This window comes from Chryseobacterium sp. Tr-659 (assembly GCF_011752975.1).
GTDB lineage: Bacteria > Bacteroidota > Bacteroidia > Flavobacteriales > Weeksellaceae > Chryseobacterium.
The window spans coordinates 173,015-230,685 of record NZ_VWWP01000008.1; the positions used below are offsets into that span (position 1 = coordinate 173,015).

Sequence of the window (57,671 nt, forward strand, 5' to 3'; positions counted from 1 at the left end):
CCTCTGTGGTTATTGCTGCCGATGTTTCAGGATCTATGCAGCAGCCGGTTTCTAAAAAAAGTAAAGTATTACTATATGATATTGGTTTGTTGATGTCTATGATTTTACAGTCAAAATGTAAAAATGTGGTCACAGGTATCTTTGGTGACCGCTGGTTAAGAGTTCCAATGCCGAAAAGCGGTATTTTGAGGAATGTAGATGCATTCTACAAGCGGGAAGGAGAAGCAGGTTATTCTACCAATGGTTACCTGGTGATTGAAGATCTGATCAGAAGAGGAGTGAAAGTGGATAAAATAATGCTGTTTACCGATACTCAGATGTGGAACAGTTCAGGAACCAAAAACTCCTTTGAAGACTCATGGAAGAGATACAAAGCGATGGCTCCTCATGCAAAACTGTATATTTTTGATCTGGCAGGTTACGGCAGACAGCCGCTCGATGTCAAAAAAAATGATGTATACCTTATTGCAGGATGGTCTGATAAAATTTTTGATGTACTGAACGCATTAGAAGACAGAAAGTCCGCAGTTGAAATGATACAAAAAGTAGTGCTGTAAAAGGCACTGCTTTTGAAAATAAAAACGAATAACCATTAATTTTTAGAAGCTTAATCCTGCTTTCCACTATATCTTTTTCGCCTGTCCTTTTTATAAGGCCCATTCAGAAAAAGGATGCCGTTGCAATCAGGGCTAGAAAATAAAAACCATTTATAACTTATGAAACTTATTAATACCATCGAAATAAGCCCGTTACAATACTCCAAAGAAGATTTTGAACTTCCGGAAATTTCAGATTATCCCGATCCTGATGATTGGTTTACTAAATGGGAAGAAGCGGTTTCAAAACTGAATTTCAATTTTACTACCATTGAGAAAGGTTCATGCCTTGTGGATATAGAAACCATTGATGATGATAATCTGCAAATGATTTTAGAAGTGAAGCTGGAGGATATGGATTGGAATGATCCTGAAGTAAGTGATTATGTGCTTGCATTTGACGGAGGAATTGCATTAAAAATAAATGATAAGATTCCTGTACATCCTAATTGTTGTACTGACTTGAGTGATATAGTGAACTGGCGGAATATTTTTACCAATCCATCTTCCAAATGGATGCAAATATGGATTGGACATCCCTGGGTTTATTCTAAAAGAGAAAACGGTAAAGTGAGCTTTTCAGAACATACAGAATCAGAAATTGAAGATTTTGAAAACATAAAGATTATTCTAGAGGTTGATGAAGCAGAACTCAGAACTGAGCTGGAAAAAATGATGGAGCAGCAAATTAATTTTAAAAACAGAATTACAGCAATACTGAAAAAGAAGAAGATTAAAAATGCTGAAGAAATTTCGAGCCTGCTGGCAGGAGTTTCAGGGCTTAGAATTTAAGTTCTTTTGTCTCAAAATAAAATGAATAAAATTGAAAATAAATCAAACTGCGTAAAAAGATTGCGTACATGCAATATAATTTTGCAGTGTTAATAATATCGGTGCCGTTAGAAAGGCATACTTCGATTTCAAACTGACAGAGTCTTTCGACTGATAGCCCGATAGCTATAACCAATGCCGTTAATAAGAGTTTCATCGTCAACTTTCAATTGAATATTATTTACTCTTATCACATATAGCTTGGTTTTTAATAAAAAATAACTGCGTAAAAAGAATGCGTAGTGACCATATAGATTTGCAAAAGAAAACTAATAACTATGAATAACTATAAACCTACCCTGAAAGAAGCTTTGTATTGAGGTTAATACTCAATACTTATGAAAAAAGCTAACAGGTTAAAACAAAAATTCGGATTTAATATCTATGGGTTAATTGATTTTCCGAAGAAAATTTCCGGAGTACAGATTTCCAGGATTGTATATGGAATTGAATCGGGATGTTCACGTTGTTTTCCACACGGTATAGAAGTGGTAAACGGAAAACATACAAAATTTCAAAGAAACTGGAAGAAGTACAGAAAGACCCAATGGAAAAATTAAAATCAGGTGTCGTTTTGGATTCATACTTCGATTTAAGTCTTCAGATGTAGGTTCAATTCCTGCCATTCTTGTTGTAAACAGAATGTAGTTCAAATGGTAGAGCAGAAGGAAAAGAAAAGAATCCGCCATTTTGCCCTGATATAATAAAAGAGTGCCGTAGAAAAGGCTTACTTCGGTTTAATTTGGTTCGACTCCAGAAGGTCGCGAAAGTGATCTTGTACAAGTCTTTTCGAATCTTGCCTCTTTGTATAAAAAAATAAACAAGTGCCGTAGAAACAATGTTACTTCGCTCATCACGACGGGGTCACGGGTTCGAATCCCGTCTCTTCCACAACAAAAAAACACGATTTATATAGGAAGAGTAGCTCAGTTGGTTAGAGCACGACTACATTATTCGTCCGTTGCCTTGTTTTTATAAAGTTAAAAGCTGAACGTGGGAAGCTGGAAGATCTTTGTATCATAATTTTCTATAAAGTCAGATGATTTTCAGACTTTAATCCTTCCTTCTTCCCACCTTCAGTTTTCATACTGAAAATAAAAAATGCCGGTAGATTATTAGCCGGCATCTTTCGTTGTTTCTTCAAGCTCTTCCTCAAACATCACTTTCCATTTTGAAAGCGTAGTTCGGCTTATTTTATATTTTCTGGACATATAACTTGTGGAATGCCCATGCTTCTTCTGATATTTCAGGAGTTTCAGCATGGTTTTCCTATCATAGGTCCTGAGTTTTTGATTTTCCCGGGATGATTTGAATAATTTTTCATTAAGCCTTAGCACATCCTCACTGGTATGAAGTCTTTCAAGAAGTTCCCGGATCTTAGGGTCCTGCAACTTCTCAGGATGTTCCAGCCTCAGCATATCGTGGTATATCTTTTTGTAATTGGGGCGCATCTCTGTCTCTGTTTATCCATTGGGGTTATCTGTCTTCTGAAGCCATCTGTGAAGGGTACTCTTGGGAATAGAATATTCTTTGATAACTTCACTTTGCGTCATTTCACCGGAAAGAATCCTTTTCATAATGAATTCTTTAATTTCCTGAGTGTAAATGTTTTTCCTGAAATATGGTGTTTTCTCAGATTTTTGCTGATTTTTATTGACGGCAGAAGGAGGCGCGTATAAAATTAAATGTGAACTGTAGAGCCTGAAAAAATCATATTCCAGCAATTTGCTCCACCTGAGAAGAATCTCCACGTCGATTGATTTACTGGCATACATCTTTTCAACCGATTTTTCATCGCTGCCCAAAAACTTACATATTCTCTCTATTGTTATTTCGTTTTCATCAACCCTCTCCTTAATAAACTTTCCAATATGGATTTCTTTATATAACATTTTAATGAGTATTGTTCTTTTTATTTAAACTTATGCATCAAAAAACGAAAATAGGTAATGAATATTATGCTGTGAAGAAGAATAATATTCACTTAATATTGAAATTTGTAAAAAATGAAACATAGGAATCATTGTTTTAAAAATACGTTGAGTAGGATCGTGATATTTTTAAAACAATTTATAGCCGGTAGGATATTTTAAAAAAGGATGTATCATTGTTACTTTAATGAACACTTGAATATATTCCTGATTTTCAATGGTTTTTATTCTGCTTCTTCTTTTTCAAACTTCTTTTTTGCCATTTGTGTGTAGATAATAGAACCTATTAAAAGTTTTTTGTTATTCAGCTATAAAAACCTATATCTCTATGATCCGTATGTTTTTATAGATTGAATTTATTGATTAGTACCAAATAATTTCTTATTCGTTTTCAAATTTAAACAAAAATCAGAAGCAATAGCAGTTTGAAATATAAAAAAGACTGTTTATATACTCATTCTAATTAAAATTAATATTTTATTTACACGAATATGTGAATTATTGAAATTGATTGATAGCCTATTAAAAAATGATAAAAAGAAAAATTGTATACCATCACACTAGTATATAACTTTGCAATTCAATGAAAAGTACTATCAACTTATTCGATTTTTCGAAAAAAATTAATTACAAAAATGAACTGTTGGCCGGCTTCACTGTAGCAATGACCATGATTCCCGAATCACTTTCATTTGCTATTCTTGCCGGTTTGTCTCCCCTTACGGGGCTTTATGCTGCGTTTATGATGGGATTGGTAACCGCTGTTTTAGGTGGCCGCCCGGGAATGGTTTCCGGGGGAGCAGGGGCAACCATTGTTGTATTGATTGCCCTGATACAATCTCACGGTGTGGAATATCTTTTTGCAACGGTTGCTTTGGCAGGCATTTTTCAGATGCTGGTAGGGATTTTTAAACTGGGGAAATTTGTAAGACTCATTCCGCAGCCTGTGATGTATGGCTTCCTGAACGGGTTGGCAATCATTATTTTTATGGCACAAATTGAGCAGTTCAAAATTACAGACAATAGCGGAACAATACATTGGCTTCAGGGAATGCCCTTATATATCATGGCTGGGTTAACAGCTCTTACGATAGGCATAGTCTATTTTTTTCCAAAGATCACAAAAGTAATTCCCGCTTCTTTAGTTGCAATTATCATTGTTTTTGCAATAGTACTTGGATTTAATATTCCCACAAAAACCGTTGCAGATATCGCCCATATCAGTGGAAACCTTCCCAATTTTCATATCCCCCGAATTCCTTTTACATTGGAAACATTGCAGGTCATTTTTCCATATGCCTTAATTATGGCCGGAGTAGGTTTGATTGAATCTCTCCTCACACTATCAATGGTGGATGAAATTACCAATACAAAAGGAAATGCCAATAAAGAATCTGTAGCTCAGGGATTAGCGAATATTACCAATGGATTTTTCGGTGGAATGGGTGGCTGTGCTATGGTAGCCCAAACGTTAGTGAATCTCAATGCAGGTTCCAGAGCCAGATTATCGGGAATTATAGCCTCAATAATGATTCTCATGATCATTCTGGTTGGAGCTCCCGTTATAGAAAAGATTCCCATGGCAGCTTTGGTAGGAGTAATGATGATGGTGGCTATCAGTACTTTTCAATGGGTTTCTATAAGGATTGTGAATAAAATGCCTAAATCAGATATTTTTGTAGGAGTAATGGTAGCTCTGATTACTGTGATTTTACATAATCTTGCTTTAGCTGTTCTTGTTGGGGTCATCATTTCGGCGTTGGTTTTTGCATGGGATAATGCCAAAAGGATCCGGGCGAGAAAATATACCGATGAAAACGGAGTGAAACATTATGAAATTTACGGTCCTCTTTTTTTTGGTTCTGTAACGGCTTTTACAGATAAATTTGATCCTGTGAATGATCCGGACCAGGTAGTTATAGATTTTAAAGATAGCAGGATTGTAGATATGAGTGCTATTGATGCGCTGGATAAACTCTCAAAACGATATCAACAAGAAAATAAAACATTGCATTTACGTCATCTCAGTGAAGATTGCAGAAAGATTCTTAAAAATGCAGAAGCGGTGGTAGAGATCAATATTCAGGAAGATCCTACGTACAAAGTAATGCCGGAAAGATAGTTTTTACAGTACAGAAAAATTGACAAGCGCAGCGAATTGACGATTGGCCATTCACAATAAAAACCAAATTCCCATAACCAAACAAGGACTGTAAAAAAATCTACAGTCCCTGCTTATTTAGGTGATTAATGTATTCGCTATGAAATCAGGCACTAAAGCATAGTGTGATAATTTCATGCTGATGGAAGCTCTTCCGCTTGTCAGTGTTCTTAGATCGGAAATATATCCGAATGTAGAAGCTAACGGAATCTCTGCCGTAAAAATCTTCCTTCCCGATTTTTCATCAATGGAAGTGATAATTCCTCTTCTTCGGTTGATGTCTGCAGTGATAGCACCTGTGTGTTCTTCAATGCTTTGGATCTCTACCTGCATAACAGGTTCCAGAAGTCTCGGACTACATTGACGTGCTGCCGATTTGAACCCGTCTCTTGCTGCAATTTCAAAATCCATGGCTGCAGAATCCTGAGCATGGAAAGAACCATCCAGAAGAGTAACTTTCATACTTTCCAGCGGATAGCCTTTCAAAGGTCCGCTTTCCATAGCTGCTCTGAAACCTTTTTCGACAGAAGGGATAAACTCGGTTGGGATAACACCTCCTTTAATCATATTGATAAATTCCAGTCCGTGTTCATTACTATCCCTCGGTCCAATTTCAAAACTGATATCAGCAAACTGACCGCTTCCGCCATTCTGTTTCGAAAGTTTTTCTCTATGGATCCTTGTTTCCGTTAATATTTCACGGTAAGAAACCTTTGGTTTTCCTTGATTGATTTCGATACCATGATTCAGACGGATCTTTTCTAAAGTAACCTCAAGATGTAATTCTCCAAGTCCGCTTAATAAAGTTTCTCCGGTCTGTTGGTCTCTTTCAACCACCAATGAAGGGTCTTCTTCCTGAATTTTAGCCAGAACCAGTCCAAAAGACTTCTCATCACCATTGGTTTTTGGCTCAATCGACACCCTGATAACTGGAGCGGGAATTGTGATTGCTTCCAGTAATATAGGCCTTTCTACAGAAGATAAGGAATCTCCGGTTTTGGCATCCTTTATCCCTGTTAAAGCAACAATATCACCAGCTTTTCCTTCTTCCAGAGACAACGTCTTATCAGACTGCATCTGCAGGATCCTGGAAATCCTGAAGCTTTCACCCGTTCTTACATTCTGAACCGTATCACCGGATTTTATCTTTCCGGAATAAATACGAAGCATGGCGAGTCTTCCCATATGCTTATCAATGACCACCTTGAAAACAATACCCGAAAAAGGCTTTCCTTCATTTCTTTTCCACTCAATAACTTCTTCCGTTTTAGGATCTTTCCCTTGAATATCGGCAAGCTGATCCGGAGCTGGAAGATATGTTACCACAGCATCAAGAAGTGGCTGAATCCCTTTGTTTTTGAAGGCGGAACCACAAAGAACAGGAACTGCAGCCCCTGATCGACAGACTCTTTGCACAGTTTCCATGATCATTTCAATAGTGATCTGATGTTCAGTATTCATGAAAACGTCAAAGAATGTTTCATCATATTCAGCGAGAGTTTCCAGTAATTTCATTCTGTATTCTTCAGCATTAGAAAAATAGTCGTGTGGGATTTCCTTTTCAACAATGGTTTCTCCGTTTTCATCAATCCAGTATAATGCTTTCATTCGTATAAGGTCTATCACCCCCTCGAAACTGTTTTCAGCTCCTATAGGAATTTGAAGAGCCATAGGGACAGCATTCAGCTTCATCTCAATATCTTTCAGAACTGCAAAGAAATCGGCCCCAATCCTGTCCATTTTATTAATGAAACAAATTTTGGATGTCCCGTGTTTTTCAGCCTGGAACCATACGTTTTCAGTCTGTGGCTGAACTCCCGAAGAGGCACAGAACACAGCAACAACGCTGTCCAAAACTCTTAGCGAACGTTCTACTTCTACAGCGAAATCAATGTGTCCGGGAGTATCAATAATGTTGATATTATAGATATTCCCACCCTTTTTCCATTGTGTTGAAACAGCTGCTGATGAAATGGTAATACCACGGTTTCTTTCCTGGATATCTTTATCCATAGTGGTATTTCCATCGTCTACGTTCCCGATTTTATGAATGAGCCCCGTGTAATATAAAAGTCTTTCGGATAAAGTTGTTTTTCCTGCATCTACATGTGCTATGATCCCTATATTTCGTGTGTTATATTTCATTTTGTTTGATTTAAATTGTTGAATTTTAGAGCTGTATATTGAAAGATTTCTGAAAAAAATGAACACAAAAGATACCCCGGATTGAATGAATCCGGAAAACCATTTTTTGTATTGTGCATCAAAGTGAAATTTTCAGAGGCCTTAACAAATAACAGCGGTTTTTTGAATTTTTAAGGTCTGAAATTAGGGCAGCAAAAAAGACCTGTCCGAATAGACAGGTCTTTAATATATTTTTAGTAGTAAAGATCTATGGAACTATTCAGATAAATATTTAGTGCTGCCAAAGAACACAGCTCTGACAGGGTTACTTAAAGTTATAATATGTATCATTTTTGTTGACATTGTTGATTTTTAATCGATTGCGAAATTATAATTTTTTTTTCATTATCCAATAATTTTTGAAAATATTTTTTCAAAATCAACGTAAACAAGCTTTAAACATAACAAATTTGCTTCTCTGGTCCTGGAGATAGTCATAAAAATATCTTAAAACAGAAAGTATAGCAATACATTTATCATAAAAATTTTATCTTTGGGAGGAATAGAAAATTAAACACTTGTTGATGATCAATAAATTTTAAATCTTTTTCAAGAAAGCTAAATAAAAACTTTTAACTTAAGACATATTGAAAACAGATATCGACATTCATAACCACTGTCATTTTTCCTTTGATCTGTGGCTCACCTTACTCAAATCTCATCCTGAATTTAAAACAAAAAGAGTTGAGCTGTTCTCCTCATTTTTTAATGTAGATAAACCTATAAATGAAGTTGCGAAAACCGTAAAATATTATGATGATCTTTGCAATACGATTAATGAAGTAACAGGTGGGAATATAGACACGTTTGAGATCTATCTGATGATTTTGGGAGCATTGAATGTGGATGTAAAGCTTTTAAATAAAGAAAAACTCAATGAGTTTTATGTGAAAAGTGAAGAACTGTTTCTGGAGTACAGACCGGTTGTTATTTTTGAAAATATTCATGATTTTTTTGATGATATCAAAAATCAGGGAAAGACGATCAATATCCTGAGCAATACAGGATTTATCAAAGGGAAAACTATGAGAAAGTTTCTGATTCATGAAAACCTGGATCAATACATCGATTTTCATATTTACTCCGATGAGATCAGTTATTCCAAACCGAACCCGCTTATTTTTCAGGAAGTGAAGAATAATCTCAGAGATCAGGATATGCCTTTACATCAGGTTCTGCATATAGGAGACAATCCTTTGGCAGATTATAAAGGTGCTAAAGATTTCGGTTTCAGTGCACACTTACTTAAACACTAAAAATAAACATGAATAAAAGATACAGCTTACACCACATTCATTCGGCGGATGAGTTTACTTTCTCACCGGCTGAATACAGCTATTTCAAGTATGGCGATAAGTCGTATGCTGAAAAATTTGCAAGAGAATTATTTGACGGATTTATTTCTGAAAATGCAGAACTTTTAAATACAGATAAAGAAATTGTAGTACTCCCAAGCCCTTACATGGCGATCCCTACGGCTTCTAACTTTTTATGTTTTTACTTTAAAAAGCATTTGGATTTCTACTTATTCCAACAAGGAAAAAAATCCAGTATTTTATCTAAAATAAATAGAAACCATACCTATATCACGGATTATGGGAATCTGAATTTTGAAGATCGTAAAAATCTGATTGCCAATGATACTTATTATATCGATAAAGATTTTTTAAGAGGAAAACTTTGTATTTTTATAGACGATATAAAAATTACGGGAAGCCACGAATATACGGTGAACAGAATTCTAGATGAATATAGGGTGGAGGCCGACTTCATGTTCCTCTATTATGCTGAACTGATGAATTTTGATCTTGACCCCAAGATTGAGAACTTTTTTAATTACTATGCAGTGAAAAACGTAAATCATGTTGCAGATGTGATGAATAAAGAAAGTTTTCAGTTCAATACAAGGATTGTGAAATATATTTTAGGGTTGGATTCAAGTAATTTTGATTATCTTACGTCTAAAGTAAAAAGAGAACAGATGGACCTGCTATTGGAACTGGCCATCAGTAATAATTATCATTTAATAAAAGAATACGAAAACAACATCAATACTTTAACACAAACGGAATTATATTATGGCTATTAACTTACAAAAAGGACAAAGAGAAAATATTAACGCACCTAAATTTACGGTAGGTTTAGGATGGGATATCAATAATACTTCTACAGGAACTGGATTCGATCTTGATGCATCTTTATTTTTATTGGGTGACGACAAAAAGTTGGTTTCCGATAATCACTTTATTTTTTATAATAATCTTGAATCACCAGATAAAGCAGTAATACACACAGGAGATAACCTTACAGGAGAAGGTGCGGGAGATGATGAACAAATCAAAATTGACCTTACTAAAATTGATGATGCAGTAAAAGAAATTACTGTAGTAGTAACGATCCACGAAGCAGATTCAAGAAAACAGAACTTTGGACAGGTAAGAAATTCTTTCATCAGAATTTTCAATACAGATACGAATGAAGAAATCTTAAAATATGAATTGGATGAGGATTTTTCAATCGAAACAGCAGTAGAATTCGGAAGAATCTATAACAGAAACGGAGAATGGAAATTTGAGGCTGTAGGTGCAGGACAAAGAGACGGCCTTGAGAAATTTGTATCAATTTATCAGAAGTAATCATGGACAATCAGGATAATCAGTCATTGGATCCGCTAGGATCTATTGAACCTCTTAAAACATTTGAACCTACACCAATGGTTCCACCAACACCCGCTCAGCCAGTTCAAAATGCAGCGCCGGCGGTTCTTGTGGATAGAGAAGGAAATGTAAATCTGACTCAGCTGCAGTCAGAAGAACGTCAGAAATATGAAGTTCTTGCAAACTCTATAGATGAAGCCAATCCGGGATCTATTGTTAATTTTGGAGCAGAACTTCAGAAAACATTAACCAATCAGAGTGACAGCTTCTTAGGAAACGTAAGAAGATCAAACTCAGGTGAAGTGGGCGGATTGATCAATGATCTTTTAGTAGAACTTAATTATGTAGACGTAGATGAGCTTAACGGAAACAAAGTGAAAAGCTTCCTGAGCAAATTGCCATTCATGAAGAAAGTAATGACTCAGGTGGAAAATTTATTTGCGAAATACGATAAGATCATTAATAATATCGAGCAGATTTCTTATAAAGTAAATGCGGGAATCATCACTTCTACAAAAGATAATGCAGTTCTTCAGACTATTTTTGAAAGCAATGTAAACTCCATTAAACAAATTGAAGGTCTTGTTATTGCAGGAAATATCAGAATGGAAAGAGCCGCGGGAGAGCTTGCTTTAATGGAAGCTAATCCTCAAAGCTATCAGGATTATCAAATTGCAGATAAAAGGGATTTCATTGCAAGATTAGACAGAAGAATGGCTGATCTTAAAGTGGTGCGCGTGATCATGATGCAGTCGCTTCCACAGATCAGACTGGTACAGAATAACAACGTTTCTATTGCTGAGAAGGCACAAACGATTCTTACCACTACACTTCCGGTATGGAAAAATCAGCTTTCCCTTGCTGTGGCTATGTACAGACAACAGCAGAATATTGAAATTCAGCAAAAGGTGTCTTCTACTACAGAAGAGATCCTGAGAAAAAATGCTGAACGTCTCGGACAGAATTCTGTGAATGTTGCCAGAGCAAATGAGCAGACCATTGTATCTGTGGAAACATTGAAAGAAACCACTTCAATGCTTATCAATACCTTGAATGAAGTAAAACAAATCCAGAAACAGGGAGCAGATAACAGAAGAAAACTGGATCAGGATCTTCAGACATTGGAACATGAATTAAAAGCAAATGTCAGAGGTTAATTTATAGGAAATCAAGGTGGGTGATGATGCAGCAACCATATTGTCGCAGAGTAAAAGAAGATTAACCAAGCTTAAGCTTCTTGCGAATTTTTTTGAACATATTGACATAATATCAATTTACATCAAAACTGATATTATCCACAATCTGTTCCAGGAAAATACAGCTCTGGACTACAACAAACTGGAGCTTTTCCATCTGCAGTATACCGACAGTCTTATCGAACTTCTGACTAAAATTAAAAGACAGAAAGAAAATGATATGCTGGCTGTTATTAATGAAATTGACATCAACAATAAATATATTTCAGGTTTTGAAGAAAGACAGGTAGACAGTTTTGAAACCGACAGGAAAATGTACAGCGGTGTATTTTCCCAGCACCTGAAAACTTTGTATAAAGACCTTACGGAAGATGCCTTTACTGCCAACTGGGATAATGTATTATACTTTCATAAAAAATATGCCCAGGAATTTTATCGGGCAGAAGCGGATGAAGCTCTGCTGAAATCGGGATCTTTTCCGGCCTATCAGTATAAAGATTATGCCATTGAAAGAAAATTATTAGGAAGACTAAATATACGGGGATTTAAAGTTCGTTTTGTCTGTGGTTACCTTATCGGAACGCACGATTATGAGCTTTTCAAAATCTTTCAGTCTGATGATTATTTTATTTTCAGTGTAGACGAAAAGAAATTGTATCTTTTTGACAAAGAGCTGGATAAGCTGGATATTTCTGAAAATCAGTCTAACCAGCGCTCCATTATCGATCAGCTGAGAAGTAAAAATGAGCAGCTGGAGCATAGTATGAATGAAAGGAAACGTACGTTGCCGGCAGAAGTGGAAGGAGTGTTGAAAGATTACATCAGAAACCTTGAGAATATAGATATTATGAGCAAAATATTTGACTTTGATGAAGAAACGAATATTCTGCGGGCAATGCTTAATTTGAATTTGAATAATAACTAAAACGAAATTTGGTGTAAAGAAAGCCAAGACAGCAAAGAACGATATGCATTTACCATATCAGCTTTCTTAGCATTAGCTTTTTTTGCAAAAAAAAATAAATAACAACTAAACATAAAAAGATGGCTATCAACTTACAAAAAGGTCAGAGAATCAACCTTAAAAAAGAAAACGGAGCTGAACTTTCCCAGGCTTGTGTAGGAATCAACTGGGGAGCAATTGAAAAAAAAGGATTTTTCGGAACTAAAAAAGAAGCAGTAGACTTAGACGGAAGCTGTATTTTATACGATTCAAACAAAAATGTTACGGAAGTAATCTATTTTGGGAATCTTAAATCCAGAAACGGATCTGTAAGACACAGCGGAGATGACCTTACCGGTGATGTAGACGGAGATGACGGATTGGATAATGAAGTAATTACAGTAGACTTCAGCCAGCTGGAACCCAATGTAGAACACGTAGCAATGGTTCTGAACAGTTACAGAGGCCAGGATTTCGGAACAATTCCTTTTGCTTCTATTCGTATTTATGAAGGTAGCCCTACCAACGTGAGAGAGGTTTTTGCAAAGTATGATATTGCGAATGACGCTTCTTTCAGAGGACATGTAGCTATGGTGATGGGTGTTTTCTATAAAAGAAACGGAGAATGGAAATTCAACGCAATCGGTGATCCAACGGCAGACAAAAAACTGGAGCAGACGATCCAGACTGTACAGATGAATTACTTATAATCTATTGTCAATCAGAATATCAATAAAATAGCAATATTTGTACACTGTACATCTATTGCTTTTATCATATAATAACATAACTCAAGTGGAACATCAAAGTATTTTAGATCTGCACCCTGGTTTGGTGTGGGGATTTGCGGTAACAGTGGTTATCATGCTGCTCCTTGACTTAGGAGTATTTAATAAAAAAAGTCACGAAGTATCTTCCAAAGAAGCTACCATCTGGTCTATTGTATGGATCTCGCTGTCTATGGTATTCTCAGGAGTGGTTTATTGGGTTTTTAATACCGATGGGTCGCCTGAAAGCCATGCCTTGGCAGTGGAGAAGTTTACACAGTATCAGGCTGCTTACTGGATTGAAAAGGCGCTCTCTGTGGATAACTTATTTGTGTTTATCCTTGTTTTCGGGTTCTTTAAAGTTCCGAAATACCTTCACCATAAAGTATTGTTCTGGGGGATTATCGGTGCTTTGATCTTCAGGGCAATATTCATCTTTGCAGGAGTAGGATTGATCAATCTGACGTATCTTCCTGAAATGAATATCTTCGGAGAAGCTGTAAAGATCAACGTTGTGATGACCTTATTTGGATTATTCCTTGTGTATGCGGGAATCAAATCATGGGGCGACGGTGACGATGATGATGATGAAGATTATAGCAACACAGCAGGAGCAAAACTAATTAAAAGTTTCTGGAAAGTTTCTGATAACTATGATGGAGATAAATTCTTCACCATTCAGAACGGAATTAAAATGGCAACACCGCTTTTAGTAGTGGTAGGAGTAATTGAGTTTACAGACGTTCTCTTCGCGGTAGATTCCATTCCGGCCATCTTCGCGATCTCAAATGACCCGTTTATTCTTTATACATCGAATATCTTTGCGATTCTGGGATTAAGATCATTATATTTCCTGTTGGCCAATTTTATTCACATGTTCAGCAAACTTCCTTATGGGCTGGCAATTATCCTGTCTTTCATCGGGGTTAAAATGCTTATTGCCCCTTGGATCCATATTCCATCTCCGGTTTCATTAGGAATTGTAGGAGGAGTTTTGGTAATTTCTGTTCTTTTATCCATCATCTTCCCTGAAAAAGAAGATAAGAAGGAAGAACTGGAAGAAAAATAAAAAATAATCAGAATATTATAAGAGCCCCGGAATTGAATTCCGGGGCTTTTTTATGGTCGTTCGAAAGAATGAGAACAATATAATATTACAAATCTAGGTTCCCTTTCCGTGCAGCAGCTTATTTATTTTTCTTCTGGTTTGCACGGAAACCTTATATGCTTCATCACGCAGCTTCTGTATCTTTCCTACAGGCTGAAAAAAGATCTTACTTTCAAAAGGATTGAATGAAAGAAGTTCATTGCTGCAATCACGGGAATCCAACAGAGAATCTTTATTTATTTTGACCTCACCAATCTTGATGAAAGGAGATCTTTTCCACTCTACATTCAATTTGTTGATAGGCTGGTTTTTCAGGTCATAGCACACCTGGATCATAACATCCGCTGTAAAATCATTTGTTTCGAGATAGTTTTTTAAAGAATCTTTGATCTTTTGCCTTCTTCCTGTGCTTTTATCCACAGATTTAGGGCAAAGTTTTATTTTGATGATCTGATCTCCCAGTCGGTAAGCACCTACAGAATAATAATCAAATGAGAGAATAAAATCATTTCTTTTCCCGAGAAGCTTTACCATATTACGAATCATATCGACAGTTAATAAAGAGGGAATCATTTTGAGTAGCTGAAAAAGTATCTGAAAAAAACTGCTCCATTTTTTGATGTAAAACTTATTCACAGCGGTGAATAGTTTTAAAAAAGTAGTCACAGAATTTACCGGAAATAAAGGGAAATTTACCAGAGGGTAATTGGCCAGCAATCCGCCGTTTTCATCCTTAATCTGTACCGCAAACCCATATGCAGGAATATCTTTTTTGGAATTTTTGATTTTCAATTGGGCATTGGAAAAACGTATTGTCAGATCAAATTTTTCTTTATCAAAAAAGGGCTGAAGAGATTCAGGGATATCCGGTTCAACCCAGAAAGTTCCCTTCGCTACTGCATAGGTCTTTGCGTGGGCATTTCTGGTGGCATAATTGACATCGCTGATGGAAGAGGATTGCTCAACAAAATCGGCTATCGTTTTTTTATTGATTTCCAGAAGTTTTTTTTCCTCTTCATTCAGCTCATCAAACTTCTTATTATATTTTATAGGATTTGGCATTTAGTTTTTAAATCCAATTATAACGCCAAGTTTCGGAAATTGTGTTAAGACAGTATTACAATTATTTGAATTTTGAGTAAGCTCAAAGCCGGAAGTTGAAGCATAGAAAGGTTTTCTTATTTAAGTTGTTGATTTTTAATGCTTACATTTTGCTGTGCAATTGATCTTAACCCAAACTTGGTCTCATCAGCCCTTATAATTATTAATGAATTTGCAGAAAATAGAATCTAAATTAAGGTTTCCAAAACGTCCAAACCGTTCCATTATAAACGGCAAGCTGTCTTTTTACGGTATCATAAACAAGCATCCCGGCACTTGGACTGATGATATTCAAATGAGGGCTGGCTACCTTGGGCAAAACCATAGCTCTGTTATCATCGGCAAGAACCAAAATTCCTTGGGTTGTATTAGTACCACCTGCTCCCGTACTGATGGAAATTTTTGCACCCGGCTGTTCTATTCTGTCATTAGCCTGCATATCCAGGTTGGCCGTTCCACTCGTATCCACACTTAAATCAAACCAGGTATTGGTATCTTTTAAATATTTCACTTTATGGTCTGTGGTATCAAAAATCAAGGTTCCGTTTTCTGTTATTCCGCTTTTATCTGAAACATAAGGAAGAATGATCCCCTTATTTTCTGTGTCCCCAAATTCCAGAGAAACAGATCCGTTACTTACATTATCCCGACTTATTCCGATTTGGGCGTGTATGCTTAATGCCGAAAATAATCCCATTACTATCAGTGTGTTTTTCATTTTTTTATTTTTAGTTTAATATGATTAATCCGGGCAGGTTTGGGTACTGATGCAATACCAGCCAAAAGTAACTCCCGAATCTTGTGAAGTGTACATCTTGAGGCATTTATTAGTGAGGTCATATACCAGCATTCCTTCTACGAAGTTGGCTGGAAGAATATTGGTCGGGTTTCCTGAGGAATTGAATTCCATCCGGTTAACAACAAATCCTTTGGTTCTAGCTTCAATAACCAACCAGGCTCCATTTCTGGATGCAGGCCAGTTGTCCTGAATCTGCTGACTGTTGTTTCTTAATAAAGAGCTGACTCCAACTTTACTGATTAACGCCGGATTTCCAACTGTGGCTGGCGTACCCGGTTTATAGCAAGAGCAAAGTGTTACTGTAACTGTTCTCGTTGCAGTTTGAGGGCAGCTTCCGTTATATTTATCATAAGTGTAAGTTATTGTTGTTGTTCCGGCTGAAACTCCGGTCACAACACCTGTTGTACTCACTATTGCTATTGATGTATCGGCTGAACTCCAGGTTCCTTCTGATTGAGTAGATGAAAAAGAAGAATTGCTTCCTGTACAGATATTTTGTGTGCCGGAAAGAGTACCTGCTGTAAAATTAGAACAGCAAATGACCACACCAGAATCAATGGCTGATGAATAAGTATAGCCTGCCGTATTTTTATATTCAGCAGCAAAGGTATCATTATCTTCAACTGAATCAGCAAATCCATTAGTTCCATAAGGTCCGGAAACTACGGATTCAACTACCGTTTTCGTAGATGTAACCGCTCCATTGCTTCCATTTTGTACACTCCCGGACTGCATTGCCGAGGCACCCGCATAATCTACAACACCGGCTTCAACGGCATCAGGACATCCGTCCCCATCACTGTCCAAATCAAAGTTATTAGAGATTCCATCATTATCCTGGTCACATAGTGCTCCAATTCTTCCTATATAAACTTCCGCCTTTTCATCAAGCTCGTAAGAAACCCTAATCGTTTTTACTGTAGCGGAACTGCTTCCAACCAATGCAAATGCACGATCATCATTAGTACCTACTCCTAGCAACGGAACATTATAGCTTATTACACCCGTAGTGGCATTATAGCCTCCATTATTTGTATTGTTAGGATTGGGTAAATCCAAAGTTCCTACTTTATATGCATCCAGATCTTGTGTAGTGGCTGTACCTCCGCTAACAGTAATAGTAATTGTTGGGGCTCTTCCGCTTGTTCTGTAATCTACATCCTGTAATACAATCAAAACCTCGCTTATAGGGATTGGAGTGCTGTAAGTGAACGTCACAGATCCCCGCTGATCATCAATGCCATTAGTATTCATTAGCCAAAAGGACTCTCTGGTAGCTTTTATTCTAAAATTATTGGTATAGACCGAAGGAGCACTCCCGGTTATAATTCGATTAATATTGGTGATGCCCGATTTATTTCCAGGGGTTATATTAGTGGTATTACTTCGGGTTGCAGTAATTGTTGTTGTACCATTCCAGATAGCATTTCCTGTTTCATTATATCTTTTTATTGTAGATGCAGGCTGGCATTCAATATAATCCAATATCCCGTCATTATCATCATCTATATCATCATAATTAGAAATACCATCACCATCAAAATCATCACTGGCTCCATATTGGGCGGAAAGGTCATGGAATAATAAAATCAGTAAAAAGATCAGTATTTTACTACATGGTAAAGCACCATGAAACGAATAATTCTTTTTCATCGATTTGTAAGTTTTGTTGTGTTTTTTTTTATTAATTAATTTTGATCTTACTTATATTAATCAATACCAATTAATATTGAATTTTCATCATTTGCTAATTGTCTGTATTAACCAAAAATGAGATCTTACATTTTGCTTTGGTATTTTTACCAAGCCATTACGTTTAAATAACTCTACATTTTTAGTATCGTGGCAAATTTATATAATGCACAAAAAATATAATCATTTATAATCATTAATTATTATTAATAAAATTTTGAAAATTTCAAAAAAGTATTAATTATTTTAATTTTAATATATTGATTTTCAGTGTTTTGTATTTTAAAGAATATTAAATTGTTAAAAATATATTTTCACTCTGCGCATCGTGTTTTCTCTTGAATGAAATTGATTTATCAGCTGCATTATGAACTGATAAAAGGCGTTAATTTATTGTTTAAATTGTTTTATTGTTATGTTCCGGAGCTTTTTAAAATATAGGACAGGTATTTTGCATTTCAATCTGAACTTAAGTTATTTTTCATGACCCGGCTTTGATCTTCCGACTTTAAAAAAGACTTATCTTTGTAAAAAAATATAATATGGGCGTAGCAGATATGTTATTTAAACGTAAAAAAGAACTGGCAGAAAAGAATCTGAAAGACGGTAAAGAATATATGGAAGAGTATGGTAAAAGAGAAAGTGTAGTGCAGCTGCCAAGTGGTCTGCAGTATGAAATTATCACAGAAGGAGACGGTCCGAAACCAGGTCCGAAATCTACGGTGAAATGCCACTACCATGGAACAACCATTTCCGGTAAAGTTTTCGACAGTTCTGTAAAAAGAGGAACACCTGCATCATTTCCGCTAAACAGAGTTATTGCAGGATGGACAGAAGCACTTCAGCTGATGCCTGTAGGAAGCAAATGGAGATTGATTATTCCTCCGCATTTAGCGTATGGGGATCAGGAGATCAGCAAAGAGATCGGGCCAAACAGTACCCTTGTTTTTGAAGTAGAATTATTGGATATTAAAAAATAGTCCAAACTTAAAAATAGATTAAAAATTTACCTGAACTCAGGTAAATTTTTTTATTTGTACTATATTCGTGTAGATAAATACTGAAATGATGAATGAGGAGTAAAGGATTACCTTTACAATAGATCCGGTACACACAACACAAAATATGACTGAATGAAAAAACTCTTTTACTTTTTCGCTGTTGTTGGCTTACTTGCCTCCTGTGTTTCCAAAAAGAATCAGGCCATTCAACAGAACATACTTACCCTTAAAGACAGCTATTGTAAGGCTCCTTTCCAATATAATTACAATACCAAAATTCCGTCTTACAACTCAGATTCCATTTTAGAAAGAAATAAAGAACTGAAGGGAATCTTTACCGATCAGAGTATTTTGATTTTAAATGCTTTGGGAAATCTGGATGACGTTCATAAAATTATTGAACTTAAAAAAGACTCTTCACTCACTTCACAAGTTAAAATTTTACAGCTTAAAACAAAGATTAACAGCAGAATTACCATTGCTTTAACCGAGCTGGATGCTGTAGCCGCAGAATTCGATTGTGAAGGAGAAAGGGTAGCGCAGATAGGAAATTACGTAGATAACCTAAATTCTTCCAGAAATAATAAACTGATTCTGTATTCAATTATTGCAGGTGCAGCATCCTCTATTGCCGGAGGAATTATAAAAAGCGATGGCTGGGATAACGCGATTGGCATTGGAGGAGGTATTTTAGGAGCAGGTTTCGGATTGGCAACTCTCAACCCGAAAGGAAAAAAGGTTGAGTTTATTCATCAGAGAAATCTTCTGAGAGACATCTGGAAAGAAAAACTAGAATCTCCGAATTTTCCACCTTTCATCTGGTATATGTATACGGAGAAAAAATTTTCCAATAAAGAAGAACGTTCTATTATCGGAAATATGAAAGAACGATGGCTGCATTATCAGTTTGATGATAGTAAAGAAGCAGCGGATAAATCAGTAATTTTCAGTAATGGAGGATATTACAGAGCAGATGATCTGCACAATCGTGCGGCTATGCTGAATCAGATGCAGTCGGCAACAAGAACCATCAATCAGAATATTAATTATTTACTCCTGGATCTGGATAAATTGATTCTTTAGAAAAAATAATTGTAATAATATTTGTTACAATTAAAATTTTGTTTACCTTTGCCATGTAATTACAATGAATAATACAAGATTTGCTACGGCAGTACATATAATGACCTTATTGGCTAAAAGTCCTCAGGAGTGGCTTACTTCTGAATGGATAGCAGGTAGCATCAACGTAAATCCGGTGATCGTCCGAAAAGAGATCAGCGTGTTGAGAGAAGCAGATATGATCATCAGCAGACAAGGGAAAGAAGGAGGAAGCCAGCTAGCCAAAGATGCCGGTAAAATTACGATTTCTGAAATCTATAGAGCTGTAAAAAACACAGATGTATTGGGAAAGAAAAATCAGAATCCTAATCCGGCTTGTAGTGTTGGAAAAGAAATCAATGTTCATTTAAATACATTATTTGAAGAAACAGATCAGTTGGTTATTAAATTTTTAGGAGACAAGTCTTTGCAGGAATTCGCAGATCAATTCGAGTAAAAAATTTTTTTAACCATAAATGTAACAAAAATTATTACAATTTAATTTTAAAATATACCATTATGAAAAAAGTAGCAGTAATTGGTGCAACCGGATTTGTAGGAGCACACGTAGTAACAGAATTAGCAGACAGAGGATATGCGGTAGAAGCTTTAGTGAGAGATGCATCGAAGGTAAAAACACAGGAAAATGTAACTGCAAAAAGTGTTGATGTAAACAATGTAGAAGAGCTTGCAGAAGCATTAAAAGGAAGCGATGCGGTTATCAGTGCATTCAATGCAGGATGGACGAATCCTAATCTTTACAACGATTTCCTGAACGGTTCAGAAAACATTCAAAAAGCAGTAGAACAATCAGGAGTGAAAAGACTGATCGTGGTAGGTGGTGCAGGAAGCCTTTACACACCGGATCATGTACAGATCGTAGATACTCCCGATTTTCCGGATGCTTATAAACCTGGTGCAACAGCAGCAAGAGACTATCTGAACAAAATCAAAGAAAACAAGTCTTTAGATTGGACGTTTTTCAGCCCTGCTGTGGAAATGAACCCAGCCAACGTAGGAGAAAGAACGGGAAAATACAGAACCTCATTGGAAACTCCTGTATTCGACGAAAACGGAAGAAGCCGTCTTTCTGTAGAAGATGTTGCCGTGGTTCTGGTAGACGAACTGGAAAATAATAATCACATCCGTGAACGTTTTACAGCAGCTTACTAATTGAAAAGAGCAACAATGATTAAAAAGAAATTATTATCATTACTTACATTAATGGGGTTTATCAGCATATTCGCCGGAAATCTGAAAGTAAAAGTTTATAATCCGGGAAGTAAAGCAATATTTCCTATTACTTCCACCATCATTTATGGGGATAAAGATGCCATACTTATTGATGCCCAGTTTCAGAAGCAGTATGCAGAGCAGCTGGTTAAAGAAATAAAAGCTACAGGAAAGAATCTGAAAACCGTTTTCATTTCTCACAGTGATCCGGATTTTTATTTCGGACTGGATGTGATCAAGAAAGCTTTCCCTAATGCAAAGATTATTTCAACAGCCCAAACTGCTTACCTGATTTCCGCTTCAAAAGACGATAAGCTCTCAGTATGGAAACCACAGTTAAAAGCAGATGCTCCATCAGAAATAATAGTTCCTGAAGCAGCTGTTTCAATTCCTGATCTTGAAGGAAACAAGATTGAGATCAGGCAAAATATGGAAGATCCGGCACATAGTTTTCTTTGGATTCCTTCCATTAAAACCATAGCTGGTGGTATTTCTGTTTCTGTAGGTTCGCATCTGTGGATGGCAGACACTCAGAATATAAAAGCAATTGATCAGTGGATCGGACAGATTGATGCCATGAAAGCATTAAGCCCGAAGCAGGTAATTCCTTCTCATTTTGGAAAAGAAATGATCTCTCCTCAGTCTCTTGATTTCGTTAAAAACTATCTTGAAAACTATAAAAAAGCAGTAACGGAGAATAAGATACCTTCAGCGGTTGTAGATTTTATGGTTAAAAAATATCCTGATCTTCCTGGAAAAGAAGAGCTGGAAATGGGAGCAAAAGTATTTTTTAAAGAAATGGACTGGGATCTGAAGTCTCCATATCCTGCAATCGGGCATCAAATTGAAGTGGATTTTGGAGCAGTAAAATTCCTCCTGGATTTTAAAGATAATAGAACTATGACATTTACGGGAACGGCCGGAAGCTCAAAAAATAGTACAGATACAGTGGAATATACAGCTGTAGAAGTTGCAAAGAATGTTTTTATGGTCTACTGGCATGAACCTCATCTGGATTTCAATGTAACCCATATTCAGGATTACAATAAAAATATTGTGTATTCAAATATTGCGGGCCCCGACGGTACTTTTACCCATCCGAAAGGAAGTCTTAAGGTTTTAAAATAATACCAAAAAATCAAAAAGTACATGTATAATTCACATGTACTTTTTCTTATATTTTGTTATACATTTGCGGGAATAGACTTTTCTTTAAGAGTATATACTTTGTGAACCTCCGAATTCCCGGATAAAATTTTTAAAATCAATTAATAACCCAATGAAATCAATTCAATTTTTACCTTTTATGCTGTTGCTATTTTTGTTCAGCTGTGGAAAACTGGCAACTACGCCCGAGGACAAGAAATCTGTCGATGAAGTTCAGAAGTTTTATGGCGGCTTTGTCCAAACCATGAAGGGTGTACAAAATCTAAACGGAAAATCCAGTAATTTTTTTGAGGTGGAGATTAAAGATAGTAAACTGATCAATAAGCAACCTCAAAGAGCGGCATCTAACGCTGCCAATATTGCGTTTATGATTTTTCAGAATCAAAAACCGGAAAGCTCCTATGATATCATTAAAACAAAATTACTTTTCCCGGATGGAGCCAGCTTTTCGAAATCTTTTACAAAAGAGGAATTACAGGAAGTGAAAAATATATTTCCTGAAATTGATAAAATTAATTCACATCTGATCAATAAAGATTATGATGGAATTCTTGAAATGTTTGATGACAGGTTCAGACCTGCAGATAAGTCTGTAAAAGAGGGACTTTCCCGGATGGATTCAGAAATGGGAGTTATTAAAAAAATACAGTTTCAAGGATTTGAATTTATTGATGATTCAAATTTAGGCAATACCGTTTTAATCAGAGAAGTAAGTGAAAGAGATCAACTTTTCCCCTTTATCAATGTGGCATTTGACAGGAAGACAAAAAAGGTTCTGAATATTGAATTCCCATAAAATACGAACGATAGAAATGATAAATCTGTTTATACTTTTTTACTAAGCCACAAAAGCATTTTATAAACACTTAAGCTATCTTTCTAAAGTGGCTAACGTGTTTGAAAAATAAAAAACTTTTGTGACTTTGTGGTTAAGCTTAAACAGCTTTGATATAAAAAACAGACGTAAAATTAATACTTTACGTCTGTTTTCTTTTATAATAAATGTATCATGCTTTTAACTTTCTGCTTCTTCCCCAAATAACAAAAGCGGCCAGAATCATTATAAAAATATTAAATCCGATATCTTTACCTTCATTTCTTAGAATATGAAAGGTGATAGCTGCCAGCATCAGAAATATTATTCCAATTGATGTATACAATGTCAGATTAGGTTTTAATTGAAGCAGAGCAGGAAATACAATCCCGATTCCGGCCATCAGATCGATAAACCCTGTAAAAAGAACAAGATTGGGGTTTTCCTTTACCCAGGGAAAAGGCAATTGGTCAGGTGTGAATATTTTCATAAACCCTGTCCAGACAAATAGAACTGCTAACAATCCCTGAGCTGTCCAAAGGAAAATATTAAGCGTTTTTGATTTTTTTTGCATTTCGTTTAATCTTAGAATAATTTTCGTAACAAAATTAATTAGATTTGCTATCGAAAATATATTACTATCCTTTTGGAAAGCACTATCCGATAGGAAAGTAACGTCAAAATATATTAAGATATGATATCAAAAGGCGGCTGTCCTAAGACAATGCTTTCAATAAAGGATGCATTAGAAGCGGTAGAAGGAAGATGGAAACTTCTTATTCTGTTTTCATTATCAGAATGTCCTAAAAGATTTGGAGAAATTTCAAAAAATGTGAATGGAATCACAGATAAAACTTTATCCAAAGAATTAAAGCTTTTAGAATCTAATAAATTGATAAAGAGAGAAGTCTTTGATTCTTTTCCACCAAAAGTTATGTATTCCATCACCGAACACGGAAAATCTCTGGAAAGAGTTCTGGATGAGCTGCATTTTTGGGGGCTGCTCCACCGAAAAGAGGTCCTGTCAGATAACTAATATGCAGATGAACCGTAGAAAATAACATTACCGATTAAGGAAAATTCAATATAACTTGAAGAAATTTCTAATATTTGAAGCAGTATATAGGTAATTGTTTTTTTACAAATATAGAATGAATTTTTACAATCAATGCTCCTGGTTGTTACTATATTTTTGTCAGTATAATTTACAGACAAATAATTAAAAAATATAGTATGAAAAAAATATTTCAATCCTATCATTTAAATGATATCCTCTTAAATAACCGTTTTGTAATGGCTCCTATGACCCGCAGCCGTTCTTCTGAACCAGGTTGTATTCCTAATGATCTGATGGCTGAATATTATGGGCAGCGCGCTTCAGCAGGTCTTATAATTTCTGAAGCTACTCAGATTTCTCTCCAGGGAATGGGATATGCCAGAACCCCTGGGATCTATACTAAAGAACAAATTGAAGGCTGGAAAAAAGTGACTCAGGCCGTACATGAAAAAGGAGGACATATATTTTTGCAGCTCTGGCATGTAGGAAGAGTGTCTTCTTCCTGGGTTAACGGGCTGCAGCCTTTAGCACCTTCGGCACTTAAGGCCACAAATACAAACGTATATCTTTTTGATGGTGCTCCAAATGGTGACGCAGCTTTTATAGAAGTGGAAGAACCGAAAGCAATGACAAAAGATGAAATCCATCAAACCATTCAAGACTTTGCAGAAGGGGCAAAAAATGCTATAGATGCAGGTTTTGACGGTGTGGAAATTCATGGGGCAAACGGCTATCTTATTGACCAGTTTCTGAGAAGCAATTCCAATATCAGAACAGATGAATATGGTGGAAATACAGAAAACAGAATCCGCTTTCTGATAGAAGTAACCGAAGCTGTAATTAATGCTGTAGGAAAAGAAAGAACTGGTGTGAGACTTTCACCGTTCATTAAGTTTAAAGATATGGATGATCCAAAAATTCTGGACACCATTATGCAGGCAGTAGAAAAACTCAATGAACTTGGGATCGCCTATATTCATTTATGTGAAGCTGACTGGGATGATGCTCCCCGGATTCCGTATCTGTTTAGAAAAGAACTTAGATACAAGTTTAGCAATACAATTATTGCCACGGGAAATAAAACCCCGTCTGAAGGAGAAGAACTATTGGAAAAAGATCTGGTAGATATGATCGGGTTCGGAAGAAAATTTCTAACCAATCCCGATTATCCTGAAAGAGTCAGACAAAATGCTGCTTTGAATGAAATCAGTGATCCGCATACCTTATTTGGCGGAGGAGATAGCAGGGGATATACGGATTATCCGTTTTTGACCTGATTATATTTAATTTAAAGTTTTGTAAAGAAATGGCTGCCAATAACTGGCAGCCATTTTTTATAGATTCATAAACAGTTTCGGATTGACCGGAGTATTGTTTTTGTGTACTTCATAATGAAGATGAGGCCCTGTGGAGCGTCCGGAATTTCCGGATTTTGCAATAACCTGGCCTACTTTTACCTTGTCATTTACTTTTGAGACAAGTTGCGATAAATGTCCATACAGAGTAGCCAGCCCATTTCCATGAGAAACGATTACACAGTTTCCATATCCCCCTTTCTGGCCGGAGAAAATAACTGTTCCTGCAGCTGCAGCTCTTACATCAGAACCGAATGCTACTGCAATATCCAACCCTTTATGGAACTGCATCTGATCTGCTTCAGCCGGTGGATTATTCTTTTCAACAGGAGCAGATTTTGCAGCTGTATTGGTGGCTGTTTTTGGGGCTGTCACTGTTGGAGCCGAAGCAACAGGAGCCGCTTTCGGAGTTACCATTACTTTTACTTCTCTTTTATTTCCATAGCTGTCGGTAAGCTCAATGATCTTTTCCACAGGTTCAGCCTTTACTTCAGGCTTGGGAACTGCCGCAGCTACAGATTTTGTTTCCGGGGCAGCACTGGTTTTTACGGAAGCGAAAACGGTTTTAAATGGAATAGGGTTTTTTCTTACACCAAAGTTGGATGAAATATACCCGTCTGTAGGCATTCCCAAAGGAACCTGCATCAGTTTTTTCTGAAGGTCCATCAAATATTGGCTGTATCGGTTAGCTTGTTTGGAAAGATAAATAGAATTTGAGATACTATCCTGGTTGAGCATCATCAGCTTTTCATTGGAAATATCCTTAGATTTAAGGAAAGAATTAAGCTGGGCAACGGTTTGATCTACAAGTGTAAGATCAGTTTTCATTTTTAAATAATCTACACTGTCTTTTTCAGTGTTTATTTTTACAAGGTTCACTTCGTAGGTCTTATCATCTCTTTCGGAAAAGAGCTTAGCAATGAAGACACCCTGTGCAAAAACTACTAGCAAAAGTCCCCCAAGGAGAATATTTACGTTCTTCTTGCTCTTTAGAAATTTTTTCATATTTCTTCTCTTAGAATGTTAAAACGGTTTTGAGGCTGTAAAATTAATTAAAAATAAACATTATGGGTTATTATTAATTAAAATTCAGTTTTTTCTGTATCAAACGCAGAAATAGATATTTAATTGTGTCGGGAACCTGATTTTTTTTAGAAATTGGTTTTTGTTGGGCTTTCAGTGCCCTGTTAAATCTATGTTTAATATATTTGCAGTTCACATTCCAATTATGGCTAAAAAGAAAATTATTACAGAATCTTCGAATCCAAAAAAGAATAAAAAAGATATTTCTGTAGGAGTTGTAGGGAGCGGAAGTTTTGCAACCGCAATCGTAAAAATGCTTGTTGAAAACTGTAAAGTAGTACACTGGTGTGTAAGAAGTGAATTTGTAAAAGGAGCTATTGAGCTTCGTGGGCATAATCCTACCTATCTTACTGCCGCTCATTTTAATCTGAAGAGTCTGAAGCTAACAACAGATATCAATGAGCTGGTGTCTGCTTGTGATGTCGTTGTACTGGCAACACCATCCATTTATTTGTCTGATACGCTGGAAAAAATGACGTGTGATTATTCAGATAAAATATTTATTTCGGCAATTAAAGGAATCATTCCTAAGGTAAATGATGTAGTAGCACACTATCTTCGTGATGAATTTAAGATCGGATTCAGAAATCAGGCTGTTATTGCAGGGCCTTGTCATGCCGAAGAAGTTGCAATGGAAAGACTTTCTTACCTTACTATTGCCACGGTAGAAGATGAAACGGCGCAGAAGCTTGAAGAAATTTTTAGTTCAGATTTTATAAAAGTACATACAAGCAAGGATATTTTAGGTAATGAATACAGTGCTATTCTTAAAAATATTTTTGCAATCGGAGCCGGAATCGCCAGTGGATTAGGATATGGTGATAACTTTACTGCTGTTTTTGTGTCTAATGCGATTCGTGAAATGGAAACTTTCCTCGAAGCCATCTATGAAGCCCCAAGAGACGTGAATGAAAGTGCTTACTTGGGAGACCTTTTGGTAACAGCCTATTCACTTTTTTCAAGGAACAGGAACTTAGGAAATCTTATCGGAAAAGGATATACGGTAAAATCGGCAATCCAATCGATGAACATGGTAGCAGAAGGATATTATGCAGCAGATTCAATTTATAAAACGGCAAAACAAAAAGGCCTTAAATTACCGATTATTGATACAGTATATGCCATTCTTTATGATGGTAAAAATGCAGAAAAGCAGTTTAAAAAATTGACAGCAAAGCTGAATTAATAAACAGGCAGACATGATATAAAAACAAGGCTTATCTATTGGTAAACCTTGTTTTTTTTATGCTGATGTGTTTTTATAGGATTTTACTGGCTCATCTTCGTAATGACAAGCGCCAGTGAGGATCTGATATTGAGGTTGCTGGCCGTAAAACCGTTCCCGGTATCAAATTCAAATTTTTGTTTAATCGTTGTAGGAGAAGTAAGCTTTAAAAAGTAACTTCCCTGGAAGAATGTAAAAGAACTAGATAGCTGGCACATTCTGTTTATTTCCGTAATCGTGGCAGTACTGGCTGCGTTAATCAGGTAAGATTGAGTACATGTGAAATTCTGCGATAAATACTGGGTATTGGCAGTTCCGTTATTATTGTTAGCATTACTGGAATCCACAGAATAACGGAGTATGTAAGTGCCTGCCGGTAATGTAATGGAAGAGGTATCTGATCCCAAAGATGCTCCTGTAATTTTATTCGAAGTTACAGTGAAGTTAGATAATGTATTATTCGTACTTCCGGTAGGAATTAATACTCCTGAGTTGATAATCAGAGACATGATTTGCGGTTCAGATCCGGAAAGAATAGTGCGCTGCCACTGATTTCTCACCCAAATATAATAGCCTTTCGGAAAAGTGGAAGCTCCTCCTTTGTTGTAAATAATAAGCCCGTCTGCCGGATTGGATACCGGTGTTGATGTGCTGTTCAGAACAATAAGGTCGTATTGCGGAAAAAGAGCACCTTTGTTCGAGGAGTTGATATCCAGAACGGTACTTGTATTAGGGGTGTTTGTATTGATACCAACCTGTGCTTTTGCAGAAATGCCGAACAGAAAGATCGAAATACAGACAATATAAATAGATGTTTTCATTGTACAGTTGATTATTGATTAAGTGCTGATCTCTGGATGTCAATTTTAGCATTGGTGATGATGATCTCCCCGTTATTCGGAGCAGTTCCTCCTGCACCCGACTGATAGGTTCCTCCTGCATCATGAGCAATAGCAGGAACTAACAGAATTGGCGTTGTTGATGTGGTCACAAAAGAGAAGCTCATATTCAGAGTATGCGTTTTGTTGGTGGCAATAGACTGGGCATTGATGCTGATTGTTTTACCATATTGGTTTCCACTTACCGGGTCTACGAGTTTTACCAGATATTGATGCAGATGAATGGCTGTTCCGCCAATTCCGGCTGTTGTGCTTTCAAGAGTTGTTCTTATATTCAGGCATACATTTACCAGATAACCACTGTTTCCGGGAAGTGTGATAACTCCTGTTGAATTGTTGTATAAAGCTCCGATATCATTGGAAACAACAGTGAAAGCAGCATCGTTGAAGTTCTTGTAAGTTCCGTTGGCAAAGCCTCCTAATATAGGATAATCGATGGTTCTTTGAAGCATCATATAGCTTACCAGATTATAGGTATCCGCCAGTTGGGTCCATCTGTTGTTTTTCCAGATATAAAGACCCGGACTTATTGTATTCCCTTTATTATATACCACAAGGCCTTCTACAGGATTATTGACGGGTGATGTATTGTTCAGGATATCAATAATATCCACTCTGGGAAGAAGAACTCCTTTGTTGGATGATTCGGAAACTTCCAGTGCAGCTGAGGTGTTCACTGATGTTTTACCAATCGCAACCTGGGCATATAGGGTCTGTACTATAATTAATAATAGCAGAATATAACTTTTTTTCATATGTTGGTTGTTTTTAAAGCTGGGATATTTTTATATAAGATCCGGTAGAGATCACATTAACAAGGTCGTAGAAGGTGCTGTTCTGCATTCTTCCTAATTGCAGTCTTAGCCCTCCAATAATATTGGCGTTCGGATTAGCAGGAACAGAATAGTAATAAGACCAGGTAGCCAAATGGTTCGTTGAAACCTTAGAGACAATCGGAACCTCCTTTCTTGTATTGGCTCCTCCCGTAAATGTATTGGCTGAATTATTATAAGTATCGTTGGTGAAGTCTATAAAATATCCCATCAGATAATATGAGCTTCCTGTAAGTGGAGCTGTTCCCCCTTGTCCTGGCGGATTTTCCTGTGGCGAATTTAAATTTAAATTAACTTCTACCAGATAATTTCCTTGTGGCAAAATAATTGAATAGCCGCCAAATGAAGTATTCTGAACGACCTTAAATCCATTGATATTCGATACCCCTGAAATAGCCGGTGGATTAACCAATAATAAAGTACTGGCTCCGGCAACAGCATTGTCAAGAGCAGATAAGGACCCTGTAAAATCAAGATAAGCAATTTTAGGGGTGTTTTCTGCATCAATAGTACTTTGCCACTGGCTTGATGTGCTGTTGAAAAAATGCAGTGCCTTGTTATTGCTATTGGTTCCACCGTTAAATCCGATAAGGCCGTTGGCAGGAGAAGGAACTGGCGAAGTCGTATTGCTTAAGCTAACAATATTAAGGTTTGGAAACAGCATACCTTTGTTTCCCCCTGATATAGCTACCGTGGGAGCAGTATTGTAACCGCTGCCGCCATTATTAAGGGTAATGCCTGTTATAACGCCGTTGGAAACAGTTGCTGTAGCACGGGCTTTATTTCCTCCGTTGACAACAGAGCCTCCTCCATAAAAATTGACAGTAGGGGCTGTAGTATAGCCGCTTCCTCCGTTAGTGATGGTTATTCCGGTTACTGCACCTCCCGATACGGTAGCGGTGGCAGTGGCTGGAACTCCATTGAAGTTTTCGATGTGCAGAATTGCACTGGGGTCCGGTGTGGACGTGTTAATTCCTACACTTCCGCTTTGGGCTAATGCCACTGTAGCGAAAAATGTACAAGTTAGGGTAACAATTTTCATCTTTTAGTTTGTTTGCGAAATAATTTTAATCAATATTGCTTTAAATATTGTATTAATTTTATTGAAAGGTACGTAAAAAAAACAATCATTCGTTGTGTTTGGTTTAGATTTTTATCTATAAAGTTGCTTATTTGTCAATTGAAGGTGAATTTTTATTAATTATTTTTAATGTTTAATCACTTTATGTTGATAAAATGTTATTACATAAACGATTATGGTTAAAGTATTCCGCATTGTGAACTTAATTGAACTTAAATTTTTAGAGGATATAAAACAATGGAATGAAGGATAATTATTTACTCTATGGTGAATTATAAAATTTGAAATTGTGGTACTTTTTTCAACATTTCATCCAAAAAGAAGAGTTTGATTCATCATCTCAATGAAACTTTATTGATAATTTCCATGGTTTTTTGTTGTTCATTCAGGAAGTCTTTTTTCATCAAAAAATAAGGTGTTAAAATCGTTAAACGCGTTTCTGTTTTTAAAACTTTTCCCGAAATTTGGAGTAAAATTTTAAAATTATGTCACAATCGCTTACAAGCAGAACACCGAAACCTAAATACGACGTTGTACTGATAGGGGGCGGAATCATGAGCGCCACTTTAGCGACGCTGCTTCATGAATTTGATCCAAATCTTGAAATCGCTATCTTCGAAAGACTTGGAAGATTCGCCAAAGAAAGTACAGCAGCCTGGAACAACGCCGGAACAGGGCATTCCGCTTTTTGTGAGCTAAATTATACTCCTGAAAAACCAGACGGCTCCATTGATATTACAAAAGCAGAAAGCATTGCTGAACAGTTTGAAATTTCAAAACAGTTCTGGTCCTACCTGATTACAAAAGGGTACATTAAAGAACCTAAAGAATTTATCAACTCATGTCCTCATATGAGCCTGGTATTCGGAGAAAGAGATGCCGAATATCTTCAAAAGCGTCACGATACAATGGAAGAATCTGTTCTTTTTTCAGGAATGGAGTTTTCTAAAGACCACGAAAAACTGAAAGAATGGATTCCTTTGGTAATGAGTAAAAGAAATAAATCCGAAGTAATGGCAGCCACAAAGATGGATATGGGAACCGATGTGAACTTTGGAACACTGACGAGAAAAATGGGAAGACATCTTCTGGAAGATTCCAATGTTGAGGTTTTCTTATACCATGAAGTGAAAGATGTTTCTCCGCGGGAAAACGGTCAATGGGAAATGAAAGTCAAAGACCGAATCCATAATCACAAACAGGAAGTTGTGGCTGATTTTGTATTTATAGGTGCCGGAGGATATGCCCTTCCATTGCTGGACAGCTCAGATATCAAAGAAAGTGAAGGGTACGGAGGTTTCCCGGTTTCCGGGCAATGGTTGGTAAGCCATAATCAGGAATTGGTAGAAAAACACCATGCAAAAGTGTACACGCAGGCAACAGTAGATGCACCACCAATGTCTGTTCCACACCTGGACCTTAGAATTATTGATGGTAAAAAAGCGCTTCTGTTTGGCCCTTTTGCAGGATTTTCCACAAAATTCCTGAAAGAAGGAAGCTACCTCGATCTTCCTGAAAGTGTGAATACCAAAAATCTGAAATCATTATTCGGTGCGTGGTGGCATAATATTCCTCTTACGAAATATCTTATTCAGCAGGTGGCAATGACCAAATCACAGAGAATGCAGCATTTAAGAGAATTTATCAAAGATGCTAAAGAAGATGACTGGGAATTGAAGGTTGCCGGGCAGAGAGTCCAGATCATAAAGAAAGATGAAAAAGAAGGAGGGAAGCTGGAATTCGGAACCGAAGTGGTGGTGAATAAAAACGGAACGATCGCTTCTTTACTGGGAGCTTCACCAGGTGCTTCAACAGCTGTATATGCAATGCTGAATGTTCTTGAAAAATGTTTTCCGGAAAAACTTCATGGAGAATGGAAAGATAAACTGCTTGAAATGGTGCCTTCTTACGGACAGAAACTGGCAGAAAATCCAGAGCTTACCCATGAAGTAAGAACCTACACAAAAGAAAAATTAGAATTAGAATATTAACATCAGTAATGGGCAGTGAGTTATATCATTATTATACATTGCCCATTATTTATTATGTATAAAAAAGGTGGCAGAAATAGTTGTAAAACCGGTTATCGCAAAAGAAATTCTGGAATCTCTTCAGGCGAAAACAGAAGAAGAGAGGCAGGTTATTGTGCACTGTTGTTTTCCGGCATCTCCGTTTTTAGGAAATCTGATAAGAATCTGGCATTCGACTTATCTTTTTGATAATCAGTCTGAACACAGAAGTAAGTTGATTCATGCTGAAAATATTTCAATTTCCCCTTACTGGACACCAGTCCCTTTTATGAAAGATTTTTGGTTTACCCTGATCTTTTCCGGACTTCCGAAAGACTGTAAAAGTTTCGATTTAAAAGAAGTTATTCCGGAAGAAGGAGGTTTTTTTGTGGAATCTATTAAGAGAAATTCCTCAGACATTTATCGTGTAAAAATATCAGAATCCTATTGATATGAAGACAAGAGAAGAAAAGCTTGAACAAATCATTCAATGGGCTGAAAAGAATCCCGATATCCGTGCTATTCTTCTCACCAGTTCGCTGGTTAACCCCTATGCTCCCGTAGATGATTTCAGTGATCTTGACGTAGAATTGGTGTTTGAAAGCAGAGCAGCTTATGAATCCGATAACAGCTGGATCAGACTTTTTGGAGAACCTATTTCCATGATTGAAGAAGATGATCGTGTTTTTGAAGGAAAACATGCTATGAAAATGGTGCTGTACAAAGACCATGTCAAAGTAGACTTTAAACTGTATCAGACTACTGAATTTATTCAGGAAATTCAGAAGGAAACCCTTCCTGAAGATTGGGATGTAGGATATAAAGTGCTGATCGATAAAGATGATCTGACAAAAGGCCTGAAACCGCCGACTTATCAATCCATTATGATCCATAAACCTTCAGAAGAGAGATTCAGGCAGCTTCTGAATGATTTCTGGTGGGATACAACCTATGTCGCAAAATGTCTTAAAAGAAAAGATATCTTTTATGCGAAATTCATGTCTGAAAATATTCTCCGGACAGATTATCTGGTCCCTTTAATCGAATGGTATATTGCAGACGCTAACAATTGGAACAATATAACCACCAACAAACACGGAAGATTGTTCAGGAAGTATCTGCCGGAAAATCTGTGGAGGAAGTTAGAGGCAACTTTCTCAGGAAACAATATTGAAGAAAACTGGAATGCCTTATTTGCATTTGCTGATGTGGTTCATGAGTTGGGAACTTCTTTAGCTGAAAAACTCAGTTTTACTTATCCGAGTCAACATGAAGAAGATATCCGGAATTATCTTAATGAAGTACGATCAATACCTTATTCTTAAGCAAACTCATTTTGCTTTATAAGATTTTCAATACAATACTCTGCAATAGCCGTAATAGTAACAAAGGGATTTACACCTATAGTTCCGGGAATTAATGATCCATCCAGAACATAAAGGTTTTCATGGTGCTTTAACTTCCCGAATTCATTAGTAGATTCACCCAGAACACAACCTCCGAGTGGATGATAACAGATATCTGCTCCAAAACCGTTATTGAACAGAAAATGACTTCGGGTACCACCATTGGCCTTATTCATTTTTCTGACAAAATATTGGGCATTTTCTTTCATTTTGGCTGTGTGGCTGTTATCCCAGTGTAAGGTTAGTGAGCGGTTGGTCTTATTATAGATCACTTCACCCTTTTTATCCACTCTGTTGATCAGTAAATATAATGCCGTAGCTACATCCATTCCCATAGGCAGCGGTGCAATCTCTGTAAAAAACGTATGCTCTTTATCGTCCCAGTTATCAATTCCGCCCACAGGAATAGTGGATTGCTTAGATCCTGTACCGCCGGAAAAAGGTTTTACCCAGTTTCTTCCGGTCATGAAATTCCCATTGTTTCCCCAGTTTTTTCCTATCTTTTCATGAATGGGAAGGCTGTTTTCAGCATTGGATCGCATCAGAAGCTGCAGTGTTCCCATAGTTCCTGCAGAAAGGATCAGCTTTTTACAATTGAAAATCTTTTCAGCAGTAACATTTCCTGAAGTATCAATCTGATTTGTATTTAATGTATAGGTTGTATCCTTATTAAGTCTGATACTCTGAACATGATGAAGGTCCAGGATTTCAAGATTTCCTGTTTCCAGTGCTTTTTTGAGATAGGTTTTGTCTAAACTGTTTTTTCCATGATTGTTTCCATAAATGACCTCGGTATTGAGGGCAGAACGTGGAACCTCATTTTTGAATTCCTTTTCCATATATTTAAAATCGTAAACATTCGGAACTCTGATGGTTTTAAAACCGGCTTTATGAGCTTCTTCTTCACCTACTCGGGTAAATTGGTAATAAGGACATTCTTTTAAAAAATTTTCATTTATAACATTTACTTTAAGCTCTTCCTGTACCAAAGGAAAATAATATGAATAAAATTTTTCAGCATCAAGCTCAGGAAAGACCTCACTGAAATAGTTTTTTTTAGGAGTTACAGCCATTCCGCCATTTACCAGTGAACCTCCGCCCACACCTCTTCCTACCCAGATCTTGATGTTTTCAAAGTCCAGTCGGTCTAATGTTCCGGTAAAAGGAGTCAGAGAAAAGATATTCATGAAAGGAGCAATACTTTTCTTTTTCAGCCAGGCAGAACTTTTTCCGGGTTTCAGAAGATTGGAATAAGGAATACCTGCTTTCTCCCAGTTTAGCCCCATTTCCAGCATCACTACTTTTTTTCCGGCTTCACAAAGGCGCAGGGCAGATACTGCACCTCCATATCCGCTGCCGATAATTACAATCGGAGCATCAATGGTTTCTTTCTTTATATTCACATTTCTCTCAGCGGCTTTCAATAGATCAGACTGAAGAAAATAAAAACCGGAAATGGCTAATGCACTTGTTGTAATGAAGTCCTTTCTGTTCATGAACTTTGACGGTCAAAAAATATGCTAGATGAACAGAAATTAATAGTATTTAAAACAGATTATACTTTTTTTATCAGAATTTTAACTTTTGTTGCTCTTAAAATTCATAGTTTTACTTATAATTTTAAACGTATGAAAAAATATATATTGTTCTTTCTAATGCTTCCATTGTGGATGTTTTCTCAAAAAAAGATTTCAAAAGAAGAGCTGGAAGTACAGAAATTTCAACAAGAACTCGATGCTGAATATCTTAATCCGAAAGAAACTCCGCTAAGAGGAGATAATTTTAAAAACTTCAAAAAGCATCCTTTCTTTCCGTTTGATAAGAAATACAGAGTGACTGCAAAATTTGAGAGATCAAAAGATACACAACCTTTTGAACTTCCTACTTCTTCAGGAAAAACAAAATCTTATCAGGAATATGGAAAAGCAACCTTTACACTGGATGGAAAGCCTTATACCGTATCACTCTATCAAAGTCTTGCCCTTATTAAACAACCGAAATACAAAGATTATCTTTTTCTTCCTTTCCGTGATGCTACCAATGAAAAGGAGACCTACGGCGGCGGAAAATATATGGATCTGAAAATTCCGAAAGGAAATACCATTCTACTGGATTTTAACCAGTCCTATCAGCCGTACTGCGCATATAATGCGTATGATTATAACTGCCCGATTGTTCCTGAAGAAAATAAACTTCCGGTGGAGATTCGTGCGGGAGTAATGTATGAAGATGTCTATCATCACTAATATTTATGGTACATTTAGAGTTTTTTAAGCCCGAAGAACTTGCCGGATTAAGTTACACGCTGGACGAAGATCAGATGCGTTTCACTGCAACTGTTCAGCATGCATTAATGAATATAAGCAAAAGAGACGATTCGGATGCATTTCCTGTTACTATATTTGAAGAAGGTTCACCTGCCGGTTTTTTTGTTCTGGATTTTGGAAATGATAAATTTGAACTTACAGATAATAAAGATTCTGTATTGGTACGCTCTCTATCTGTTAATCCTCAATTACAGGGAAAAGGAATTGGAAAAACTGCGATGCTGAAGCTTGATGATTTTATAAGAAATCACTTCAAAAGCTGTGATGAAATTGTGCTGGCTGTCAATCAGAAAAATGATTCTGCTTACCATATTTATCTTAAGGCCGGATACCTTTATGAGGGGAAAACCAGAATCGGAAGAAGTGGACCTCAATATCTGATGTACAAAAAACTTTAATAAAATTTTAAAATCATAATTTTTTATCTGCTGATTTCTTTCCATAACTTTGAGTAACATCAAATTATAGAAAATGGAAATATCACTTCATAATCAGGTTGCTGTGGTTACAGGAGCCTCCAGCGGAATCGGTTCAGGCATTGCAAAGTCTTTAGGAGCGGCAGGTGCTGTCGTTATTGTCAATCACTCTTCAGAAAGATCTCAGGAAGAAGCGAAAGCTGTTTTGAAAGAAATAACCGATGCAGGCGGAAAAGGAATAACTTATCAGTGTGATGTCTCCAAAGAAGATCAGGTGGTTAAAATGTTCCAGGATGTAGTTTCCGAGTTTCAGACGGTAGATATTCTGGTGAATAACGCTGGTATTCAAAAAGATGCTAAATTTACGGAGATGACTTTAGACCAATGGAATGCCGTGATCGGAGTCAATCTCACAGGACAGTTTCTATGCGCAAGAGAAGCTATTAAAGAATTTTTACGCCGGGGAATAGATCCTTCACGTTCTATTGCATGCGGAAAGATTATTCATATCAGTTCTGTGCATGAAATTATTCCATGGGCAGGGCATGCTAATTATGCGGCCAGTAAAGGAGCTATCAGGATGCTGATGCAGACTCTTGCTCAGGAATATGGAGCAGATAGAATCCGTGTTAACTCCATTTGTCCGGGAGCCATTCAGACGCCTATTAATCAAAACGCATGGAACACACCGGAAGCGCTCAATTCACTTCTCACCCTGATTCCCTATAACAGAATCGGCCAGCCGCAGGATATCGGAAACCTTGCTGTATTTCTTGCCAGTGATCTTGCAGATTATATTACCGGAACCAGCATCTTTATTGATGGAGGAATGACTACGTTTGAAAGTTTTTCAACAGGAGGATAGCTGAACATGGAAATTGAAAAATGATAAACATTTAGTGTATCATAGCACTTTACAATTTTCAAATCAAACAGTTTTCATTACTAATTGCTCATCACTCATAAAAAAATGCTTATGTCAGAAAAACAAAGAGTTCCGGATATCTCATGGAAAAAATGGGGACCATACGTAAGTAACCGGGAATGGGGACTTGTGCGAGAGGATTACAGCGAAAACGGAGATGCTTGGAATTATACCAGCCATGATACCGCAGAAGCCAAAACATACCGCTGGGGGGAAGAGGGAATCTGTGGAATCTGTGACGATCTTCAGAAGATGGTCTTTTCCCTGGGATTCTGGAATAAGAAAGATAAAATGGTGAAGGAACGTTTCTTCGGGCTTACGAACGGGCAAGGAAATCATGGTGAAGATGTGAAGGAATACTTTTATTATCTGGATTCTACACCCACGCATTCTTACATGAAAATGTTGTACAAGTATCCCCAAAATGCCTTTCCTTATGAAGAATTGATAAGAATAAATGCGGAAAGAAATAAAAATGAGCCGGAATATGAGCTCATTGACACGGGAATTTTTGATACCAATGAATATTTTGACATCTTTATCGAGTATGCGAAAGAAAGCCAGAATGATATTTTAATCAGAGTAACAGTTATCAATAAATCTGAAAATGAAGTTTCTCTTGTAATATTACCTACCGTCTGGTTCAGAAATACCTGGAACTGGGGGTATGATGATTATAAACCACAGTTACATGCAGAAGAAGCAAACAGAATTAAAGTCAGCCATCAGGATCTTGAGATAAAGAATATTTATGCAAAACAATCTTTAAAAACCCTGTTTTGTAATAATGAAACGAATAACGAAAGACTTTATCAATCGTCCAATGAAGCCAGGTATTGTAAAGACGGGATTAATAATTTTGTGATGACGGGAAACTCGCAGTCTGTAAATCCTAAGAATATTGGAACCAAAGCGGCTTTTTTTATTGATGAAGATTTTAAAGGTAAAGAATCCAAAATATTTGAATTCAGAATATCTGATAAAGAGGTAAGAGAACCTTTCAATGATTTTGATGCTCTTTTCAAACAAAGGCAGAACGAAGCAGATGAATTTTATGCTGAAATCCAGAAAGGAATATCGTCAGAGGATGAAAAACTGGTGCAAAGACAAGCATTTGCAGGAATGCTTTGGAATAAAATGTACTATCATTATAATGTTGAAAAATGGCTGAAAGGTGATCCTGCGGAAATGCCACCACCTAAATCCAGAGAAAAAATAAGAAACTACGACTGGAAGCATCTTAACAATGAACATATCATCTCAATGCCCGATAAATGGGAGTATCCCTGGTATGCAACCTGGGATCTGGCTTTCCATACCATCAGTTTCTCACTGATTGATCCGGATTTTGCAAAACATCAGTTAAAACTTTTCCTGTTTGAATGGTACATGCATCCCAATGGGCAGCTTCCCGCTTATGAATGGAATTTAAGTGACGTAAATCCCCCGGTACATGCGTGGGCTGTTTTCAGGGTATTTAAAATTGATGAATACTTAAGAGATAAGCCTGATCTGGAATTTCTGGAGAGTGCTTTTCAAAAATTACTGATGAATTTTACCTGGTGGGTGAATAAAAAAGACCTTAATGGTAATAATATTTTTGAAGGAGGTTTCTTAGGGCTTGATAATATTGGTGTTTTCGACAGAAATTCAGTTCTTCCGAACGGAGAACAGCTGGAGCAGTCGGATGGTACAAGCTGGATGGCCATGTTTGCTTTGAATATGATGCGGATTGCTTTAGAATTGGCACTATACAATAATGTATATGAAGAAATGGCAATGAAGTTTTTTGAACACTTTCTGGCGATTGCCAATTCTCTGGATAATATGGGTGACGAAAATTTCAGTCTGTGGGATGAAGAGGATGAATTCTTTTATGATGCCATCGCTTCCAATGACGGGACACACATGTATTTAAGGCTAAGAACTATCGTTGGACTGATCCCGATGTTTGCCGTTGAGGTAATAGACGATGAAATGATTGAAAATCTGCCCAACTTCAAGAAAAGAATGAAATGGGTACTGGAGAATAAACCCGAACTGGCCTCTCTGGTTTCAAGATGGGAAGTTAAAGGACAGGATTCAAAGCATCTTTTATCTTTACTTCGGGGGCATCGCTTAAAAAGATTATTAAGCAGAATGCTGAATCCCAATGAGTTTTTAAGTGAGTATGGGGTGCGGGCTCTTTCCAAAGAATATGAAAATAATCCATATACCTTAAATTTGAACGATACTGATTATAGCGTAAAATATACACCTGCAGAAAGTGACAGCGGGCTTTTCGGTGGGAACAGCAACTGGCGCGGACCGGTATGGTTTCCTATTAATTTTCTGATTATTGATAGTCTTCAACGGTTTTTCTTCTACTACAGCCCAGATTTCTTGGTGGAATATCCTACAGGAAGCGGAAATTATTCAAACCTGGATCAGATTGCCGATTCTTTGAATAAAAGGCTTGCAAAGATATTTCTAAAAGGAGAGAATGGGAAGCGCCCGGTGCATGGTCAATATGAAAGATTCCAGACAGACCCTGATTTTAAGGACTATATCCTGTTCTATGAGTATTTCCATGGTGACAACGGCCGTGGAGTAGGAGCTTCACATCAGACCGGCTGGACAGGGCTTATCGCAAAAATTCTGCAGCCCAGATTTTCCAAAAAAGAAATAGCAGAATCTGAAACCGAAATGCCTGAAGATATAAATAAAGAAAGCTAATGCATAAACGCAGTTTTCCCTGTCTCTTTAATTATTCGAATATCTGTTGTATAATTTCAAGTGATGCAGGTGTTTTGAAATCTGTGATATGATAGTGATAATACACCAAAAGGCTGTCCAGAAAGTCCTTTCTTAAAGAGGATGGGATTTTTGTGACATAAAAATGGTCTGCACATAGCGCTTCTTTCCATAATAGGGAAATTTCTTCATTGAACAGCTGGTGAGTGATACCTTTGGAAAAAGTACCCGTTTCCGGATCTAAAAAACTTCCGTCACTTAATAGCGGAGCAACTCCCTGGATTTTTAAAACAGCAAGCAGAAAAAGCAGATGAGCCTGATAGTTTTTGTGGGTTAGTTCATAAATAAAATCATCGATGCCTGAGAAAATCGGAATATTCTTATCCTCATACTTTAGAATCTGATTCAAAAAATCAGATATAAAAAATATAATGGTGTTGACCTTTATGTCAGTATAGATATCATTGTTCTTGACCAGTTCAAACTTTGAAACTGATTGTATCCCATTACCTCTGGCATGGCTTAATGAAAAATTAAGCTTGTTTAATGGCTGCAGCAGGGCTTTTTTCTTATTCCTTTTGGAGTAAATTCCTTTAAGGAAATAGCTCTGAAACCCCTCTTCTTCGGTAAAACAATGCAAGACAGCATCATTTTCTCCATATTTTATAAAAGAAAGTAAAAAACCGTTTTGTGAATTCATTAATTAACCACTCCTATTTTGGCTGTAGCTTTATCCGATCCGTCTTCATTAGTCATCAGAACAAAATAAATTCCAGATGCTACTCTTGTTCCTTTCTGGTTATTGAGATCCCATTCATAATAACCGCCTCTTGCCACAGCTGAATGTACTACATTTCCTGCAGCGTCCACAATTCTGATGTTGGTCTTTTCGGCCAATCCTTTTATGGTAACTTTTCCTTTAAAGTTAGAATAGACAACCGGGTTAGGATACACCAGTACATCCCCGAAATTGGAAGTTACATCAGTAACATCTGACTGGTATGTTACAATGCCATTGTAAGTGACAAAATATACTTTTCCTGTTTTCTTATCGATCTTAATATCCGTAATACTATTGGTGGGAAGAGGGGAGTTTTCTTTGGTGAAGTGTCTGATGGTTTTCTGGCCATCAGAAGAGAGATAGTATACACCACCTCCGTCAATAGATACCCATTTATTGTCTCCGCCATCCACTGCGATCTGAAGAACTGCAGATTCCCTGAAGAGTTCTTCACCCAACCCATTTTGTTCTATTACAATTGGCTCTAGTTTGGGATGAGCCGTTTTTATTTCTGATGCTGCATTGGACATTACTCTTAAGCCTCCGTCTGTCCCGATCCAGGCATCTCCGGATTTGTCAAATGCAACAGATAAGATACCTCCACCTGAAAGACCATTAGATTCAGAAAGGATATAATCGCTATCATCGGAAAGATTGGTTGGGTTTTTATAATCATACACCCAGAAGTTGGCAGATCTTGGCAGGGGTGTCCATAACATATTTTCATAGAAAACAGGCTTCTGTACACCATCACTGGCAATAACATATTTTTTTATGATAAAATCGTCAGAAGCTTTATCATAGATTCCTATAGAAGGGTTTCCGTCATTAAATCCGAAAGATACAAAAAGGTTGTTCTGAGGATCTGTTGCAAAACCCACAGGACGTCTGTAATAAGGTTGTGCGCCAAGGTTGTAATACTTTACAAAATCAAAATCTTTGCTCGTAGTATTATATTTCATCCTATAGACACCATTATCGAACATTGTATAATTGGTAAAGAATATTTCGTTGTGATCATAGGGATTTATTGTGGCATCCAGGATATTTATAGATTTTGGATTATTCACAAAATAAGAAGGATAAATCCATTCTGTTCCGTTAAAATAATAGAAGCCTGGCTTTTTGGGGTTGATAGCAGGTTCATTATAATTATTGGCTCTGGCTCCGGTGGAAACCAGTAATTGATTATTGTCAAACAGGTTAATATTATAAGCAATATTCATATAAGGCCCGGATGGTTTATATGTATTATTACTTTCGTCTTTTATTCCGGATAATACAGTTCCGCCAAGAATTTTTCCACTGGCTGTTATCGCTGTGTTGCATTCCTCACCAAGACTTATTGAGTTTTGTGATACCCCGTTTACACCATAAGTATAAACTCTGTTGTCCGTTACAATAATGTTGCTGGGGGTAATGACAACATCCCGGATATTTCCGAAAGATGTTGGAAGTTGTATAGGCGTACCGTTATTATATATAAATGCAGCTGTAGCTGTTGAAAAAACAAGTTCGGATTCAGAATCTACATGTTTGAATGCCCCGGGAATCTCAGTTGTCCAAGTAGAATATACCGGGAAAGTAGTATTCATTTCATGGCTTTTTAAGCCGGTGTTGGTTACAGAATATACCTTATTTCCAAATATAGTAGCTTCGTTGCTCGCCTGATATACTCCTCCACTTAAAAAGAACGTGGAATCTCCAAATTCTTTCTTTTTAAGGTTAAAGATAGAAAGCCCATATCCTACGGAAATAACCGCCTGGTCTCCTGTAATAGAGATATGATTGATCTTTTTGTTTCCATTATAGCCGGTAGCAATAGGAATATCAACAATATATTTGATTTCCTGCGGTGTAATGATATCCATAGAACCGTTATCATAACCGATAAGACCTATTTTGGTCTGAGGATTATAATCAAAAGCGGTTATTCCGGTATTATGCAGACCGTTGGCTTTGGATAACTTCGTAATTTCTCCTGTTGCTATTGTATAGTAGAATATTCCGTTTTCTGTGGCTGCAATTATTTTTCCATTGTCTTCTTTCATAGCAAAGACATTATTGTAGGAAAAAAGATCTGCCCACCTTTTTGAAGAAATGACCTGAGCTTTTATAAATTGCAGGGAGGCTAAAATACCAAGAGAAATTATAGAAAGTTTTTTCATATTATGCGGTTATGCTGCTGTCTATTACCTGATTGTTCCAGGAGATATGCTGTACGTTTTTGTTTGTATCAAAATAAAAATCTATTCTACCTAAAAGAAGACCTGCCCATCCAACCTGGTTAACAAGTACATTTTTGCCCTGTCTGTTGGTATAAGACTGAGGTTCTGGTAAGAATGTATGAGTATGACCTCCCAGAATTATATCAATATTCTCTGTGTTGGCCGCTAAAATTTTATCACTTATTTTATTAGGTTCATCTTTATAGTCGTAACCTATATGGGATAAACAAATAACAAGATCACATTGCTGATCCTTTTTAAGGAAATTGGAATAATGCTGAGCTACATCAATCGGGTTAGAGTAAACGGTTTCTCCATACTGTTTTTTGCCTACAAGGCCATCCAGCTGAATTCCAACCCCGAAAATTCCCACTTTGATTCCATTCTTATTAAAGATTTTATACTGAGAAGTTTTTCCGTCCAGAATTGTGTTTTTGAAATCATAATTAGAGCAGATAAAAGGAAATTCTGCATTTGGAAGTACCTTTAAAAATCCTTCCAGTCCGTTATCAAAATCATGATTACCCATGGTAGAGGCATCATACTTCATCATAGACATTAATTTAAATTCCAGTTCTCCTCCAAAGAAGTTAAAATAGGGTGTTCCCTGGAAAATATCACCTGAATCAAGCAGTAATACATTGTTCTCCTGATTTCTGATCTGCTGAATCAGGCTTGCTCTTCTTGCAAATCCTCCCTGATTGGGATTCCTTGTATAGCTGGCATCAAAAGGTTCTATTCTGCTATGCTGATCATTGGTATGAAGAATAGTCAGTTTGTTTGCGGATTTTAATTTCAGAACGTTTAATTCTTCCGCCATCATCATATTGGGAGCTAAAGCCATTGCTAAAGATCCACCTCCTATTGCCTTTAAAAAACTTTTTCTATCCATTATTTCTTACCGATAAAATTTAAACGAACATCTGTAGCGGGAACTATCTCAGGATTTTTTTTGAAATATTCAATATATAAATCTCTGAGCTTTACACCTGTCGGGATTGCTTCTCCTTTTGCAAAGAATTTCATATTGTCGCCTCCCAGGGCAAGATAATCTGATGTGGCAATATAATAGTCTTTGTTCGGCTCAGGTGTTTTTCCATTAATTAAAGATTTAGATAACTGTCCGTTTTTTGTTTCAATATATAAATGTGAAACCGGATTATTAACCTGAGTTTTTGCATAATAATCAAAAAGTGCCTGCAGATCAGTACCTTTCATTTTTACAATAATCAATTCGTTTTCGAAAGGCATTACTTCAAAAAGATTTTTAAGAAAAATATCTCCCTTTCCGATAGTAGTACGGATTCCCCCGATATTGATCAATGCGGCATCTGCATTCTGTTTAAGATGAGCTTGTAGCCAGTCATTGCCTCCCTCAAATGTATAATCCGCTAAAAGATTTCCCAGATTGCTGTTATTACCTTGTTTCGTAAGATCTACACTGGTATGCGAGATCTTCTGGTTCATTTCCTTATCAAGTTTTTGCTTATAAGGTTCAATAACTTTTACAAATGCCTCATCATTCTTAAGCTCGTTATTAATAGAAATATTTTTCTGGGTCTTTACATTCACAAGCGACGGTGCGGAAACCGTTTTGCATGCTGTAAGAGATGCCAGAGCAATTCCTAGTAACAAGAATTTATTTTTCATAATATCTTTTAGTATATGCAAATATAACTATATGTATAATAAAACATTATTATTTATTATAAATTCTTATTGTAAATGATTAAATTTGGCAAAAATAATTCGAACAGATGAGCATTTTAAAAGGAGTAGGTGTTGCTTTGGTGACGCCCTTTAATGAAGATTTATCCGTTGACTTCGAAAGTTTAACAAAACTTGTCGAATTTAATATTGAGAACGGAACCAATTATTTGGTAGTGTTGGGAACTACGGCAGAAGCCGCAACGCTTTCTGAAGAGGAGAAGAAACAGGTAATTGAGCATATCATTAAGGTAAATAATAAACGCCTTCCTTTGGTATTAGGAATTGGCGGCAACAATACTCTGGATGTCAAGAAACAGATAGAAGAAGCAGATCTTTCTGCATTTGAAGCAGTACTTTCCGTATCTCCATATTATAACAAACCTAATCAGGAAGGGCTTTATCAGCATTATAAGGCTTTGGCTTCCACAGGAAAAAATATTATCATTTATAATGTTCCTTCAAGAACCGGTCAGAATGTGGAAGCAGATACTACAATTCGTCTTGCAAAAGAATTCCCGAATTTATTTATGATCAAAGAAGCAGCACCGAATATTCTACAATATTTTGATATTCTTAGAAAGAAACCTGAAGGCTTTTCTTTGGTTTCCGGAGATGATGAATATACACTGCCTGTAACGCTGGCGGGAGGACAAGGTGTAATTTCTGTGATTGGACAGGCGTATCCTAAAGAGTTCTCAACTATGGTACAGCTTGCTTTTGATGGTAAAGTGAAAGAGGCTTATGAGATCCACAATAAGTTGGTAGATATCACCCGTCTGATCTTTGCAGAAGGAAACCCTTGCGGGATTAAAGTGATTTTAGCTGAAAAAGGAATCATTAAAAACTATTTAAGACTTCCATTGGTGGCAGCTTCAGAAGGGCTTTATGCAAAAATTAAAGCTGAAATGAGCAATATCTAAAAATGTTAAATTTAAGCTGGCTGTAAGTTTACATTTTCATTACAGCACAAAATTGACAATTAATAATTGGAAATATAAAGGTGAAAGGCTCCGGCTTTTCACTTTTTTTAATCAAAATACAATATAATATGAAATTAACACAAGCTACAGAAAAGGACATTCCTTTAATTCAGGATTTGGCCAGAAGGTCATGGGAAAATGCATATGCAGAAATACTTTCGGTTGATCAGATGGACTATATGCTTTCGGAAATGTATTCTGAAACTGAGATTAAAAGCCATCTTCTGAATCCTGATTATCATTATTACTTAATTCAGGATGAAACTACGGGCTTATATGATGGTTTTATTGGTTATCAGCATAATTATGAAAATCTTACTACAAAACTTCACCGCATTTATTTAGTTCCGGAAAGTAAAGGAAAAGGTTTTGGTAAAGAAGCACTTTTATTCCTGAATGAAAAAGTTTCTGAAAACGGGAATGACCGAATTATTCTGAATGTCAACAAATATAATTCTGCCAGGAACTTCTATGAGTCCCAAGGATACAGAGTTTATGGGGAAGGCGTTTTTGATATTGGAAACGGTTTTGTAATGGATGATTATATGATGGAATTTCTAATTCACAAATAAATGACTTAAAATTTTGTAACTTTATCTTATAATTCTATAACAAGTGACTTCTTTTTTTGGTTCATCTTTGCTTCAGAACCAAATCACTTATAACAATACATTCATATGCTTGGTTTTGAGCTGAATCAGCTTTTTATCAGTATATTTTTTTCATCCTTAGTGTTTAAATTCCTGTATTCTTTAATGCAGGAGTTTTTTCGTATATGTGCAAAGTTAAAAAAATATATTTCTATTTCACTTTTAAATGAAATAAATTATTATATTTACTAAAAAATTGGCTTTATTTATACTAGGATGAAAATGTACGTTAAATTTGATTTCAATGCCCTTTGTAAAAAGGTATTGGACGAGAAGCTTAAAGAGCATGGGTTGAAATACCGCTTGCTGAACTTCGGTGAGGTAGAATTTTATGAGCCTCTTACGCAGGAACAGCACAGCCTTTTTAAGAAGAATCTTGAAGATTATGGTATCGAAATTATAGAAAGCCAGAAAACGGCTTTAGTACAGAAAATTAAAGATGCCATTGTAGAGCTTGTCTTTTCTGATGAGATTATTCCTGTGAAAGCATCCATCTATATCTCAGAAAAACTAAATCACAGTTATGGATATCTTTCAAATCTGTTTTCTGAAGTTGCCTTTACTTCCATTGAGAATTTTATTATTCTACAGAAAATAGAACATGCAAAGGCACTGATCATAAGAAATAAGCAAAGTCTGACAGAAATTGCCCATAAACTGAATTATTCCAGTGTGGCACATCTAAGTACCCAGTTCAAAAATACAACGGGGATCACCCCCTCCCAATTTCAAAAAATTATAGGAAGAAGAAGAGCCCAAAGCACAGTAACAAACGCTAAAATGCAGTATGAATAGAGAATTTCTGAACGTAATAGTAGCAGATAACGATGAAAATACATTGATTTTTTTTAAAAATATCTTAAAAGAGCTAAAGATCTCTATAAAAGTTCAATGTTTCAGTAACGGAAAAGATTTGATGGAATATATAAGCAACAATGATGCTGTAGTTCCTGAAATTATTTTTATTGCATATACGCTCGCCGGGAAAGACGGCATGGAATGCCTGGCAGAAATTAAATCTGATCAGAAATTCAGCAATATGGTGACAGCCATTTATTCTGATCCGATTCAGGAATGTGAGGTTGAGGATATCTTTGTAAAAGGAGCTAATATTTTTATAAAGAAACCTGATTCTTTTGAAGGGCTGAAGAAGGTGCTTACCGATGTAATCACCATTAACTGGCAGTATCATACTTCCGGATTAAATAAAGAGAATTTTATTCTTAAAGTATTATAAATAAGCAGCTTTATGTCTTTATTTATTTCAGTCATAAATTATATTTGTTGCATACTATTCACAAATAAGTGAAAATTTTATAACTAAATGTTAAAATAATATAAAAAGGATAACAATTAATATTCTGACATTTGTAAATATAAACTCAGACACAAATTTGACTATATAGAAAAAGAGGCAGATGAATGAGAAGTAATTGTTTCTAAAAAACAAAATTTATATAAATCACGATGTTAGTAACAAAATGAATTATATTAATTTCCAATTTTAAAGCATAGAAGATCTTTAAACAAAACGGTACAATCATGAAAACTTAAAGCAGCTGGAGATATTTTTATTCGTTTCATTCCCTCATCTCCATCTGTACACAGTTAGTTTTTATAATAAGCAAGTTGGAAAAATAATTCATTTTGTTTTTATAATTTATTTTAATAGTTATGGCTTTTAACTTATTTAAAATATAGATATTTTCACACCACATCACAAAATATTAATAAGCCTAAACTATTAAAATAAATTTTTTCACCAGATTACAAAGTAATTTCTTCTAAATAACAGTTTTATAAGGGGGCCGCAGGAAAAATCTTTCTGCGGTTTTTTTATGATATTTTACTCCATTTGTTTTTCCCTTTATAGTATCTGATATAATAGTTTTTAATAATCAGATTGTCTGGTCTGGATAGCATAGGATCAGCTTCCAGAATTTTTTCCACTGTATTTTTTGTCGTTTTAATAATCTTTGAATCATTAATCAGATCCAGTCTTTTGAAATCTACTACACCACTTTGCTGGGTACCCAGAATATCACCGGGACCACGAAGCTGCATATCAACTTCAGAAATTTTGAAACCATCATTGGTTTCGGTCATCGTTTTGATACGGGTTCTGCTTTCCTTAGAGAGTTTATCTGAGGTCATCAGAATACAATAGCTCTGTTCTGCACCTCTTCCCACACGTCCTCTAAGCTGATGCAGCTGTGAAAGGCCAAACCTTTCGGAACTTTCAATAACCATAACTGAAGCATTAGGAACATTTACTCCTACTTCAATGACCGTAGTTGCTACCATAATTTCAGCTTTTCCCGAAGCAAAATAAGCCATTGCAGCATCCTTTTCATCCGGTTTCATTTTTCCGTGAAGCATGGTTACATTATATTCAGAAAAGTAATCCATAACATGCTCAAGGCCTTCCATCAGATTTTTATAATCTAAAGTTTCAGATTCTTCAATAAGTGGATATACAAAATAAACCTGCCGCCCTTTCGTTATTTCATCCTTACAGAAATTATAAACGTAAAGCCTGTCTTTCTCACGTCTGTGAGCCGTTATAATAGGCTTTCTTCCCACCGGCATTTCATCAATTACAGAAACATCAAGGTCAGAGTAAAAGCTCATCGCTAGCGTTCTTGGAATAGGGGTTGCAGTCATCACCAGAATATGCGGCGGAATTTTATTCTTAGCCCAGAGTTTAGCTCTTTGAGCCACACCAAATCTATGCTGCTCGTCAATAATTGCTAATCCCAGATTTTTAAATTTTACTTTATCCTCCAAAACAGCATGGGTTCCTACTAAAATGGAAAGTGTACCATTTTCAAGTTCTTCATGAATGATTCTTCTCTCCGCTGCTTTGGTAGAGCCGGTGAGAAGTCGGACATTGATTTCTGTGTGCTCTAAAAGTTCTTTAATCCCGTTATAATGCTGCTGGGCAAGAATTTCCGTTGGTGCCATCATACAGCTCTGAAATCCGTTGTCCATAGCAATAAGCATCGTCAGTAATCCAACCATTGTTTTACCTGAACCTACATCTCCCTGCAGAAGCCTGTTCATTTGGATGGGCTTCTTCATATCCATACGAATTTCCTTTAAAACCCTTTTCTGAGCATTGGTAAGCTCAAAAGGAAGATGATTTTCATAAAATCCATTGAAGTGATCACCAATAATAGGGAAGGGATTGCCATAAGACTGTGTTTTATGATGGAGTTTCTTTAAGCCATAACCCAATTGAAAAAAGAATGACTCTTCAAATTTCAGCCTATAATCAGCTTTATCAAAATGTTCCATGTCTTTTGGAAAATGGACGTTCAGAAAAGCATGCTGTCTTGACATGAATTTGAAGGTCTTCATCAGGTATTCCGGGAAGTTTTCTTCTATAAGATTCGGGATTTCTTTGCAGATATTTCTTAAAGCATTCTGAAAAAAACGCTGATTTAATCCTCTTTTAGTTAATTTTTCAGAACTTGGGTAAATCGGTTTCAAACGGGTGTCTCCTTCTTTCTTTTCCTCAGCTTCAATTTCCGGATGCGGCATAGAAAACTGTCGGTTGAAAACATTGATCTTTCCAAAAATATAAACTTCACGGTTAATAGGAAGCTGTTCTTTCAGCCATTTTGAATACTGGAACCAGACCAGATCCATGCTGCCGGTTTCATCATTGAATTTTGCCGTTAATCTTTTGGTTTTTCCTGTTTGAATTTCCTGTACATGGGTAATTTTTCCCTTCAGTTGTATTTCCTGACTGGTTTCCTCATGAAGTTGAGATATCGTATAGATCTTACTTTTGTCCAGATACCGGATCGGATAAAAGTTCAGCATATCTTCTACGGTGGATAATCCCAACACATTTTTGATGAGTTTGGCTCTATCGGGACCTATTCCTTTTACATATTCTATGGAAGTATCTAACGTCATTTTTGATCTGAGGTTCGAGTTTTCGGGAATCGAATTTTAAATGAAAAAACGAAGGTTCGAATTTCGGTAAAATAAAAAAGACTTCCAAAAAAAATTGGAAGTCTGAATTCTGTATCTGAAAACCCCGCCGGGCATTCGGTTATTCTTTGATCTTGGATTTGAACTTTTTCTGATAATCTTCCCATTGTTCACGGGTACGGATTTTTTTAAATAAATCCTTTGAGATCAGCTCCAGGTAAGGTTCCAATTCCTTGGCAGAAAGTTCTCCCTGAAGAATAGTGATGGGATCACCGTGCTCATCCAGAAAAACCGTACTTGGAACAGCTCCTACATTCATATATTGGGTAAACTCATGTAGAGAATTTCTTCCTTTTTTATGTTCAGTATTGGGATTTGAAAATGTTCTTCCAAAGATCTCTATGTTCTTTTTTTCTTCTGCATTGAATTTTACAGGATAGTAGTTTTCATTTAAAATCTGGGAAATCACGGGATGTCCGTATGTTTTTTTGTCCATGATTTTGCATGGTCCGCACCAATCTGCATAGAAATCAATAAGAATCTTTTTAGGACTTTCCTTTTGAGCTTTTAAAGCTTCTTCAATGGTCATCCATTTGATCTGTGCAAAGCTGAGGTTTAATAAAAATAAGAGAGTTATGCTTAAAATTTTCTTCATAATTTGATATTTAAGTAAAAATAAGCATAAATACTTATTTCCTATTTTACATCTTGCATTAATTTTTTCACGTACGGAGATATCAAAATTAATACCACTCCCGCAATTACAGCATACAGTCCCAATTGTTTATATCCATCAGTATAAGTGATCAATTCATCATAGTTGGTAGAACCTTCCTTAGCTGTAGCAAGGCTGGCCCCAATAATCCCTGCAACGTACTGTCCATAAGCTGAAGCAAGGAACCACATTCCCATCATCATTCCCTGAAGGTTTTTCGTAGAAAGTTTGGTCATGATTGATAAACCGATAGGAGAGAGACATAATTCTCCAAGGGTAATGATTAAAAGTGCCAGCGTGAAGAAGTTCAAAGAAGTGATTCCCTGAAGGTTTGCAAATAAACGTGTTGCAAATAATACATAGTAACCTAAACCAAGGAAAATGAATCCCAGCCCGAATTTGATAATGGTATTCGGTTCAATTTTTCTTTTATTAAGCCAGATCCAAAGAAGACCGATAAGCGGAGCAAGGAAAATAATAAAGAAAGCACCTCCTGAGTTATTGACACCATTCGGATCTAATCCAAAAAGATCTTTATTTAGGTTCTTGGCTGCGAAAATACTTAATGAACCTCCGCTTTGTTCATAAATTCCCCAGAATATAATGGAAAAGATGATGAAAACCAGCGCTGCCCAAAGTTTTTTACGTTCAGAAGCTGTTACTTTGCTCATTTCGTAGAACAGATAAATCAATGTTAATGGGCCAATGGTCCACATAAAATAATCTGTATATTCTGTTTTGGCAACCATAGTCATAATGATAGGCACAAAAATCAATGACAGAACATATACTCCATATTCTTTCCATTTTGGTATCGGAGCTGTCTTTACTTCTGCCAGGGGATGGCCGGGTTGTAGACCGATTGGACCTAACCTTCTTTGAGTAAAAATAAAGTTAATTAAACTTATAACCATTACAACAGCTGCTAAACCAAAAGCAACGTGCCATTGAAGATTTTCAGGAATTAATCCTTTTCCCAATTGAATTACCCCTAACTCTATATATCCAGTTTTGCCAATGGAAATACAGGCGTAACCACCAAGTAAAGCTCCAAGATTAATTCCGGCATAGAAAAGAGAAAAACCAGCATCAGCCCTTTCATCATTAGGTTTATAAAGTTGTCCTACCATGGATGAAATATTTGGTTTAAAGAAACCCGTTCCCACTACGGTAAATGCTATTCCTAAGAAAAAGAACTTATGAGGATCTGTAGCAAGAATCAAACTTCCTACAATCATCAGAAGGCCGCCCCAGAAAAGGGATTTTCTGAATCCTAAAATTTTATCCGCAAAAAGTCCGCCTACAAAAGTAAAGGCATATACAAAAGCCTGGGTGGCTCCGTATTGAAGATTGGCTTCTTTTTCATGGAAATTAAGCTGTGAGATCATGAAGAAAACCAGCATTCCGCGCATTCCGTAGAAACAGAAACGTTCCCACATTTCAGAGAAAAACAGACTCCAGATTTGTCTGGGATACTTTCCTTTGAAATTTTGTATTTCATCTAAAGTTAAGCTCATAATGATATATGATTAAGTTTTAATTAGGGTTTTTATTTTCTTGATCCAGTTCAAAATGGATACTGTCCTGGTCGATAATTTGTTTTTATTCTTCTTCTTTTGGGAGATACTTTATCATCCTGACTGGAAAGCAGCCGATAATGGGACCAGCTTAATTCGTGATGCAGTGCGTCACGAATTGGAAATGCATGATAAAAAGAACACATATTCCTTAGATTGCTCTCGTTAAACCCTTTTCCAAACTCTAAAGTAAGTTTCTGAGAAAGATTCTTTAACGTATACTTTCCATATTCTGCACGTTCCTTTCCTTGTTGCTCATCCTCTACAATCAGTTTTCCCATTTGCCAGTATGTAAGCAGTAGTGTGGAATTCGCTATTCGAAAAACCTTTTCGCGCGATTGTCTAATAATTTCCTTTACGGATTGAAATAAAGGATCTTCGGAAATTTCCATCGTACGAAAATAAAAAAAACCTCTGACTTAGCAGAGGTTTTATTCATATTTTGTTAATGCTAGTTTACACCATGCATCATTTTCTTTAATATAGGTGAAAGCAAGCCTAAAATTACAGAAGCAATACCACAAAGTACAACGAATACCATAAAGAATTCGAATAAGTTATGGATCTCAAACCCTGCAAATGTAGGATTGTGTAACGGTAACTGAGCTTTTTCGAAAGCAGCAACCTGATCTGCATTCAACGTTACTTTTTTATCTAAAACTTCCTGAAGATTGATTCCCATTTCTTCAGCTTTTTTGAATTTATCACCTGTAGCAGGGATTAGAGCTCCCAATGAACCTGCTAATGCATAACCTGCAGCATTGGAAATAAAGAATACTCCGTATAATAATGAAGCAAACCTTTTCGGAGCTAATTTACCTACCAATGATAAACCGATTGGGGAAAGACAAAGCTCACCACAAGTCTGGATAAAATATAGTAGCATTAACCATTTGATAGCCAATAAACCTGAACTTCCCAGATCTTTTACGTTATGAGCGATGATGAAATACGAAAGAGCAATTAATGCCAATCCCATTGCCTGTTTGAAAGGAGATACGGGCTCTTTTCCTTTTGCTCTTAATTTATCCCAAATCAAACTGAACGGAACTGCAAGAATCACTACGAAAATACCATTGAAGATCTGTACCATTGAAGGAGGCATATTCCATCCTAAAATATTTCTATCCGTCTGGTTATCCGCGATGAATGTTAACGAAGAACCTGCCTGTTCGAAAGCTGCCCAGAAGAAGATAATGAAGAAAGAAACGATATAGATTACCCAAATTCTCTGTCTTTCAATTTTATTTTCAGCAGAAGTCATGATCAGGAATGCTAAGGAAATACCTGCTGCATAGATGAAAGGGTAGATAATACCTTTAATCAGCTGTCCCATTTCCATTGAATTGAAACCAAGTTCCCCTACAAGAAGATATCTGAATGCAAAGAATAAAGCAACAAAGATAAGTCCTGTAACAGCAAGGAATTTACCTGAGAATTTCGCTGACTGTGTTTCTCCTTCTTCGAAATCTGCACTTGTATTGTTCTTTGGTAATCCTCCAATAGGTCTTCCTTCCGGAGTTACTACATATTTATTTTTAAGGATAAAGAATGTTACAGTTCCGATTACCATAGCAATAGAAGCTGCAAGGAATCCCCATTTGAAAGCGAAAATATCTCTTACACCGGTAGTTGCATCTTTTACGTCTCCTACGTAAGGACAAATAAACTGTCCTAAGAATGCCCCGATGTTGATTCCCATATAGAAAATGGTGAAAGCAGAGTCTAATTTTGATTTTTCCTGCTTAGGATAAAGGCTTCCTACCATTGAGGAAATGTTAGGCTTGAAGAATCCGTTACCGAAAATGATAACAAATAAAGCCAGCCACATAATAAGTTTGGCACTACTGATATCAGCAGAAAACGTTGAGGCACTGATGAATAATAAAAACTGGCCAATAGCCATTAATGATCCACCGATGATGATAGCGAATCTGTTTCCTATGTATTTATCAGCAATAAATCCTCCCAAAAGAGGGGTTAAATAACATAAAGCCAGGAATCCACCGTAGATGATTGCTGCATCAGCTTCTTTTATTAATAAGGAATTTACCATGAAGAGCGTTAAAAGTGCTCTCATCCCATAAAAGTTGAAACGCTCCCACATTTCTGTTCCGAAAAGAACCCATAATCCTTTAGGATGCCTGGAATTCTTATTCTCTACAAATTCATCCGGTTTCGGACTCAATGCTTCAATATTATCCATTTCTATTGTTAATTTTTGTTAAGACTGACAAATATAGTTTATTTTAGGTTTTTGGCAAGGTTTTAATTTTATTTTTAAATAAAAAAGCTGCGGAACTATCCCGCAGCTTGCTAATCGTTATAATATCAAGGATTAATGTCCTTTTTCTCTCATAATTTTATTCAGCCTTTTTAACATAGAAAGACCTAAAAGTGTAGCAAATATTAACAATGCGAAGTTAACAAGGAAATAATTCGTCTTGTTTTCGTAATTGTACCAGGTACTTGCCAGGATTCCGGAAAGCTTGTTTCCTACTGAGTTGGCAAGGAAGAATCCTCCCATCATCAGTGCTGTGATTCTCGCAGGAGAAAGTTTGGATACGAAAGAAAGTCCCATCGGAGAAAGACATAATTCTCCGATTGTAATAACTCCGTAACTGGCTACAAGCCACAAAGGAGAAACTTTTACAGCTCCGTTATCCCCAGCCATTACAGCTAGAACCATCACAAGACATGAAAGTCCGGAAATAAATAATCCTAAAACAATTTTAGTAGGGGTTAAAGGTTCTTTTCCTTTTCTTCGTAATAAGGCCCAGAATCCTACAATAACCGGTGTTAATGCAATTACCCAGAATGGATTGATAGACTGGAATAATTCAGTATTATAGAGATATACTTTATTTTCAGGGTTTTTCTCTAATGCAGTACGTTGTTCAGGAGAAATATTTTTAAAATAAACATCTTTCCCCATTTCTTTCTTGGTTTCTCCATTATCATCCTTTTGAGATCTGAATTGATTATCATAAACCGGAGTTTCCTTATTCTCATAGCTCTTTCCCTCCACCATATAAATTCCTTCCAATGGCTTTTCAAGGGAAGCAGGAACACTTCTGTCCGTATAATAATTGGCCCATCTTGTCAACGCTGTACCGTTTTGTTTGAAAACAGCCCAAAAGAACATACTGATCAGGAATACAGAAAGTAAAGCCCCAATAGATGATTTTTCTTCAGGTTTCGCCTTGAAATAAAGAGAGGCATAAAAGTAAATAACAGGAATACATGCAAAAATAAAGGCATCTGTACTGTCACTGCCAAAGATATTATTTGGAATAAACCAGCCAATTGCTCCGGCAACGATAGCAGGAACGAATACTTTGATCAGGATTTCTGAAAGTTTTGTATCTCCTTCCTGTACTGGCTTCATTTGTGCGGCATGAATATAATGCTTTCTTCCGATGGTAAAAATAACCATTCCGATCAGCATTCCGACTCCCGCAGTGATGAAAGCTTCACCCCAACCGAATTTATTACGCATGAAAGCAGCAATAATATTACAGATAAATGCCCCAATATTGATCCCCATGTAGAAAATATTGTACCCGGAATCTTTATTGGCTTTATAAGGTTCTTCAGAATAAAGGTTTCCTAAAAGAGTTGAAATGGTAGGCTTAAAGAAACCGTTACCAATAATAATCAACGCAAGAGAGGTATAGAATAGAGGTAAGTCTTTAAATACACCCATTCCGATATATCCGGCAGCCATTAAAAAGCCTCCCAGGTAAATGGATTTAATATACCCTAAAACTCTGTCTGCCAAAAAACCACCAATAAAAGGAGTAAGATATGTGAGTGCAATATAAGTTCCGAAAATATCATCAGCAGTTTTGTCCGGAAGCCCGAGACCTCCCTTCATGCCGGTAGGTTCAATAACATACAGAACAAAGATTCCAAGAATCAGGTAGTACCCGAAACGCTCCCACATTTCTGTAAAAAAGAGAAAGGGCAGCCCTTTAGGATGTTTAGTCTTCATATAATTTAATTTCAAATTCCTCAAAAATAAGTTTTTAATTTCAATTGATAAAATAAATAATACTTAGGTAAATGATTAATGAAATAAATATAAATGGGGAATCCTAAACGGTATTTAAATCATACGGGATACTTGTACAAAGCAGAGATACGGTTGTACACAATCAAAAAAATGAAATTACATGCAATCTGCAATAACATCTCTCGTTGAAGTGATATTTGTTTTTTAGTTTCGACACTGTCAATAGTGACAAATAATCTAAAAAAAACATTATGAAAAAAAACGATTTAAAGAAACTGAAAGGCAGCTTATCAAGAAATGAGCTAAGAACGATTAAAGGAGGGACAATACATGAAGATCCTATAGATATGGGTTGTGCATGTACCAATGCCGCTTGTGCTGCTACGCATAATGGTAATGGTGATTCGTATTGCAATGGCACCTTTTGTTGTGGATAATCAAA

The 57,671-nt window shown here is 36.4% G+C and carries 54 protein-coding genes (1 of these 54 cut by a window edge); 32 read left to right on the plus strand and 22 right to left on the minus strand.

Features of this window, described 5'->3' with window-relative positions; genetic code table 11:
- The 3 genes from F3J23_RS17290 to F3J23_RS17300 all read left to right on the plus strand — a co-directional run.
- Nucleotides 1–557, plus strand: the final stretch of a protein-coding gene (locus tag F3J23_RS17290; RefSeq protein ID WP_167031830.1) for a TROVE domain-containing protein. It extends 961 nt beyond the left edge of the window; only the last 557 of its 1,518 coding nucleotides appear in the window; its start codon lies off the left edge, out of view; it ends in the stop codon at nt 555–557.
- 159 nt (nt 558–716) lie between these two features.
- Nucleotides 717–1,388, plus strand: coding sequence for a hypothetical protein (locus tag F3J23_RS17295; protein WP_167031833.1), 672 nt, complete (start codon nt 717–719; stop codon nt 1,386–1,388).
- A gap of 377 nt (nt 1,389–1,765) precedes the next feature.
- Nucleotides 1,766–1,987 carry a phosphate ABC transporter substrate-binding protein gene (locus F3J23_RS17300; protein WP_167031836.1) on the plus strand — a complete coding sequence of 74 codons (222 nt, stop codon included), beginning with the start codon at nt 1,766–1,768 and terminating at the stop codon, nt 1,985–1,987.
- Between the two features lie 555 nt (nt 1,988–2,542).
- Here the strand turns inward: F3J23_RS17300 and F3J23_RS17305 are convergent.
- The gene (locus F3J23_RS17305; RefSeq protein WP_167031839.1) at nt 2,543–2,878 is read right to left on the minus strand and encodes a helix-turn-helix domain-containing protein; all 336 of its coding nucleotides are present in this window, start codon (nt 2,876–2,878) and stop codon (nt 2,543–2,545) included.
- Nucleotides 2,879–2,890: 12 nt separating this feature from the next.
- Nucleotides 2,891–3,319 carry a transposase gene (locus F3J23_RS17310; RefSeq protein WP_167031842.1) on the minus strand — a complete coding sequence of 143 codons (429 nt, stop codon included), beginning with the start codon at nt 3,317–3,319 and terminating at the stop codon, nt 2,891–2,893.
- Nucleotides 3,320–3,941: 622 nt separating this feature from the next.
- Between F3J23_RS17310 and F3J23_RS17315 the strand changes: the two genes are divergently transcribed.
- Nucleotides 3,942–5,480, plus strand: a complete 1,539-nt coding sequence (locus F3J23_RS17315; protein WP_167031845.1) for a SulP family inorganic anion transporter — start codon at nt 3,942–3,944, stop codon at nt 5,478–5,480.
- Nucleotides 5,481–5,597: 117 nt separating this feature from the next.
- Here F3J23_RS17315 and fusA read toward each other — a convergent pair whose 3' ends face one another.
- On the minus strand, nt 5,598–7,664 hold the full coding sequence (gene fusA / locus F3J23_RS17320; protein ID WP_167031848.1) for an elongation factor G: 2,067 nt from the start codon (nt 7,662–7,664) through the stop codon (nt 5,598–5,600).
- A 626-nt stretch (nt 7,665–8,290) separates the two neighbouring features.
- Between fusA and F3J23_RS17325 the strand changes: the two genes are divergently transcribed.
- The 7 genes from F3J23_RS17325 (at nt 8,291) to F3J23_RS17355 (ending at nt 14,335) form a co-directional block, all read left to right on the plus strand.
- A complete protein-coding gene (locus F3J23_RS17325; protein WP_167031851.1) occupies nt 8,291–8,959 on the plus strand; it encodes an HAD family hydrolase in 669 nt (222 codons plus the stop codon).
- A gap of 8 nt (nt 8,960–8,967) precedes the next feature.
- Nucleotides 8,968–9,792, plus strand: a complete 825-nt coding sequence (locus tag F3J23_RS17330; protein ID WP_167031854.1) for a phosphoribosyltransferase family protein — start codon at nt 8,968–8,970, stop codon at nt 9,790–9,792.
- On the plus strand, nt 9,782–10,339 hold the full coding sequence (locus F3J23_RS17335; protein ID WP_167031857.1) for a TerD family protein: 558 nt from the start codon (nt 9,782–9,784) through the stop codon (nt 10,337–10,339). The genes F3J23_RS17330 and F3J23_RS17335 overlap by 11 nt, the downstream gene beginning before the upstream one ends.
- Before the next feature lie 2 nt (nt 10,340–10,341).
- A complete protein-coding gene (locus tag F3J23_RS17340) occupies nt 10,342–11,517 on the plus strand; it encodes a toxic anion resistance protein (protein WP_185156474.1) in 1,176 nt (391 codons plus the stop codon).
- Between the two features lie 16 nt (nt 11,518–11,533).
- Nucleotides 11,534–12,481: a hypothetical protein gene (locus F3J23_RS17345; protein WP_167031859.1), complete on the plus strand. Its 948-nt coding sequence runs from the start codon at nt 11,534–11,536 to the stop codon at nt 12,479–12,481.
- A 119-nt stretch (nt 12,482–12,600) separates the two neighbouring features.
- Nucleotides 12,601–13,209 carry a TerD family protein gene (locus tag F3J23_RS17350; protein WP_089694597.1) on the plus strand — a complete coding sequence of 203 codons (609 nt, stop codon included), beginning with the start codon at nt 12,601–12,603 and terminating at the stop codon, nt 13,207–13,209.
- An 85-nt stretch (nt 13,210–13,294) separates the two neighbouring features.
- Nucleotides 13,295–14,335, plus strand: a complete 1,041-nt coding sequence (locus F3J23_RS17355) for a TerC/Alx family metal homeostasis membrane protein (protein WP_167031877.1) — start codon at nt 13,295–13,297, stop codon at nt 14,333–14,335.
- A 93-nt stretch (nt 14,336–14,428) separates the two neighbouring features.
- Here F3J23_RS17355 and F3J23_RS17360 read toward each other — a convergent pair whose 3' ends face one another.
- The 3 genes from F3J23_RS17360 to F3J23_RS17370 form a co-directional block, all read right to left on the minus strand.
- Complete coding sequence (locus tag F3J23_RS17360; protein ID WP_167031880.1) at nt 14,429–15,436, minus strand: catalase; 1,008 nt, start codon at nt 15,434–15,436, stop codon at nt 14,429–14,431.
- Between the two features lie 232 nt (nt 15,437–15,668).
- Nucleotides 15,669–16,193 (minus strand): hypothetical protein, encoded by a 525-nt coding sequence (locus F3J23_RS17365; protein WP_167031883.1) that lies wholly within the window; start codon nt 16,191–16,193, stop codon nt 15,669–15,671.
- Nucleotides 16,194–16,217: 24 nt separating this feature from the next.
- Nucleotides 16,218–17,927 carry an Ig-like domain-containing protein gene (locus tag F3J23_RS17370; RefSeq protein WP_167031886.1) on the minus strand — a complete coding sequence of 570 codons (1,710 nt, stop codon included), beginning with the start codon at nt 17,925–17,927 and terminating at the stop codon, nt 16,218–16,220.
- Nucleotides 17,928–18,508: 581 nt separating this feature from the next.
- On the opposite strand from F3J23_RS17370, the gene F3J23_RS17375 reads away from it, so the two are divergent.
- From F3J23_RS17375 to F3J23_RS17400, 6 genes are all read left to right on the plus strand, one after another.
- A complete protein-coding gene (locus F3J23_RS17375) occupies nt 18,509–18,946 on the plus strand; it encodes an FKBP-type peptidyl-prolyl cis-trans isomerase (RefSeq protein WP_167031889.1) in 438 nt (145 codons plus the stop codon).
- A gap of 153 nt (nt 18,947–19,099) precedes the next feature.
- Entirely contained in the window at nt 19,100–20,050 is a 951-nt protein-coding gene (locus F3J23_RS17380; protein WP_167031892.1) for a hypothetical protein, read from the plus strand.
- 64 nt (nt 20,051–20,114) lie between these two features.
- The gene (locus tag F3J23_RS17385) at nt 20,115–20,525 is read left to right on the plus strand and encodes an Rrf2 family transcriptional regulator (protein WP_167031895.1); all 411 of its coding nucleotides are present in this window, start codon (nt 20,115–20,117) and stop codon (nt 20,523–20,525) included.
- A 62-nt stretch (nt 20,526–20,587) separates the two neighbouring features.
- Nucleotides 20,588–21,241, plus strand: coding sequence for an NAD(P)-dependent oxidoreductase (locus F3J23_RS17390; protein ID WP_167031898.1), 654 nt, complete (start codon nt 20,588–20,590; stop codon nt 21,239–21,241).
- Nucleotides 21,242–21,256: 15 nt separating this feature from the next.
- A complete protein-coding gene (locus tag F3J23_RS17395) occupies nt 21,257–22,429 on the plus strand; it encodes an MBL fold metallo-hydrolase (RefSeq protein ID WP_167031901.1) in 1,173 nt (390 codons plus the stop codon).
- A 151-nt stretch (nt 22,430–22,580) separates the two neighbouring features.
- Nucleotides 22,581–23,264 carry a hypothetical protein gene (locus F3J23_RS17400; protein ID WP_167031904.1) on the plus strand — a complete coding sequence of 228 codons (684 nt, stop codon included), beginning with the start codon at nt 22,581–22,583 and terminating at the stop codon, nt 23,262–23,264.
- 211 nt (nt 23,265–23,475) lie between these two features.
- Here F3J23_RS17400 and F3J23_RS17405 read toward each other — a convergent pair whose 3' ends face one another.
- The gene (locus F3J23_RS17405) at nt 23,476–23,856 is read right to left on the minus strand and encodes a DoxX family protein (protein WP_167031907.1); all 381 of its coding nucleotides are present in this window, start codon (nt 23,854–23,856) and stop codon (nt 23,476–23,478) included.
- 120 nt (nt 23,857–23,976) lie between these two features.
- On the opposite strand from F3J23_RS17405, the gene F3J23_RS17410 reads away from it, so the two are divergent.
- Nucleotides 23,977–24,318, plus strand: a complete 342-nt coding sequence (locus tag F3J23_RS17410) for a winged helix-turn-helix transcriptional regulator (protein ID WP_167031910.1) — start codon at nt 23,977–23,979, stop codon at nt 24,316–24,318.
- 197 nt (nt 24,319–24,515) lie between these two features.
- Nucleotides 24,516–25,616 (plus strand): alkene reductase, encoded by a 1,101-nt coding sequence (locus tag F3J23_RS17415; protein ID WP_167031913.1) that lies wholly within the window; start codon nt 24,516–24,518, stop codon nt 25,614–25,616.
- A 57-nt stretch (nt 25,617–25,673) separates the two neighbouring features.
- On the opposite strand, the gene F3J23_RS17420 is transcribed toward F3J23_RS17415, so the two are convergent.
- Nucleotides 25,674–26,699, minus strand: a complete 1,026-nt coding sequence (locus tag F3J23_RS17420) for a M23 family metallopeptidase (RefSeq protein ID WP_185156475.1) — start codon at nt 26,697–26,699, stop codon at nt 25,674–25,676.
- 223 nt (nt 26,700–26,922) lie between these two features.
- Here F3J23_RS17420 and F3J23_RS17425 point away from each other — a divergent pair, with 223 nt between their 5' ends.
- A complete protein-coding gene (locus tag F3J23_RS17425) occupies nt 26,923–27,963 on the plus strand; it encodes an NAD(P)H-dependent glycerol-3-phosphate dehydrogenase (protein WP_167032119.1) in 1,041 nt (346 codons plus the stop codon).
- A gap of 83 nt (nt 27,964–28,046) precedes the next feature.
- Here the strand turns inward: F3J23_RS17425 and F3J23_RS17430 are convergent, their stop codons facing one another.
- The 3 genes from F3J23_RS17430 to F3J23_RS17440 are packed head-to-tail and all read right to left on the minus strand — an operon-like array spanning nt 28,047 to nt 30,776.
- Nucleotides 28,047–28,823, minus strand: coding sequence for a hypothetical protein (locus F3J23_RS17430; protein WP_167031916.1), 777 nt, complete (start codon nt 28,821–28,823; stop codon nt 28,047–28,049).
- Between the two features lie 11 nt (nt 28,824–28,834).
- Nucleotides 28,835–29,656, minus strand: coding sequence for a hypothetical protein (locus tag F3J23_RS17435; protein WP_167031918.1), 822 nt, complete (start codon nt 29,654–29,656; stop codon nt 28,835–28,837).
- A gap of 13 nt (nt 29,657–29,669) precedes the next feature.
- Entirely contained in the window at nt 29,670–30,776 is a 1,107-nt protein-coding gene (locus F3J23_RS17440) for a hypothetical protein (protein WP_167031921.1), read from the minus strand.
- A 524-nt stretch (nt 30,777–31,300) separates the two neighbouring features.
- Between F3J23_RS17440 and mqo the strand changes: the two genes are divergently transcribed.
- The 3 genes from mqo (at nt 31,301) to F3J23_RS17455 (ending at nt 34,149) form a co-directional block, all read left to right on the plus strand.
- Nucleotides 31,301–32,806 (plus strand): malate dehydrogenase (quinone), encoded by a 1,506-nt coding sequence (gene mqo, locus F3J23_RS17445; protein ID WP_167031924.1) that lies wholly within the window; start codon nt 31,301–31,303, stop codon nt 32,804–32,806.
- 67 nt (nt 32,807–32,873) lie between these two features.
- Entirely contained in the window at nt 32,874–33,275 is a 402-nt protein-coding gene (locus F3J23_RS17450) for a hypothetical protein (protein WP_167031927.1), read from the plus strand.
- Nucleotide 33,276: 1 nt separating this feature from the next.
- Nucleotides 33,277–34,149, plus strand: a complete 873-nt coding sequence (locus tag F3J23_RS17455; RefSeq protein WP_167031930.1) for an AadS family aminoglycoside 6-adenylyltransferase — start codon at nt 33,277–33,279, stop codon at nt 34,147–34,149.
- Here F3J23_RS17455 and F3J23_RS17460 read toward each other — a convergent pair.
- Nucleotides 34,146–35,726: a GMC family oxidoreductase N-terminal domain-containing protein gene (locus F3J23_RS17460; protein WP_167031933.1), complete on the minus strand. Its 1,581-nt coding sequence runs from the start codon at nt 35,724–35,726 to the stop codon at nt 34,146–34,148. The two genes, F3J23_RS17455 and F3J23_RS17460, sit on opposite strands and share 4 nt — an antisense overlap.
- A 132-nt stretch (nt 35,727–35,858) precedes the next feature.
- Between F3J23_RS17460 and F3J23_RS17465 the strand changes: the two genes are divergently transcribed.
- The 4 genes from F3J23_RS17465 (at nt 35,859) to F3J23_RS17480 (ending at nt 40,613) form a co-directional block, all read left to right on the plus strand.
- Entirely contained in the window at nt 35,859–36,476 is a 618-nt protein-coding gene (locus F3J23_RS17465; protein ID WP_167031936.1) for a DUF1684 domain-containing protein, read from the plus strand.
- 5 nt (nt 36,477–36,481) lie between these two features.
- Nucleotides 36,482–36,955, plus strand: coding sequence for a GNAT family N-acetyltransferase (locus F3J23_RS17470; RefSeq protein ID WP_167031939.1), 474 nt, complete (start codon nt 36,482–36,484; stop codon nt 36,953–36,955).
- A 73-nt stretch (nt 36,956–37,028) separates the two neighbouring features.
- Nucleotides 37,029–37,838, plus strand: a complete 810-nt coding sequence (locus tag F3J23_RS17475; RefSeq protein WP_167031942.1) for a glucose 1-dehydrogenase — start codon at nt 37,029–37,031, stop codon at nt 37,836–37,838.
- Between the two features lie 111 nt (nt 37,839–37,949).
- Complete coding sequence (locus F3J23_RS17480) at nt 37,950–40,613, plus strand: MGH1-like glycoside hydrolase domain-containing protein (RefSeq protein ID WP_167031945.1); 2,664 nt, start codon at nt 37,950–37,952, stop codon at nt 40,611–40,613.
- 31 nt (nt 40,614–40,644) lie between these two features.
- Here the strand turns inward: F3J23_RS17480 and recO are convergent, their stop codons facing one another.
- From recO to F3J23_RS17500, 4 genes are read right to left on the minus strand one after another with little or no spacing between them, the layout of a single operon-like run.
- The gene (gene recO / locus F3J23_RS17485) at nt 40,645–41,331 is read right to left on the minus strand and encodes a DNA repair protein RecO (protein WP_167031946.1); all 687 of its coding nucleotides are present in this window, start codon (nt 41,329–41,331) and stop codon (nt 40,645–40,647) included.
- The gene (locus F3J23_RS17490; RefSeq protein ID WP_185156476.1) at nt 41,331–43,580 is read right to left on the minus strand and encodes a hypothetical protein; all 2,250 of its coding nucleotides are present in this window, start codon (nt 43,578–43,580) and stop codon (nt 41,331–41,333) included. The genes recO and F3J23_RS17490 overlap by 1 nt, the downstream gene beginning before the upstream one ends.
- A 1-nt stretch (nt 43,581) precedes the next feature.
- Nucleotides 43,582–44,532: a bifunctional metallophosphatase/5'-nucleotidase gene (locus F3J23_RS17495; RefSeq protein ID WP_167031949.1), complete on the minus strand. Its 951-nt coding sequence runs from the start codon at nt 44,530–44,532 to the stop codon at nt 43,582–43,584.
- The gene (locus tag F3J23_RS17500) at nt 44,532–45,290 is read right to left on the minus strand and encodes a 5'-nucleotidase C-terminal domain-containing protein (RefSeq protein ID WP_167031952.1); all 759 of its coding nucleotides are present in this window, start codon (nt 45,288–45,290) and stop codon (nt 44,532–44,534) included. The genes F3J23_RS17495 and F3J23_RS17500 overlap by 1 nt, the downstream gene beginning before the upstream one ends.
- Before the next feature lie 107 nt (nt 45,291–45,397).
- Here F3J23_RS17500 and dapA point away from each other — a divergent pair, with 107 nt between their 5' ends.
- The 4 genes from dapA to F3J23_RS17520 all read left to right on the plus strand — a co-directional run bounded on the left by dapA (nt 45,398) and on the right by F3J23_RS17520 (nt 48,217).
- The gene (gene dapA / locus F3J23_RS17505) at nt 45,398–46,270 is read left to right on the plus strand and encodes a 4-hydroxy-tetrahydrodipicolinate synthase (protein ID WP_167031955.1); all 873 of its coding nucleotides are present in this window, start codon (nt 45,398–45,400) and stop codon (nt 46,268–46,270) included.
- A gap of 128 nt (nt 46,271–46,398) precedes the next feature.
- Entirely contained in the window at nt 46,399–46,902 is a 504-nt protein-coding gene (locus tag F3J23_RS17510) for a GNAT family N-acetyltransferase (RefSeq protein WP_167031958.1), read from the plus strand.
- A gap of 294 nt (nt 46,903–47,196) precedes the next feature.
- Complete coding sequence (locus F3J23_RS17515) at nt 47,197–47,775, plus strand: helix-turn-helix domain-containing protein (RefSeq protein WP_167031961.1); 579 nt, start codon at nt 47,197–47,199, stop codon at nt 47,773–47,775.
- Nucleotides 47,768–48,217: a response regulator gene (locus F3J23_RS17520; RefSeq protein WP_167031964.1), complete on the plus strand. Its 450-nt coding sequence runs from the start codon at nt 47,768–47,770 to the stop codon at nt 48,215–48,217. Before F3J23_RS17515 ends, F3J23_RS17520 begins: the two co-directional genes overlap by 8 nt.
- Before the next feature lie 599 nt (nt 48,218–48,816).
- Here the strand turns inward: F3J23_RS17520 and recG are convergent.
- The 6 genes from recG to F3J23_RS17550 all read right to left on the minus strand — a co-directional run bounded on the left by recG (nt 48,817) and on the right by F3J23_RS17550 (nt 57,208).
- On the minus strand, nt 48,817–50,904 hold the full coding sequence (gene recG, locus F3J23_RS17525) for an ATP-dependent DNA helicase RecG (protein WP_167031967.1): 2,088 nt from the start codon (nt 50,902–50,904) through the stop codon (nt 48,817–48,819).
- Between the two features lie 139 nt (nt 50,905–51,043).
- Nucleotides 51,044–51,577 (minus strand): thioredoxin family protein, encoded by a 534-nt coding sequence (locus F3J23_RS17530; protein WP_167031970.1) that lies wholly within the window; start codon nt 51,575–51,577, stop codon nt 51,044–51,046.
- A gap of 41 nt (nt 51,578–51,618) precedes the next feature.
- The gene (locus tag F3J23_RS17535; RefSeq protein ID WP_167031973.1) at nt 51,619–53,154 is read right to left on the minus strand and encodes a peptide MFS transporter; all 1,536 of its coding nucleotides are present in this window, start codon (nt 53,152–53,154) and stop codon (nt 51,619–51,621) included.
- A 50-nt stretch (nt 53,155–53,204) separates the two neighbouring features.
- Nucleotides 53,205–53,606 (minus strand): DUF1016 N-terminal domain-containing protein, encoded by a 402-nt coding sequence (locus F3J23_RS17540; protein WP_228455370.1) that lies wholly within the window; start codon nt 53,604–53,606, stop codon nt 53,205–53,207.
- Between the two features lie 59 nt (nt 53,607–53,665).
- Nucleotides 53,666–55,420, minus strand: coding sequence for a peptide MFS transporter (locus F3J23_RS17545; RefSeq protein WP_167031976.1), 1,755 nt, complete (start codon nt 55,418–55,420; stop codon nt 53,666–53,668).
- Between the two features lie 132 nt (nt 55,421–55,552).
- Entirely contained in the window at nt 55,553–57,208 is a 1,656-nt protein-coding gene (locus F3J23_RS17550; protein WP_167031979.1) for a peptide MFS transporter, read from the minus strand.
- Between the two features lie 272 nt (nt 57,209–57,480).
- Here F3J23_RS17550 and F3J23_RS17555 point away from each other — a divergent pair, with 272 nt between their 5' ends.
- Nucleotides 57,481–57,666, plus strand: coding sequence for a hypothetical protein (locus F3J23_RS17555; protein ID WP_167031982.1), 186 nt, complete (start codon nt 57,481–57,483; stop codon nt 57,664–57,666).
- The last annotated feature ends 5 nt before the right edge of the window (nt 57,667–57,671 follow it).

Bases quoted from the DNA above. Each gene is read 5' to 3' on its own strand.
- F3J23_RS17295 (WP_167031833.1), top strand. From the start codon at position 717: ATGAAACTTATTAATACCATCGAAATAAGCCCGTTACAATACTCCAAA.
- F3J23_RS17300 (WP_167031836.1), top strand. From the start codon at position 1,766: ATGAAAAAAGCTAACAGGTTAAAACAAAAATTCGGATTTAATATCTAT.
- F3J23_RS17305 (WP_167031839.1), bottom strand. From the start codon at position 2,878: ATGCGCCCCAATTACAAAAAGATATACCACGATATGCTGAGGCTGGAA.
- F3J23_RS17310 (WP_167031842.1), bottom strand. From the start codon at position 3,319: ATGTTATATAAAGAAATCCATATTGGAAAGTTTATTAAGGAGAGGGTT.
- F3J23_RS17315 (WP_167031845.1), top strand. From the start codon at position 3,942: ATGAAAAGTACTATCAACTTATTCGATTTTTCGAAAAAAATTAATTAC.
- fusA (WP_167031848.1), bottom strand. From the start codon at position 7,664: ATGAAATATAACACACGAAATATAGGGATCATAGCACATGTAGATGCA.
- F3J23_RS17330 (WP_167031854.1), top strand. From the start codon at position 8,968: ATGAATAAAAGATACAGCTTACACCACATTCATTCGGCGGATGAGTTT.
- F3J23_RS17335 (WP_167031857.1), top strand. From the start codon at position 9,782: ATGGCTATTAACTTACAAAAAGGACAAAGAGAAAATATTAACGCACCT.
- F3J23_RS17340 (WP_185156474.1), top strand. From the start codon at position 10,342: ATGGACAATCAGGATAATCAGTCATTGGATCCGCTAGGATCTATTGAA.
- F3J23_RS17350 (WP_089694597.1), top strand. From the start codon at position 12,601: ATGGCTATCAACTTACAAAAAGGTCAGAGAATCAACCTTAAAAAAGAA.
- F3J23_RS17360 (WP_167031880.1), bottom strand. From the start codon at position 15,436: ATGCCAAATCCTATAAAATATAATAAGAAGTTTGATGAGCTGAATGAA.
- F3J23_RS17365 (WP_167031883.1), bottom strand. From the start codon at position 16,193: ATGAAAAACACACTGATAGTAATGGGATTATTTTCGGCATTAAGCATA.
- F3J23_RS17370 (WP_167031886.1), bottom strand. From the start codon at position 17,927: ATGAAAAAGAATTATTCGTTTCATGGTGCTTTACCATGTAGTAAAATA.
- F3J23_RS17375 (WP_167031889.1), top strand. From the start codon at position 18,509: ATGGGCGTAGCAGATATGTTATTTAAACGTAAAAAAGAACTGGCAGAA.
- F3J23_RS17380 (WP_167031892.1), top strand. From the start codon at position 19,100: ATGAAAAAACTCTTTTACTTTTTCGCTGTTGTTGGCTTACTTGCCTCC.
- F3J23_RS17385 (WP_167031895.1), top strand. From the start codon at position 20,115: ATGAATAATACAAGATTTGCTACGGCAGTACATATAATGACCTTATTG.
- F3J23_RS17390 (WP_167031898.1), top strand. From the start codon at position 20,588: ATGAAAAAAGTAGCAGTAATTGGTGCAACCGGATTTGTAGGAGCACAC.
- F3J23_RS17395 (WP_167031901.1), top strand. From the start codon at position 21,257: ATGATTAAAAAGAAATTATTATCATTACTTACATTAATGGGGTTTATC.
- F3J23_RS17400 (WP_167031904.1), top strand. From the start codon at position 22,581: ATGAAATCAATTCAATTTTTACCTTTTATGCTGTTGCTATTTTTGTTC.
- F3J23_RS17405 (WP_167031907.1), bottom strand. From the start codon at position 23,856: ATGCAAAAAAAATCAAAAACGCTTAATATTTTCCTTTGGACAGCTCAG.
- F3J23_RS17410 (WP_167031910.1), top strand. From the start codon at position 23,977: ATGATATCAAAAGGCGGCTGTCCTAAGACAATGCTTTCAATAAAGGAT.
- F3J23_RS17415 (WP_167031913.1), top strand. From the start codon at position 24,516: ATGAAAAAAATATTTCAATCCTATCATTTAAATGATATCCTCTTAAAT.
- F3J23_RS17420 (WP_185156475.1), bottom strand. From the start codon at position 26,699: ATGAAAAAATTTCTAAAGAGCAAGAAGAACGTAAATATTCTCCTTGGG.
- F3J23_RS17425 (WP_167032119.1), top strand. From the start codon at position 26,923: ATGGCTAAAAAGAAAATTATTACAGAATCTTCGAATCCAAAAAAGAAT.
- F3J23_RS17430 (WP_167031916.1), bottom strand. From the start codon at position 28,823: ATGAAAACATCTATTTATATTGTCTGTATTTCGATCTTTCTGTTCGGC.
- F3J23_RS17435 (WP_167031918.1), bottom strand. From the start codon at position 29,656: ATGAAAAAAAGTTATATTCTGCTATTATTAATTATAGTACAGACCCTA.
- F3J23_RS17440 (WP_167031921.1), bottom strand. From the start codon at position 30,776: ATGAAAATTGTTACCCTAACTTGTACATTTTTCGCTACAGTGGCATTA.
- mqo (WP_167031924.1), top strand. From the start codon at position 31,301: ATGTCACAATCGCTTACAAGCAGAACACCGAAACCTAAATACGACGTT.
- F3J23_RS17455 (WP_167031930.1), top strand. From the start codon at position 33,277: ATGAAGACAAGAGAAGAAAAGCTTGAACAAATCATTCAATGGGCTGAA.
- F3J23_RS17460 (WP_167031933.1), bottom strand. From the start codon at position 35,726: ATGAACAGAAAGGACTTCATTACAACAAGTGCATTAGCCATTTCCGGT.
- F3J23_RS17465 (WP_167031936.1), top strand. From the start codon at position 35,859: ATGAAAAAATATATATTGTTCTTTCTAATGCTTCCATTGTGGATGTTT.
- F3J23_RS17470 (WP_167031939.1), top strand. From the start codon at position 36,482: ATGGTACATTTAGAGTTTTTTAAGCCCGAAGAACTTGCCGGATTAAGT.
- F3J23_RS17475 (WP_167031942.1), top strand. From the start codon at position 37,029: ATGGAAATATCACTTCATAATCAGGTTGCTGTGGTTACAGGAGCCTCC.
- F3J23_RS17480 (WP_167031945.1), top strand. From the start codon at position 37,950: ATGTCAGAAAAACAAAGAGTTCCGGATATCTCATGGAAAAAATGGGGA.
- recO (WP_167031946.1), bottom strand. From the start codon at position 41,331: ATGAATTCACAAAACGGTTTTTTACTTTCTTTTATAAAATATGGAGAA.
- F3J23_RS17490 (WP_185156476.1), bottom strand. From the start codon at position 43,580: ATGAAAAAACTTTCTATAATTTCTCTTGGTATTTTAGCCTCCCTGCAA.
- F3J23_RS17495 (WP_167031949.1), bottom strand. From the start codon at position 44,532: ATGGATAGAAAAAGTTTTTTAAAGGCAATAGGAGGTGGATCTTTAGCA.
- F3J23_RS17500 (WP_167031952.1), bottom strand. From the start codon at position 45,290: ATGAAAAATAAATTCTTGTTACTAGGAATTGCTCTGGCATCTCTTACA.
- dapA (WP_167031955.1), top strand. From the start codon at position 45,398: ATGAGCATTTTAAAAGGAGTAGGTGTTGCTTTGGTGACGCCCTTTAAT.
- F3J23_RS17510 (WP_167031958.1), top strand. From the start codon at position 46,399: ATGAAATTAACACAAGCTACAGAAAAGGACATTCCTTTAATTCAGGAT.
- F3J23_RS17515 (WP_167031961.1), top strand. From the start codon at position 47,197: ATGAAAATGTACGTTAAATTTGATTTCAATGCCCTTTGTAAAAAGGTA.
- F3J23_RS17520 (WP_167031964.1), top strand. From the start codon at position 47,768: ATGAATAGAGAATTTCTGAACGTAATAGTAGCAGATAACGATGAAAAT.
- recG (WP_167031967.1), bottom strand. From the start codon at position 50,904: ATGACGTTAGATACTTCCATAGAATATGTAAAAGGAATAGGTCCCGAT.
- F3J23_RS17530 (WP_167031970.1), bottom strand. From the start codon at position 51,577: ATGAAGAAAATTTTAAGCATAACTCTCTTATTTTTATTAAACCTCAGC.
- F3J23_RS17535 (WP_167031973.1), bottom strand. From the start codon at position 53,154: ATGAGCTTAACTTTAGATGAAATACAAAATTTCAAAGGAAAGTATCCC.
- F3J23_RS17540 (WP_228455370.1), bottom strand. From the start codon at position 53,606: ATGGAAATTTCCGAAGATCCTTTATTTCAATCCGTAAAGGAAATTATT.
- F3J23_RS17545 (WP_167031976.1), bottom strand. From the start codon at position 55,420: ATGGATAATATTGAAGCATTGAGTCCGAAACCGGATGAATTTGTAGAG.
- F3J23_RS17550 (WP_167031979.1), bottom strand. From the start codon at position 57,208: ATGAAGACTAAACATCCTAAAGGGCTGCCCTTTCTCTTTTTTACAGAA.
- F3J23_RS17555 (WP_167031982.1), top strand. From the start codon at position 57,481: ATGAAAAAAAACGATTTAAAGAAACTGAAAGGCAGCTTATCAAGAAAT.